Below are 57,671 nucleotides of genomic sequence, written 5' to 3'. Positions count from 1 at the left end.
CTTCACGCTGGCACTGGGCAGCTACGTGCTGCTGAGCTTCGACGCGAACATTTCTTGACGGCAGATTCGGTAGCGAACGGGTGATATCGCGGTGATTCAAGAACATCGATACGACGTGGTGATCGTCGGTGCCGGCGGCGCCGGGATGCGCGCGGCCGTCGAGGCCGCCCCGCGGGCCCGCACCGCGGTGCTGACCAAGCTCTACCCCACGCGCAGCCACACCGGCGCGGCCCAGGGCGGCATGTGCGCCGCGCTGGCCAACGTCGAGGACGACAACTGGGAGTGGCACGCCTTCGATACCGTCAAGGGCGGGGATTACCTGGCCGACCAGGACGCGGTGGAGATCATGGCCAAGGAGGCCATCGACGCCGTGCTGGACCTGGAGAACATGGGCATGCCGTTCTCCCGGACCCCGGAGGGCCGCATCGACCAGCGCCGGTTCGGCGGGCACACCCGCGATCACGGCAAAGCCCCGGTGCGCCGCGCCTGTTACGCCGCCGACCGGACCGGCCACATGATCCTGCAGACGCTGTACCAAAACTGCGTCAAGCACGGCGTGGAGTTCTTCAACGAGTTCTACGCGCTGGACCTGGTGCTCACCGAGACGCCGTCGGGCCCGGTGGCCACCGGCATCGTTGCCTACGAGCTCGCGACCGGCGACATCCACGTCTTCCACGCCAAGGCCATCGTGTTCGCCACCGGCGGCTCGGGCCGGATGTACAAGACCACCTCGAACGCGCACACCCTGACCGGTGACGGCCTGGGCATAGTGTTCCGCAAGGGTCTCCCGCTCGAAGACATGGAGTTTCACCAGTTCCACCCGACCGGTCTGGCCGGACTGGGCATCCTGATCTCCGAGGCGGTGCGCGGCGAGGGTGGCCGGTTGCTCAACGCCGACGGTGAGCGGTTCATGGAGCGCTACGCCCCGACGATCGTCGACCTGGCGCCGCGCGACATCGTGGCCCGCTCGATGGTGCTCGAGGTGCTCGAGGGCCGCGGCGCCGGACCGAACAAGGACTACGTCTACATCGACGTGCGTCACCTCGGCGAAGAGGTGCTCGAGGAGAAGCTGCCCGACATCACCGAGTTCGCCCGCACCTACCTGGGCGTGGACCCGGTCAAGGAGTTGGTGCCGGTCTACCCGACCTGCCACTACGTGATGGGCGGCATCCCGACCACCGTCACCGGCCAGGTGCTGCGCGACAACACCAACACCGTGCCGGGTCTCTTCGCCGCCGGCGAATGCGCCTGCGTCTCGGTGCACGGCGCCAACCGGTTGGGCACCAACTCGCTGCTGGACATCAACGTGTTCGGCCGCCGTGCGGGTATCGCCGCCGCCGAGTACGCCAACGCGCACGAGTTCGTCGAACTGCCGAAGAACCCCGCCGACATGGTGGTCGGCTGGGTGTCCGACATCCTCTCCGAGCACGGCAACGAGCGGGTGGCCGACATCCGTGGCGCGCTGCAGCAGTCGATGGACAACAACGCCGCGGTGTTCCGCACCGAGAAGACCCTCAAGCAGGCACTGAGCGACATCCACGCGCTCAAGGAGCGCTACGCCCGGATCACCGTGCACGACAAGGGCAAGCGCTTCAACTCCGACCTGTTGGAGGCAATCGAGCTGGGCTTCCTGCTGGAGCTGGCCGAGGTCACCGTGCTGGGTGCGTTGAACCGCCAGGAGTCTCGCGGTGGACACGCGCGCGAGGACTACCCGAACCGGGACGACGTCAACTACATGCGTCACACCATGGCCTACAAGCAGGGCTCCGAACTGATCGCCGACATCCGGCTGGACTACAAGCCGGTGGTGCAGACCCGCTACGAACCGAAGGAACGGAAGTACTGATGTCCTCCTCAGCTGACTCCGGTTGCTGCTCGTCCGAGGGCGGTTGCTGCTCCCCCGGGCCGTCGAGCGCTGCACCGGCGGCGTTGGTCGACTCTGCCCCCGCCGGTGACCCGCCGCTGCCCCCGGTTCCCGAGGGCGCGCAGATGGTCACGCTCAAGATCGCCCGCTACAACCCGGAGAACCCGGACGCCTACGCCGCCACCGGCGGCTGGCAGAGCTTCCGGGTTCCGGCACTGCCGACCGACCGGCTGCTCAACCTGCTGATCTACGTGAAGAGCTACCTGGACGGCACGCTGACCTTCCGCCGGTCCTGCGCGCACGGCGTGTGCGGCTCGGACGGGGTGCGGGTCAACGGCAACAACAAGCTGGCCTGCAAGCTGCTGATGCGCGACATTCTGCCCAAAAAGCCGGGCAAGGAACTGACGCTGACCATCGAGCCGCTGCGCGGGCTGCCGGTGGAAAAAGACCTCGTGGTCAACATGGAACCGTTCATGGATGCCTACAAGGCGGTCAAGCCCTACCTGATCACCTCGGGCAACCACCCCACCCGTGAGCACATCCAGAGCCAGACTGACCGTGCGCGCTACGACGACACCACCAAGTGCATCCTGTGCGCCATCTGCACCACGAGTTGCCCGGTGTACTGGAGCGAGGGGGCCTACTTCGGGCCGGCCGCGATCGTCAACGCCCACCGGTTCATCTTCGACAGCCGCGACGAGGCTGCCGCCGAGCGCCTGGACATCCTCAACGAGGTCGACGGGGTGTGGCGCTGCCGCACCACGTTCAACTGCACGGATGCCTGCCCTCGCGGTATCGAGATCACCAAGGCGATCCAGGAGGTCAAGCGAGCTCTGATGTTCGCTCGCTGACGTTTTCTCGCGACCGACGTGAAGCCCCCTTTTCCGATACGAATTGGGGGCTTTCACGTCTGGTCGGAGGCTTGGCCGACCACCGTGATAGGACACTGACCATGCACTGGTACACCGGCAACACCATCTACGACACCGTCCTGACCGCAGCGTTCGCTTTCGCGGCGTTCGTGATCGTCGGCGGCTTCTTCGGCCAGAGCTCCTACGGCCGGTTCTCGACGACCAAGCTCGGCTTGAACCTGAACCCCAAGTTCGGCTGGTGGCTGATGGAGATCCCGGCGACCGTGGTGTTCTTGGCCGCCTACCTGAGCGGGCCGGCCCGCTTCGAACCGGCGTCGCTGGTGCTGGCCGGCATCTGGGCGCTGCACTACGCCAACCGGGGCTGGTTCTTCCCACTGGCGATCCGCCAGATGCCCGGCAAGCGCAGCACCTTCAATATCTCGGTGGTGGTGATGGGCATGCTCGTCACATCCATGCACGGCTACCTCAACGGCGCGCTGTTCAGCCACGACTACCTTCACCAGTACGGCACCGGCTGGCTGACCGACCCGCGCTTCCTGGTGGGCCTGGCGGTCTACCTATGCGGGTTCGCCCTGCTGGTCAACTCCGAGTCGATCGTGCGCAACCTGCGCGACAAGAACACGGTCCGGCGGCGGCCCGCTGCACCCGGCTCCGCCGAGTTTGCGACCGCCGCGCCCGGCGGCGCGGAGTACCGGATTCCGTTCGGCGGCGGCTTCCGCTTCGTCACCAGCCCGGCCTACCTGGGCGAGATGATGGCGTGGGCCGGTTTCGCGATCTTGACCTGGGCGCTGCCCGGCGTCGCCATCCTGCTGATCACCGCCGGCAATCTGATCCCCCGGGCGCTGGGCACCCACAAGTGGTACCAGGAGAAGTTCGTCGACTACCCGACCGACCGCAAGGCGCTGGTCCCCTTCCTGATCTGAGGGCCGCGTCTGCTCGTCACACTTTCCCGGGCTGTGCCGTCTAAGGGGTATGACTACCAAACCTCGCATCGACCCCCTGCCGCCGAAACGCACCAACACGCTGGTGCGTGCCATGTACCGCTACGCCAAGCGACGCTTCGGTGAAGTTCCTGAGCCCTTCGCCGTCGCCGCGCATCATCCGCGACTGCTGGTGGCCAACGCGGTGCACGAGGGCCTGCTGCAGTCCGCGTCGCGCAAGCTGCCGGCCGGCCCGCGGGATCTGGCGGTGTTCTGGACCGCCCGCACCGTCGGTTGCTCGTGGTGCGTGGACTTCGGGTCCATGCTGCAACGCCTGGAAGGCATCGACACCGACCGGCTGAAGCACATCGATGACTACGCGACCTCCCCGCTCTACAGCGACGACGAGCGGGCCGCGATCGCCTACGCCGACGCGATGACCACCGATCCGCATTCGGTCACCGATGAACAGGTCGCCGATCTGCAACACCGCTTCGGCGATGCCGGCGTGATCGAGCTGACCTACCAGATCGGCGTGGAGAACATGCGATCCCGGATGTACTCGGCGCTGGGCATCACCGAGCAGGGCTTCAACTCCGGAGACGCCTGCCGGGTGCCGTGGGCCACCGAGGATCAACGAGGCTGACTCGCCGGGGTGATCTCGATGTAGGCGATCGGGAGGCCCGCTGCCGCACTGCCCTTGTCCAGACCGCGCTCGAAGATCCGCATCACCGGACTCCAGTTGGCGGCGATCGCACGTTCGGCGAGCGCATGGTCGGACTCGGGCAGAATCCGGGCGATCGCGGCCACCGGTTGTCCTTCGGGTTTGCCGCGCAGGCTGCTGGGGACCACGACGACGTTGGGGTTGTTGCGGATTCGCTTGACCTTGCCGGTGGACGCGTCGGTGCGGACGTAGAGCTTTCCGGCATCGACGCCGTGATTGATCGGGCTCGGCATCGCCTCGCCCGACCGTTTGAACGTGACCAGCAGGATCTGCCGGGACTTGTCGAAGCCGGTGAAGTCCGTTCCGGTGGGGTCGGCGATGTCAAAGGCATCGCGGTGGCGCATCTTGTCCATGGCGCGAAACATCAACGCGCCCATTTTCTTTGAGATGCTATTGGCCACGTTCTTCCTCCGATCGGTTGGCGGGGCGCAGCGGGGATCCGGTGAACTTGTCCGGGTTGGCGATATCCCAGATCGCCACCACTCGCCCGTCGCGCACCGTCATCGCGGTGACGCGCGGCATCAGCTCGGGGAACCCGTCCGCGCCGGGCGCCCCTGGGGTGTAGGCGCCGAGTTCGCCGTTGACCAGGGCCAGCTGGTTCGCGGTGATCAGGGTCGGGCCGTAGCGGCGGGCCAGGCCGAGCAGGAACCGCGCCACCTTCTTATGCCCGCGAATGACCCGCGGGGCGGTCGGCGCCCGGCGGTTCGCGTCGCCGGTGAACGTCACGTCAGGGTGCAGCAGCGCCACCACGGCCGCCAGATCGCCGGACGCCATCGCGGCCATCAGTGAGCCGACCGCCTCCTCGTGGCGCGGATCGGGCCGCGGCGGCGGATCAGCGGTGACGGCCTTGCGGGCACGCGATGCCAGCTGGCGGGCTGCGGCTTCGGTGGTGTTGAGCACCCCGGCCACCTCGCCGAACGGCACCGCGAACCCGTCGTACAGCACAAACGCCACTCGCTGGTCGGGAGTCAGCCGCTCCAGCACCACCATGGCGGCGAACCGGGCGTCTTCACCGGCCACCACCGACGACAACGGATCGGCGTCGTCGTCGATGGTGGTCACCACCGGTTCGGGCAGCCACTCGCCGACATAGGACTCACGACGCCGCGCCGCCGAACGCAGCCGGTCCAGGCCGAGGCGACTCACCACCGTGGTCAGCCACGCCCGCGGGTCGACGATGTGATCACGTTCGGCGGCGTCGAACCGCAGCCAGGCGTCCTGCACGATGTCCTCGGCATCGGCGAACATGCCGGTGAGCCGGTAGGCCACCGCCAACAGGTGAGGCCGCAGCGCCTCGAAATCCTCCACCGATGCGGTCATCGCCACCAGCCTAGGCCTGCCTCGACTAAGGGCGTTGCGACACAATGCAGGAGTGTCCAAGCCGCGCATCGACCCCGTCCGCTGGCAGCCGCCGGGATCGCGGCCGTTGCCCCCGCCGGATTCCACCCCGACACTGACCCTCATCGATATACCCGGTATCGCGCCCGAGGACGTAGTCGCCGCGGCCGACGGCAGCATCTGGACCGGGGTCGAGGACGGCCGCATCATCGCCGTCGACTCGGCAGGCGGCGCACCACGGGTGGTGACCGACACCGGCGGGCGCCCGCTGGGCCTGGCCTTCACCCGCGATCACCGACTGCTGATCTGTGACAGCCACCGCGGCCTGCTGCGTTATGACCCGCAGACCCAGCAGCTGGAGACCCTGGTCAGCGAGGTGGGTGGCCGGCCGCTGACGTTCTGCTCCAATGCCGTCGAATCAGCCGATGGCACAATCTATTTCACCGAGTCCACCAGCCGGTTCCGCTACGAGCATTACAAGGGCTCGGTGATCGAGGCACGCGGCAGCGGGTCACTAATGCAGCGGAGTCCCGACGGCACGGTGAGCGTGCTGGCGACGGGGTTGCATTTCGCCAACGGTGTGACGCTGACTGCCGACGAATCGGCCGTGGTGTTCGCCGAGAGCACCGGCCGGCGACTGTCCAAGTACTGGCTGACCGGCCCGCACCGCGGTTCGATCACGCCGCTGGTAGAGGAGCTGCCCGGTCATCCCGACAACATCTCGACCGGGCCCGACGGACGGATCTGGGTCGCGATGGTTTCCGATCGCAACGCCCTGTCGGACTGGCTGAGCCCTCGTGCGCCGGTCCTGCGTCGGCTGTTGTGGCGGCTACTGCCCTATCGCTGGCTGCCCGACCCGAAATCGGTGGTGTGGGTGGTCGGCTTCGACGCCGACGACGGGCGGGTGCTGGCCCAGTACCGCACCGAACACCCCGACTTCGGGCTGGCCACCGGAGTGGTGGAGGCCGACGGCCGGCTGTGGATGGGCCGGATCGCCGGGCCGGGCCTGGCGTATTTCCGGCTGTAGCCTCCCGCTGTAACTTCCGTCCCACCAGCCACAGCGTGGCTCCCCATATTTGCCCTGCCCTTGCCCTACCCTGCACACACGATGACTTCTCTGCGCTCGGTGTCAGCCCTGGTGGCGGCGGGTTTTCTCGCCACGGCTCCCCTGGTCGCCCCTGCCGCCGGGGCGGATCCCACCCCCGGCTTGAACGCGGGAACGGTCGGCTGCCCGTATCAGGTCAACACTCCGCCCGCGGTAGACGCCTCCGAAGTGCCCCAAGCCGGCGCGCCCCCGCTGCCACTGCCCGTGCCGGCCACCCCGGTCGGCGGCGAGGCCCTGTCCGGCTGCGGGATCGTGGCCGCACCCGACACCGCGCCAGTGCCCAGCGAGGTCTCCGCCGAATCCTGGCTGGTGGCAGACCTGGACAGCGGCGCGGTAATCGCGGCCCGCGATCCGCACGGCCGGCACCGGCCCGCCAGTGTGATCAAGGTGCTGACCGCGATGGCGGCACTGAACGAGCTGGACCCCAACATGGTGGTTCTCGGCACCCAGGAAGACGCCAACGCCGAGGGCACCCGCGTCGGCGTCGGCCCCGGCGGCCGCTTCACCGTCGACCAATTGCTGCACGGCCTGCTGATGGGATCGGGCAACGACGCCGCGCACGCCCTGGCCATGCAACTCGGCGGCTGGGATGTGGCGCTGCACAAGATCAATACCCTGGCCGCGCGGCTCGGCGGCCGCGACACCCGTGCCGCCACCCCGTCCGGGCTGGACGGGCCCGGCATGAGCACCTCGGCCTACGACATCGGACTGTTCTACCGCTACGCCTGGAACAACCCGGCGTTCACCAACATCGTCGCGACCCGCACCTTCGACTTCCCGGGCTACGGCGACACACCCGGCTACCAGCTGGAGAACGACAACCAGCTGCTCTACAACTACCCAGGCGCGCTGGGCGGCAAGACCGGCTACACCGATGACGCCGGGCAGACGTTCGTCGGGGCCGCGACCCGGGACGGGCGCCGGCTGGTGGCAGTACTGCTGCGCGGCACCCGGCAGCCGATCCCGCCCTGGCAGCAGGCCGCGCAGCTGCTCGACTACGGCTTCTCCGTCCCGGCCGGCACCCGAGTCGGGACGCTGATCGAGCCCGACCCGTCGCTGGTGGCGGCCCGAGGCCCGGCCGACGCCCCGAACCCGCAGGCCATGCTGTTGCCGCCGTCCGACGACACGGTGCCGGTACGCGTCGGGGTGGCCATCTTCGGAACGATCGTGGTTTTCGGACTCATCATGGGCGCCCGGGCGGTGAACCGCCGCCCCGGTAGGGGCTCGGCATGGTGATCAAGTCCCTGCGCGCCTTCGGCTGGCTCACCGGGCTGCTGCTGATCGCGCTGGGGATCAGCCGGATGGCGTTCTCGCTGGACTCCATGCGGCGGCCCCAGCTTCGCCTCTCCTACGTCGAGCCTCGCTGAACCGCCGGGTTCAGGCGAGCACCGATCCCCTACGGTGAGCCAGATGGGCCGATTCGCCGAACTGCGCCGCTCCTCGCCGCTGGCGCTGCTGGTGGGAGTGGCCGCCGCCAGTGTCGGCGTCATCTACGGCTACGACCTGTCCAACATCGCCGGCGCGCTGCTGTTCATCGAGCGTGACTTCGGGCTGACCGATACCCAACAGGAGATGATCGCCACCGCGACGGTGATCGGCGAGATCGCCGGCGCCATGGCCGGCGGGTGGCTGGCCAACGCGATCGGCCGGAAACGCTCGATGGTGTCGGTGGCGCTGGGCTACGCGGTATTCGCGGTGCTGGGGGCGGCGGCGACGTCGGTGTCGACGCTGACCGTGGCGCGGCTGCTGCTGGGCATCACCATCGGCGTATCGGTAGTGGTGGTTCCGGTGTTCGTGGCCGAGTCCGCGCCGGCTCACGCCCGGGGCGCACTGCTGGTCACCTACGGGGTGGCCACGGTGATCGGGATCATCGCCGGCTATCTGTTCGCCTACCTGCTGGCCGGCACCGGCAATTGGCGGGCGATGCTGGGTCTGGCCGCGGTCCCGGCGGTGCTGGTTGCTCTGCTGCTGGCACGCGTCCCCGACACCGCGCGCTGGTATCTGCTCAAGGGCCGCGTCGACGATGCGGAACGCACCCTGCGGCGGATCGAACCCGGCGCCGACGCGCAGCGCGAGCTGGCCGAGATCGGCCGCACCCTGACCGATGAGCAGGCCGGCGGAGTCGGCGTGCTGCGCGAGATGCTGCGGCCGCCTTACCTGCGGGCGACGCTGTTCGTGGTGACACTGGGCTTCTTCATCCAGATCACCGGGATCAACGCGATCGTCTACTACAGCCCCCGACTGTTCGAGAAGATGGGCTTCGAAGGCGATTTCGCGTTGCTGGTTCTGCCGGCACTGGTGCAGGTCGCCGCCCTGGCCGCAATGGTCGTCTCACTGGTGATCATCGACCGCGTCGGCCGGCGGCCGATCCTGCTGTCGGGGATCGCCGCGATGGTCGCGGCCAACCTGCTGCTGGTTGCGGTGTTCGCCGCCGGCGAGACGTTCGGTGACGCCCTGGCGGCGGTCAAGTTCGGTGGGGTGCTGCTGTTCACAGTCGGCTATACCTTCGGGTTCGGCTCTCTGGTGTGGGTGTACGCCGGCGAGAGCCTGCCGGCCAGGATGAGAGCCATGGGGTCCTCGGCGATGCTGACCTCCGACCTGGTGGCCAATGCGATCGTCGCCGCGGTGTTCCTGACCATGCTCACCTCGCTGGGCGGGGCCGGGACGTTCGCGGTGTTCGGTGTGCTGGCGGTGCTGAGCCTGGGCTTCGTATACCGCTACGCCCCCGAGACCAAGGGCCGCCAGTTGGAAGACATCCGGCACTTCTGGGAGAACGGCGGACGCTGGCCCTCCGAGGGCGGCGAAGCCCTGGTTGCTGACAGCGAGGCCTCGGCATGACCGTCATCGCCGCCGGCGCCGCCGTGATCGACGGTGCGGTGCTTCGGCCCGGCTGGGTGTCGGTGGCCGAGGGGCGCATTGCCGATTGCGGGGCTGGGCCGGCCCCGATTCGGCCAGACCATCACTTCCGTGACTGCGTACTGGTTCCCGGCTTCGTCGACATGCATTCCCACGGTGGCGCCGGCGTCTCCTACGCTGACGATCCGGACCACGCGGCGGCCCTGCACGCTGCGCACGGCACCACCGGCGGCCTGGCCAGCTTGGTGACCGCGTCGCCGGAAACCCTCCTGGCGCAGGTGCACACACTGGCTGCCGCGGCCCGGCGCGGCGTGGTGGACGGCATCCACCTAGAGGGGCCGTGGCTGAGCCGGCTGCACTGCGGTGCACACGACAGCGGTCAGCTGCGTGCGCCCTCTGATACCGAGGTCGAGGCGCTGCTGGTTGCCGGCGGTGGCACGATCCGAATGGTGACGCTGGCCCCCGAGCTGCCCGGTGCCATCGCGACCATCCGGCACTTGGTGGATGCGGGAATCGTTGTGGCCGTGGGACATACCGACGCGAGCTACGAACTGACGCAGGAGGCGATCGATGCCGGGGCGAGGGTCGGCACCCACCTGTTTAACGCGATGCGGGCATTGCATCATCGCCAGCCGGGGCCGGTCCCGGCGCTGCTGTCCGACCCCCGGGTGACCGTCGAGCTGATCGCCGACGGCGTGCACCTGCACCCGGGGGCGATCCGCCACGTGGTGGCCACCGCCGGCCCGGGCCGGGTCGCACTGGTCACCGATGCGATGGCCGCCGCCGGAGTCGGCGACGGCGCGTTCCGTCTCGGCGGGCTCGACGTCGACGTCGCCGACGGGGTGGCCCGGCTGCGCGGTACGGCGACGATCGCCGGCAGCACCGCCACCATGGACCGGTTGTTCGCGACCGCGGTACGACTGCTCGGGGCAGACGATGCGGCCCTGGCCGCCGCCGTGCGCATGACCTCGTCCACGCCGGCGCACGTCCTGGGACTGCACCGGGCCGGTGTTCTGGCAGCCGGGCGTGACGCCGACCTGGTTGTGCTGGATCGAGATTGGCGGGTCGCGCGGGTCATGCGGCGCGGCGCCTGGCTCGGATAGGCTGCAAAGATGAGCGAACCGACCGTCACCCACGACAACGGGCAGTACAAGATCACCGTCGACGGCGAACAGGCCGGGTTCGCCGACTACATCGAACGTGGCGATCAGCGGATCTTCCACCACACCGTGATCGACAAGGCGTTCGGCGGGCGCGGCCTGGCCAGCACGCTGATCGGCGCCGCCCTGACCGACACCCGTGCGGCCGGCAAACGCGTCGTACCGACCTGCTCGTTCGTCGAGGCCTACATCACCAAGCACCCGGAGTTCGCCGACCTCGTCGACCCGTCCGGCGACTGATCATGACGCGGATCGCCGTCAACAAGCAGTCCGCCTCGGTCTACCGGGCTTACCTGGACGCCGCAGCAGAGGTGCGGGCACGTGCCGAAGACGCCGGATTGCCGCCGACCGTCCTGGAACTGGTGAACCTGCGGGTTTCCCAGATCAATGGGTGCGCGTTCTGCCTGAACATGCACAGCAAGGCGCTGCTGGCCACCGGCGACACCGTGCAGCGGATCGCGGTGCTGCCGGCCTGGCGAGACACTCAGCTGTTCTCCGACACCGAACGAGCTGCCCTGGAGATCGCCGAGGCGGTCACGTGGATCTCCGAGGCGCACCTGGACGACGACGAGTACACGTTGCTGCGCGAGCACCTCACCGACGATCAGGTCTCGCTGCTGATCTGGTCGGCCATCACGATCAACTCGTTCAACCGGGTATCGATCATGAGCCGCTACCCGGTGCCGGCCGACACATAACTCTCCTAGGGTCGGGGCTCAGTCGACACGCAGGTTGTCCGCCGACGTCGCCGCCCATGCGGTGGCGAACAGAATGAGCCGAGCGGTGACATAGGCGAACACCAGCAGGCCCAGGACTGGTCCGAACACCGCCCCGGCCGGGCCGTTGATCACCGACTGCAGATACACCGAGCCGGCCTGCTTGAAAAGTTCGTAGCCGACGGCGGCGATAGCACCGGCCTCCATCGCGCTGTTGAAGCTCACCGATTCGCGGGGCAACCGGGCAATCATCCAGGTGAACAACAGCCACGACACCCCGGCGGCCATGGTCAATGACGCGACCCGCAGCAGGCCACCCAGCAGGGTGAAGTCAGGAACGCCCAGCCACCGCAGCACGCTTCGCATCAACTTCGGATCAGCCAGGGCGGTCAGCGCGACGGTGACCAGCATGGCACCGAACGCCCACGCCATCGCGAGCAGGTCCGAAAGCTTGGAAGAGACGAAACCCTGCTTGTCCGAACGGGTTTCCCACATCTCCGACAGCGCCTCGCGCAGGTTGGCCATCCAGGTCAACCCCACCCAGGCAGCGGTCGCCAGGCCGATCACACCGACGGAGGCTCGTGAGGAGATTGCGCTGTCCATCAGCGTGACGAGCTCGTTGCCGAACTCGCCGGGGATCGAATGCTTGATCCGGCGCTCGATCTCGTCGAGCACCTCGGGCCGGCGCGACAGCAGGAAGCCGCCGACGGAGAACCCGACCATGGCCAGCGGGAACAGCGCGAAGATGGTGTAGTAGCTCATCCCCGCGGCAAAGAAGTTGCCCTGGCGGTCGTCGTAGCGCTCTTGGGCGCGCACCACGTGATCGAACCAGCCGTAGCGCGACCGCAGCCGGTCGATGACGCCCGGCTTAGACCCGTTGGACTGGTCGGTCACGGCTTTGCTCATGCCTGCGCTGGAAGCAATCCCACCCGGTCGTACACCCGCGCGAGCGTGGCAGCGGCCGCCTCGCGGGCCCGGCTCGCACCGGCGGCCAGCACCGCCTCCAGCTCGGCCGGGTCGGCGAGCAGCTCGTCCACCCGGGCCTTGATCGGGGTGACGAACTCGGCGACGGCCTCGGCGGTCTCCTTCTTCAGATCGCCGTAGCCGCGCCCCGCATAGCCGTTCACCAGGGACTCGACATCCGTACCGGTGACCGCGGCCTGAATGGTCAGCAGATTCGAGATGCCCGGCTTGGTGTCCGGCTCGTAGCGGATCTCGCGCTCGGAGTCGGTGACCGCCGAGCGGATCTTCTTGGCGCTTTTCGCCGGGTCGTCGAGCAGGCTGATCAGGCCGGCGTCGGTGGCCGCCGACTTGCTCATCTTGGCGGTCGGGTCCTGCAGGTCATAGATCTTGGCGGTGGCCTTCGGGATCATCGGCTCGGGGACGACGAAGGTCTCCGGGAAGCGCGCGTTGATGCGCTGCGCGAGGTCGCGCGCCAGCTCCAGGTGCTGGCGCTGGTCTTCCCCGACCGGGACCACCGCGGTGTCGTAGAGCAGCACGTCGGCGGCCATCAGCACCGGATAGGTGAACAGACCGACGGTGGTGGAGTCGGCCCCCTGCTTCTGCGACTTGTCTTTGAACTGCGTCATCCGCGACGCCTGGCCGAAACCGGTGAAACAGCCGAGCAGCCAGGCGAGTTCGGCGTGGGCCGGCACATGGCTCTGCACGAACACCGTGCTGCGGGCCGGGTCGATCCCCAGCGCGAGGTACTGGGCGGCGGTCACCAGCGTGCGGTGGCGCAGCGTCGCCGGGTCCTGCGGCACGGTGATCGCGTGCAGGTCGACGACGCAGAAGAACGCCTCGTGATCGTCCTGCAGGCTGGTCCACTGCGCGACCGCGCCGAGGGCGTTTCCGAGGTGAAGCGAGTCGGAGGTCGGCTGGGCGCCGGAGAATACGACGGGACGGGTTGCGGGAGTGCTCATGATGGTCCGATCCTGTCACGCCAGCGTCCCGGTGACCGCACCTGGTAACAGAGCGCTTGCTCTGTTACGGTGACGGCCATGCCCCGCCCGCGCGTGTACGACCACGAGCAGGTGCTCGACGCCGTCGAGACGCTTGCCGCACGGTCCGGCCCGGCCGCGGTGACCATTCGCGCGATCGGGGAGGCCACCGGCGCCTCCAACGGAGCGGTCTACCACGGGTTCGGCTCGCGGGCCGGGCTGGTTGCCGCCGCCTGGCTGCGGGCCGCCCGGCGCTTTCTGGCGGTGCAGGGCGACCTGGTGGACGCGGTCACCGACCCAGTCGAGGCCGTGGTTGCCGCCGCCGACGCTCCGGTGGCGTTCGCGCAGCGTCATCCCGACGCCTGCAAGCTACTGTTCGCGATCCAGCGCAACCAGATGCCCGACGACGACCTGTCTCCGGAACTGGCCGAGCAGCTCCGCGGCACCGATGCCGAGCTGGTCGGCCTACTCATTCGGCTTGCGGACGGCCTGTGGCACCGCCGCGACGCCGCCGCCGTCGACACCATCACCACCTGCGTCGTCGATCTACCCACCGCGATCGTGCTCAGCCGGAATCGGTTGGGCAGCGCACGCGCCCACGCCCACCTGCGCGCGGCGGTCCGCGCCGTGCTGTCGGTCGGGCCACCCCTGGCGGTTCAGCGAGGCTCGACGGAGGAGAGCCGAAGCTGGGGCCGCCGCATGAATCAGAAAGGATCCACCCCATGAACCTGACCTATGACGACACGATCGCCGTGCTGGACCTCGGCGCGGACGAGAACCGGTTCTCCCCCGACTTTCTCGACGAGATCAACGGGGTGCTCGACGACGTGCTGGCCGCCAACGCCGAGGGCAAGGCGCAGGGCCTGGTGACCACCGCGGGCGGCAAGTTCTACACCAACGGCTTGGACCTGGACTGGCTGATGGCCAACGGCGACCGCACCGACTGGTACGTCGGCCGGGTGCATGCACTGCTCGCGCGGGTGCTGACCTTGCCGATCCCCACCGCGGCGGCCGTCGTCGGCCACGCCTTCGGGGCCGGCGCGATGCTGGCACTGGCCCACGACTTCCGGGTGATGCGCGCCGACCGCGGCTTCTTCTGCCTGCCCGAGGTCGACATCCGGATTCCGTTCACGTCGGGGATGGCGGCGCTGATCCAGGCCAAGCTCACCCCGCAGGCTCAGGTGGCGTCGATGACCACCGGCCGCCGGTTCGGCGGGGTGGACGCCGCGACCTTCGGCATCGTGGACAGCACCGCCGCCGAGGGCGCGGTGACTCCGGCCGCGACCGAGTTTCTGCGGCCGCTGGCCGGCAAGGATTCGGGAACTCTGGGCGCGATCAAGGACACCATGTTCGGCCCGGCGGTGGCGGCGCTGGGCGGTTGAGCCCACCCGTCCCACCCGTCACCGGAGTGCGGCGGCATGTCTATTGCCCGCCTTTGAGCGACAATTCAGTCCGTGCACGCCAAACCCGCAACCGACACGGCTGACTTAACGGGTGTTGTCGCGCAAAGGCGGGCAACACTTCCATGGGCTCCCCCACGTGGCGGGTGTGACCGATGAGGACGAGGGCCGACCGATGCCCAGGCGTGCTACGCCCCTGGGTGGCCGACGACGGACTGCTGGTGCGGCTACGCCTGGTCGGGGGCCGGCTGCCAGCCGCCTCACTGGCCCGGCTGCTGCAGGTCAGCGCCGAGTTCGCCGACGGTTCGGTCTACCTGACCAAGCGGGCCAATCTGCAGCTGCGCGGGTTGGCCGACCACGCCGGTGCGCTGGCCCCCGACGCGGTGGCCGCCGTGGAGTCGACCGGGCTGTTGCCGTCGCCCAGTCACGAGCTGGTCCGCAACATCCTGGTCTCGCCGCAGACCGGCCATGCCGGCGGGCGGGCGGACCTGCGCCCGGTGGCGACTGGGCTGGACGCGCTGCTGTGTGCCGATCCGCGACTCGCCCGGCTGCCCGGTCGCTTCCTGTTCGTGCTCGATGACGGCCGCGGCGACCTGATCGATCGGCAAAGCGACGCGGGCCTGGTGGCGCTCAGTGCCACCGAGGCCCAGCTGCGAGTCGGTGACGACTGGGGTGCGGTGATCGGTCTCGACGACGCCGCCGCCCGGCTCGCCGAGCTGGCGGCGGCATTCCAGGAAGCGCGCGGCGAGCAGCCGGACGCGCCGTGGCATGTCCGCGAACTCGGTCGGCCGCTGCAACCCGCCCTCGCCGCCGACCCGCGCGTCCCGGCCCCGTCGGGTCCGTTACCGTTTGGCAGCGTGCTCGGCGGCACCCACGTGCACGTCCCCGACGGCGTGCTCACGCCGGACCAGGGGCGATCGCTGGCAGAGCACATCGAGCTCGTGGTGACGCCGTGGCAGGGTGTCTTCATCCCCCAAGCCCAGGAGGCGAACCCGTGAGCAGGCCCATGCGCCCGTCTCGGCATTACGACTACATTGCCGACGGTCCGGCCATCTACGTCGAATCGTTCGCGACGATCCGCCGCGAGTCCGACCTGTCCCATATCCCGGCGGCCGCCGAGCGGCTCGCGGTGCGCATGATCCACGGCGCCGGGCAGACCGACGTCGCCAAGGACTTGCTGATCCACCCGGACGCGGTGCCGGCCGGGCGGGCCGCACTCGACGGCGGCGCGCCGATCCTCTGCGATGCCCGGATGGTGGCGGTCGGCGTGACCGCCGGGCGGCTGCCCGCCGGCAACGAGGTGCGCTGTTACCTGCGCGACGAGCGGGTCCCGGATCTGGCGAAGGAATGGGGAACCACCCGTTCGGCGGCGGCCGTCTCGTTGTGGGAACCCGAGCTGGCCGGCGCCGTCGTGGCGATCGGCAACGCGCCGACCGCACTGTTCCACCTGCTGGAGACGATCATCGACGGCGGGCCGCGCCCGGCGGTGATCGTCGGTTGCCCGGTGGGGTTCATCGGCGCCGCGGAGTCCAAGGAGGCGTTGGCCACGCTGCACCGCGACCACGGCATCGACATCCCGTTCGTGACGGTGCGCGGCCGGCGCGGCGGGTCGGCAATCACCTCGTCGGCGTTGAACGCACTCGCCTCGGATGCCGAATGACCGGCAAGTTCTACGGGGTGGGCCTAGGACCCGGTGACCCTGAGCTGATCACCCGCAAAGCGGCCCGGATCATCGCCGATGCCGACGTGGTGGCCTACCACGCCGGGGTCAACAAGTCGTCGTATGCGCGCACCATCGCCGCCGACCTGATCCGGCCCGGAGTCCGCGAAGAAGAGCTGCGCTATCCGGTCACCACCGGCGTTACCGATCACCCCGGCGGCTACGCCGGAGCGCTCGCCGACTTCTACGAGGCATCGGCATCGAGGCTGGCCGCCCACCTGGATGCCGGTCGCACGGTGGCGCTGTTGACCGAGGGCGATCCGCTGTTCTACGGCTCGTTCATGTACATGCACGACCGGCTGGCGATGCGCTTCGACACCGAGATCATCCCCGGTGTGCCGGCGTTCAGCGCCGCTACCGCCGCGCTCGGGATGCCGCTGGTGCGCCAGACCGACGTGCTGACCGTGCTGCCGGGAACGCTGCCGGAGCACGAACTGGCGATGCGACTGGCCGACACCGACGGCGCCATCATCATGAAGCTGGGCCGCACCTTCCCGGCCGTGCGCCGCGCCCTGGTAGCGGCGGGCCGCCTCGAGCACGCCTACTACGTCGAGCGGGCCAGCCATCCGCAACAGCGCTGGCTGCGGGTCGCCGATGTCGAGGAGGCGAGCGTCCCCTACCTGTCGCTGATCGTGGTGGACGGGGACTCCCGCAACGGGCAGCGCTCACGGACGTCGACGGCCCCGGCGCCGGCGGTCGTTGAGCCGGTGCGCGCCGCAGCCGAGCTGCTGGTGGTCGGGCTGGGACCGGGACCCGAGGGCTGGCTCACCCGCGAGGCCACCGAAGCGCTGGCCACCGTCGACCACGTGGTGGGCTACGGCCCCTACGTCGCGCGGGTTCCGCAGCGCGAGGGCTTGCAGCGGCACACCTCCGGCAACACCGTGGAGCTCGACCGGGCTCGGTTCGCGCTGGATCTGGCCGCCCGCGGCGAGAAGGTGGCGGTGGTCTCCGGCGGAGATGCCGGGGTTTTCGGGATGGCATCGGCGGTGTTCGAGGCGGCCTCGGAAACCGGTACGGATGTTCAGTATCAACACGTTTCGGTGCGGGTGCTGCCCGGAGTGTCGGCGGTGCAGGCGGTGGCCGCGGCGGCCGGCGCCCCGATCGGTGCCGACTTCGCGGTGCTGAGCCTGTCGGATCGGCTCAAGCCCTGGGCGGTGATCGAGTCGCGGCTGCGGGCGATCGCCGAAGCCGACCTGGTGCTGGCGATCTACAACCCGGCGTCTCGTGCCCGGCCCGACCAGATCGCGATCGCACGCAAAGTGCTACTGGAACACCGGGATGCGCACACGGTGGTGGTCATCGGTCGCGACATCGGCCGGGCGACAGAGGAGCTCAGCGTGACCACCCTGGGCGAGCTGGACACCGACACCATCGATATGAAATGTCTTGTCCTAGTAGGGGCCTCGTCGACGCGGGTGACGGCGGGGCGGGTATGGACGCCACGATGGGTGCGTTAGCGGTCCAGTTCGTCGGGGCCGGCCCGGGCGCGGCAGATCTGCTGACGGTGCGGGCGGCACGGCTGCTGGCCGACGCCGACGTGGTGCTCTACCCCGGCAGCTATCTGGACCCGCAGGTACTCGCGCACTGCTCGCAGGCGGCCGACCTTGTCGATACCGCCGATCTGGATCTGGATGCGATCACCGACCGACTGGTCACCGCGCATCGGGCGGGTCGCGCGGTGGTGCGACTGGTGTCCGGGGATCCGTCGCTGTACAGCGCGGTCTTCGAGCAGACCCGCCGTCTCGATGCCGCCAGAGTGCCGTGGGAGGTGACGCCCGGAGTGCCGGCGTACGCGGCGGCCGCAGCGGTGCTCGGCAGAGAGCTCACGGTGCCTCTGGTGACGCAGTCGGTGGTGTTGACCCGTACGCAAGTCGCCTCCACCGCCATGCCGCAGCGCGAAACGCTCTCCGCCTTCGCCGCCACGCAAGCGACGCTGGTGTTGCATCTGGCGATCACCCGCGTCCGAGCGCTGATGGCCGAACTGGCGCCCGAGTACGGCGGCCAATGCCCCGTCGCAGTGGTCTATCGCGCGACACAGCCCGAGGAACTGGTGCTGCGCGGAACGATCACCGACATCGCCGACGCGGTCGAAGAGGCCGGGTTGCGGTCAGCCGCGGTCATCCTGGTCGGCCGGGCGGTAGCCGACCTGCCCGATCCGTGCGGCGGGGAGAGCCATCTCTATGACCCGGCACGCGACCGCTCAGGGCCGGACTAGCGCCCACTGGGTGATCGCCCGGCCCGGTGTCCAGCCGGTGAAGGAGCCCAGCGGTGCGGCGTGCTCGACCTGGATGCGGGTCAGCTCGCCGCCATGTTCGCGGTAGGCCGCCGCCAGCAGCGCCTCGGCCTGCAGCGTGACCCCGTGGGCGACCACCCGGCCGCCCGGCGCCAGCGCTGCCAGACAGGCCGCCAGCACCCCGTCCCGGCTCAGCCCGCCGCCGATGAACACCGCATCCGGGCCGGGCAGGTCCGCCAGCACCTGCGGTGCCGCGCCTTGGACCACCTGCAACCCGGGCACACCGAGGTTCCGAGCATTATCCGAGATACGTTGCACCCTAACGTCGTTCACCTCGACCGCGATGGCACGACAACTCGGATGCGAACGCATCCATTCGATGCCCACTGAACCGGCACCCGCACCGATGTCCCACAACAGCTGCCCGGGGACCGGGGCCAGTCGCGCCAACGCGGCGGCCCGTAGGTCACGTTTGGTGAGCTGCCCGTCATGGCGGTAGGCATCATCGGGCAGACCGGGCGCCCAGCCGGACATCAATGGACCGACCAGTTCCAGGGCGACGATATTGAGCCGCGGGGACGAACCGGTGAAGGTGGCGGCGGTGGTCTCCAACCTGGTTTCAGCCGCTGCGCCGAGGTCGCCGAGCACCACCATCCGGCTCGCTCCGTAGCCGCGCTCGGTCAGCAAGCCGGCCAGCTGCCCCGGGGTGGTCTCATCGGATGACAGCACCAGCACCCGCCGGCCAGGCGCCAGCTCCCGCAGCACCGCGTGCACGTCACGGCCGACCACGCTGACCACCGCGGTGGACTCCGCGGGCCAGCCCAGCCGGGCCCGGGCCAGCGTGACCGACGAAACCGCCGGCAGCACCCTCACCTGATCGGCACCGAACAGTCCGATCAGCGTGGTGCCGATACCGCTGAACAGCGGATCACCCGACGCCAGCGCCACGGTCCGCAGTCCCGCCAGCTCCTCGAACAGCGCGGGCAGCCCGGCGTGCAGCGGAGACGGCCACCGGTGCCGCTGCTGACCTTCGATCTGCGGTAACAGGTCCAGTTGACGCGGTGCGCCGATCACGGCGTCGGCCGCCAGCACCATGTCTCGGGCCGAGTCACCCAACCCGGTCCAGCCGTCGGCGCCGATGCCCACTACGGCGATGCGTTCGGCAGGGCTGGGCTGAGCTGGCACAGCGGCGATGGTAGCTAGGTCAATCGCTGCGTGAGGAATTCCACCACCCGCTTGCGCGCTTCGTAAGCGGGGTGGCCGTCGACCTCGCGGACCTGGTCGGTGAGCACCGAGTGCGCCATCCGGGACAGACCGTGCGGGTTGCCGGACGAGGAATCGATCTCGATCACCTCGAAAGCGTCCCCGAGCCGTGCTTTGAGCGTCGTGAAGCGGTCACCGGGGGCCATCTTGTCTTCGCTGAACCGCAGGCCCAGAGCGCACAGTCCGTCGTTGGCTGCCCGGTCGGCGACGACGCCCAACTCGACCTCCGAGAGCCCCGGGTCACGCCGCTGCTTCAGCGTCAGTGGAATCGGCACGGACGGTTGGCTGAGCACCGGCGCCAGCACGGCGTCGTCGACGGCCGCTGCCAGCGCGAAGCCTCCGGTGAAGCACTGGCCGATCACCCCGACACCCTTGCCGGGAGTCTTCTCGTTGAGGTCACGGGCCAGCGCCCGCAAGAACTGGGTGACCGGGCGCTGCTTGTCGGTGGCGAACGCGGCGAACTCCCGGGTCACGCAGGCCCGGGCGATCGTGGTCGCGGCGTAGCCGGGCGTGATCGCCTTGCCCGGCTCGCCGAACAGCGACGGAATCGCCACGGTGAAACCGTTGTCCACCAGGTGATTTCCCAGCGCCAGGACCCCGGGGTGAATCCCCGGGATCTCCGGGATCAGCACCACGCCGGGACCCTGCCCCTTGCGGTATACGTCGTGGGTGAAACCGCCGCCGGTAAACGGCTCGGCAACCCATCCGGTCAGGTCTGCTACAGGTGCACTCACTGGTCGTGTGCCCTTTCTCTCGGTCGGCGTCTGCGGCCCCGAGTGTTAGGGTATCGGCGCGAAGCGCCAGGGAAGTCGGTGTGAGTCCGACGCAGGCCCGCTACGGTGTTCCGCGGCGCATTCTCGGTGCGCCACGGTCAGTCCGAATACCGGCTTTCGCGTCGCCAACACACAGGTGTTGGCCACACGAGCGGAGCCTCAATGCAACAGCTGTACCCGTTCCCCGCTGTCCTCGGCGGCGACCCGGACGCCCCGGGCGGCCTCGACGACATGGCGTTGGCGCTTGTCCTGAGCGCGATCTCCCCCGGCATCGGCGGCGTGCTCATCCGCGGCGAGAAGGGCACCGCCAAGTCGACGCTGGTTCGCGCGCTTGCCCAGGTGCTGCCGCCCATCGATGTGGTGGCCGGCGACCGGTTCTCTTCCGATCCCGCTGAGGCGAACCCGCTCTCCCCCGACGGTCCGTTCCCCAGCGACGCGACCGTCGAGACCCGACCGGTGCGCCTGGTGGAGCTGCCGGTCGGCGCCACCGAAGACCGGGTGGTGGGCTCCATCCACCTGGAGCGGGCGCTCACCGCCGGCACCGTCGACTTCGACCCCGGGCTGTTGGCACGCGCCAATCGCGGCATCCTCTACGTCGACGAGGTCAACCTGCTGGCCGACCACCTGGTGGACCTGCTGCTCGACGCGGCGGCAATGGGCCGGCTGACGGTGGAACGCGATTCAGTGTCGGTGACCCACGCCGCGCGGTTCGTGATCGTCGGGACAATGAATCCCGAAGAGGGCGAGTTGCGCCCGCAACTGCTTGACCGGTTCGGTCTGACCGTCGAGGTGTCTGCCCCGCGCGAACCGGCGTTGCGAGCCGAGGCGGTACGGCGGCGGCTGGCGTTCGACGCCGACCCGCAGGGTTTCGCCGCGAACTACGCCTCGGCAGAAGAGGGGCTGCGGGCCCGGATCCGTCAGGCCCAGGAACTGCTGCCCAAGGTGGCGCTGACCGATCACGCATTGGTCAAGATCGGCGAGATCTGCGCGGCGTTCGACGTCGATGGGCTGCGCGGCGACATCGTCTGTGCCCGCACCGCGGTAGCTCATGCGGCGTGGCAGGGGCGCGACGCGGTCAGTGTCGAGGACCTTCGGGTGGCCGCCCGGTTGGCCCTGCCGCATCGGCGTCGGCGCAAGCCGTTCGATGCCCCGGGCCTTGACGAGACCGAGCTCGACGAACTGCTGCCGCCGGAGGATTCCGGTCCCCAGCCCGACCCGGATGGTCCGGGACCCGACGGGCCCGATCCTGACGGTCCACCGGATGGTGGTTCACCGCCGCCGGAACAACAGTGCGGGCCTACACCGGCCGCGCACTCTGAGCCGGGCTTCACCTCGACGGTGGGCGCCGACTCCCCTTACCGGGCAAGGCTTTTCTCCGTCGACGGCGTGGGCGAGGGACGCGCCGGCCGGCGCAGCAGGGCCCGCACCAGCTCCGGACGCCGGGTGGGCGCCACCACATCCGGCGACACCGGCGGGCTGCACCTGTTCGAGACGCTGCGTGCCGCTGCACCGCATCAGAGTGCCCGCGGCAGAATCGGCGGCCGGATGATCCTGAAGGTGAGAGATCTTCGCCGCGCCGTCCGGGAGGGCCAGGAAGCCAACCTGGTGCTGTTCGTGGTGGACACCTCCGGATCGATGGCCGCCATCGAACGGATGCGCCAAGTCAAGACCGCGATCTTGTCGTTGCTGCTGGACGCCTACCGTCGCCGGGACCGGGTGGCGGTGGTGACGTTCCGGGACACCACGGCGGAATTGGCGTTGCCCGCGACCGGCTCGGTGGAGATCGCCGCCGTCCGGCTCGACGAATTGCCCGCCGGTGGCCGCACCCCGTTGGCCGAGGGCCTGCTGCAGGCCGCCGAGGTGATCCGCCGGGAACGACTGCGTGAGCCGGCCTGCCGCCCGCTGCTGGTGGTCTTGACCGATGGCCGGGCCACCGCCGGCACGAGCCCGGTCGAGCGCTCCCTGATGGCCGCCGACCAGATTGCCGGGCAGGGATATTCGGCGGTCGTGGTGGATTGCGAGAACGGCCGGATGCGGCTCGGATTGGCCCGGACGCTGGCCGAGCACTTGCGGGCCGAGTACGTTCCGCTGCCGCAGGTGAGTGCCGAAGCACTGGCCGGAGTCGTCCGCGATGCCACCGGAAGGGGAGCCGCCTGATGCCGCAGGGACAACCGTTGACAGTGCCCGACGACAATCTGACCACCCGCCAGCGTCGCAACCGGCCGCTGCTGATGGTGCACACCGGCGACGGCAAGGGGAAGTCCACTGCCGCATTCGGATTGGCGTTGCGCGGCTGGAATCAGGGCTTCGACATCGGGGTCTTCCAGTTCGTGAAATCCGCGAAGTGGCGGGTCGGCGAACAGAGCGTGCTCGAGCGCCTGGGCGCACTGCACGCCGAGACGGGTGAGGGCGGCCCGGTGCAGTGGCACAAGATGGGCTCGGGATGGTCGTGGAGCCGCAAGGCCGGTGGCGTCGAGGATCACGCCGGCGACGCCGCCGAGGGCTGGGCCCAGATCAAGGAACGCCTGGCGGCACAGACCCACGACCTGTACATCCTCGACGAGTTCACCTACCCGATGGGTTGGGGCTGGGTGGATGTCGACGACGTGGTGGAGACCTTGGCCAACCGCCCGGGCCACCAGCACGTGGTCATCACCGGCCGGCGCGCCGATCCGCGGCTGATCGAAGTCGCCGACCTGGTCACCGAAATGACCAACATCAAGCACCCGATGGATGCCGGCCAGAAGGGCCAGCGCGGCATTGAGTGGTGAGGCATGGTGAGCGTGGTGACCGTCTCCCTGCCCCGGCTGGCCATCGCCGCACCCGCATCCGGGCACGGCAAGACCACGGTGGCGGTCGGCGTGATGGCCGCGCTTTCCGCCCGCGGCCTGGGAGTCAGCGGGCACAAGGTTGGCCCGGACTACATCGATCCCGGCTATCACGCGCTGGCCACCGGCCGGCCGGCCCGCAACCTGGATCCGTATCTGGTCGGCGCCGACCGGATCGTGCCGTTGCTGCTGCACGGCGCCGCAGGCGCGGATGTCGCGGTGATCGAAGGCGTGATGGGGCTTTTCGACGGGCGCCTGGGCACCGACGGTGAGTCCTCCACCGCCCACATCGCGGCGTTGACGGCAACGCCGGTCGTATTGGTCGTCGACGTCTCACATGCCTCCCGCACGCATGCGGCGGTGCTGGCGGGCCTGGCCGGCTTCGATCCGGCGGTGCGCATCGCCGGGGTGGTGCTCAACAAGGCTGGCAGCGCACGGCACGCCGAGGAAGTCGTTGCCGCGTTGCGCCCCAGCGGCATTCCGGTGCTCGGAGTGTTGCCCCGCGACGCGGGTGTGCAGACACCGTCGCGGCATCTCGGACTGGTGCCGGCGGCCGAGCGCACCGAGTCCGCTGCCATGGCCGATCGACTTGCGGCGCTGATGGAGCAGTACGTGGATGTGGAAGCGCTGTTGGCGGTGGCGCGCCAGGCACCGGAGTTGACCGGCAGCGCTTGGGACCCGGCTGCCGAAGTCAGCGCGGCGTCGGGGCGCCGGCCGGTGGTGGCTGTCGCCACGGGGCGCGCATTCACGTTCGGCTATACCGAGACGTTCGAGCTGCTGCGCGCCGCCGGTTGCGAGGTGGCGAGCTTCGACCCGCTCACCGACACGTGCCTGCCGGCCGGTACCGCAGGGATCTACCTGGGCGGCGGGTTTCCGGAGGTCTACGCCGGGCAGCTGGGGGCCAACACTGCGCTGCTGGGTGCGCTGCGCTCAGCGATCACCGCAGGAGTGCCGACGGTCGCCGAGTGCGGCGGGCTGGCGTACCTGTGCCGTCGGGTGGGTGAGGACGCGGGCGTAGGCGCGCTGCCGGGCGCTGCGGCGATGACTCCGCGCCTGACGCTGGGCTACCGGGAAGCCACGGCGGCGGCCGACAATCTGTTGGCACGGGCGGGAGATCGGGTGACCGGGCACGAATTCCACCGCACCCAGGCTGTTTTCGACTACGCCGTCAGCGCGGCCTGGCAGCTTCCCAACGGCCCGGACGGCTTTGCCGCCAGCAGCCTGCATGCGTCCTACCTGCACACCCATTGGGCCGGTTATCCCGGGCTGGCGCAGCGGTTCGCCGACGCGGTGCACCGTTTCGGCGGCCCGGATCTGCACCATCACGGCGATGTCGAGGCCGCGCCCGGCCTGCTCGATTTCGCGGTCAATGTCTATGCCGGGCCACGTCCGGACTGGCTCGAGCGCACCCTGCATGCCTCCCTCGACGACGCCATGGCTTACCCCGAGACCTCAGCGGCCCGCGCCGCGTTGGCAGCCCGGCACGGTCGCACCCCCGCGGAGGTGCTGCCCACTGCGGGCGCGTCGGAGGCCTTCGACCTGGTGGCGCGCATGCGACCGTGGCGCTTTCCGGTGGTGGTGCATCCGCAGTACACCGGACCGCATGCCGCGCTGACCGCCGCCGGTCGCACCGTCGGCACGGTGCTGTGCCGGGCCGACGACGGGTTCGCACTGCACCCGGATGCGGTGCCCCCCGACGCCGACCTCGTCGTCGTCGGCAACCCGACCAATCCCACCGGGGTGTTGCACCCGGCGCAGACGCTGCGTCAGTTGTTGCGTCCGGGACGGGTGGTGCTGGTCGATGAGGCGTTCCTCGATGCGATCCCCGGTGAGCCGGAAACCCTTTGCGGGGAGCGGTGTTCGGGGCTTCTGGTGAGCCGCAGCCTGACCAAGCACTGGTCGATACCCGGGATTCGCGCCGGGTATCTGCTCGGCGATCCCGCGCTGCTCGCCGACGCGGCACGCCTGCAGATTCCCTGGTCGGTTTCCGCTTCAGCGCTGGCCGCCATGTCGGCCTGCTCGGATGAGCGGGCGGTGTGCGAAAGTGAACGCCGGGCGCAGCAATTGGTCTCCTGGCGGGCGCACTTGGGTGAGGGACTCGCCGAGCGTGAGGTGCGATTCGTCGCAGGGTTGGCGCCCTTTGTACTGGCCCAGGTCGGTCGCGGCGTGCATAAGACGTTGCGTGAGAACGGTGTTGCCGTGCGACGTGCCGACACCTTTCCGGGCCTGGATGACAGCTGGGTGCGGATCGCGGTCCGTCCTCCCGACCTGACCGATCGGCTGCTGGCCGTACTAGACCGGACGCGGCGGTGATCGCGGCCCGGGCACTCGGGCTGGCGCTCGGCTACGCCGCTGACCGCACCTGGGGTGATCCGCGGCGGCTGCATCCGGTCGCCGGATTCGGGACGTGTGCGCTGGCGTTGGAGCGTCGGATCTACCGCGACGATCGGGCAAGCGGAGTCGCCCATGTTCTGGCACTGGTCGGAAGCGCGACCGGGTTGGCGTTTCTCGCCGAGCGATGGGCTCGGAATCCGATGGCGCGCATGGCACTGACCGCCCTCGCCACCTGGGCGGTGCTCGGCGGCCGATCCCTGGAACGCGAAGCCGAAGCCGTGCACGCCTTCCTGGCCGCCGGCGACCTGGAGTCAGCCCGGACCCGGGTGCGCAACCTGGTCGGTCGCGACACGACCGCGTTGGGTCCAGACGAGGTCGCGCGGGCCGTAGTCGAGTCGGTGGCGGAGAACACCTCCGACGCCGTGGTGGCGTCGTTCGTGTGGGGTGCGGTGGCAGGCGTTCCGGGACTGGTCGCGCACCGCACCGCCAACACGATGGATGCGATGATCGGGCACCGCAGCGCCCGCTACGAACGGTTCGGCTGGGCGGCAGCCCGTTTGGATGACGTGCTGGGATTGCCGGCCTCCCGATTGAGCGGTGTGCTGGCGAGTGCCCTGGGCCCTGATAGCGCCGGCGCGCTGCGGGCGTGGCACCGCGACGCCCGCCACCACCCCAGCCCCAACGCCGGGGTGGTCGAGGCCACCTTCGCTGGGGCGCTGGGACTGCAGCTCGGCGGGGTCAATACCTACTACGGAAATCGGCGTGAAGATCGCGCGCGGATGGGCTACGGTCGGGCGCCTGTGCCGTCCGACATTTTCCGGACGACGCGGCTGGCCCGGCGAGTGGGCGTGGGCGCGCTGATCACCGCGGTGACGTGGTGTCTGACCCGAGGCGGATGAGGAGGTAGCGGTGGCGGCCCTCGACGGTGTCGAGTTCTCGACCGATCCTGCGCGGGTGGATCGGGATTGGCTCTGGAATGAGCTGGTCGAGCACACCTACTGGGCGAAGTACCGCACCCGCGCCATGTTCGACCGTCAGCTCGACAGCGCATGGCGCATGGTGGGCGCCTACCGGGCCGACGACGGCGCGATGATCGGTTTCTGCCGAGCGGTCTCCGACGGTGCGGCCTTCGCGTACCTGGCGGACGTCTATGTCGCGCGCGATCAACGGGGCGGCGAGATCGGCAAGGGGTTGTTGCGGACGATGATCGACGAGGGCCCCGGTCGGGATTTCCGCTGGACGTTGCACACCGCTGACGCGCATGGCCTCTATGAGCAATTCGGCTTCGCTGCCCCGGACGCGACGTATATGGAGCGCCCCAGCCGGCTGGCGCATATCCGGGACTGATCACGACTTTTCGTCGGCGCCCAACGCTTCATCCACAGTTGGGATTTCACCGGTGCGGCTTATGGGGCTTTCGGTGGAGGCGGGCCAGCGGGAGAATGCCTAGCGTCAGCGCCATGCCTCCGCAATCCTGGGTGGCGTTGATCGTGGGCGGCCTGGCCACCGTCGGGGTCATCGTGACCTGGCAGCAGAGGAACCGCGCCGACCGGCGCAGCGAGTGGTAGCGGCGCACTGCCTGGGCTTTCGACAGGACATTCAGCGAGAACAACAGCCAGGCCGGTCTCGGCTGATCACTCCTGGCCGCCTTGATGCGGTCTGAACTTGTGACCGTCGATGCCGCGTACTCCGCGAGTTCGCCGAGTCCTGATCGCTGCCCTGCACGTCACGGCTCGCCTTTGATCAACTCGACCACCGGGATGACCCGCTGGGTGCGTTCGCGATAGGTGGCGAAACCCGGGTAGCGCTCGGCTTGGATCCCATAGAGCCGGTCGTGTTCGGCGCCGGTGATCTCGGTGGCCGTGACCGCGAAAGTGTCGGTGCCGAGTTCGACGGTCGCCGAAGGGTTCGCCCGCAGGTTGTGGTACCAGCTCGGATGGTTGTCCTTGCCCTCGTTGGACGCGAACACGATGATCCGGTCGCCCTCCGGGAGATACATCATCGGGCTGGTGCGCTGCTGCCCGGATTTGGCCCCGGTGGTGGTCAGCAGCAGGACCGGGGCCCCTTCGAACGGTCCGCCCAGTTTTCCGCCGCTGCTGCGAAACTCCGCGATGTTACGGGCGTTGAATTCCAGGGTGCGCGCTGTGTCCACGGACGACCATCTCCTTAGTCGATATCCACGAAGTGCTCGATCACCGGCGGTGACTCGTAGAAACCGTGCAACAACGCACGCCACTGTTCGAATTCCGGCGACTTCCGGAACCCCTCGGTGTGCGCCTCAATGTTCTCCCACTGCACCAGCAACAGGTAGAGGTTCGGCGACTCGACCGACCGGGACATCGAAATCCCGAGGAATCCGGGCTGGGCGGCGATCAACGGCCGCGCCTTGGCGAAGGCCGCTTCGAAATCGGCTTCGCTGCCTGGCCGGATGGGCAGTACTCCATGTTCCACAATCACGCCTGTCAGTCTGCCCGACGGCGGGTGGCGAGGATTACCGCCTAAAGACTCTTGTCTGTTACCGAATGACACAGATACGTTATCTGCGACTGACAGACACAGATACCTGGAGGTGACGGGATGAGCGCTCTCGCGGCGGCAGTCGTCTTTGCCTGGTTGGGCATGGTGCTGGCGATCTCATTTCTGGAAGCGCCCCTGAAGTTCCGCGCGCCGGGGATCACCATCCCACTGGGGTTGGGTATCGGCCGACTGGTGTTCCGGGCCCTCAACGCGGTGGAGGTCGTGCTGGCGATGGTGGTGGTGTTGGTGGTGGCCACCGACGCGCCGGGACCGATTTCGGTGGCCGGGGTGGGGGCTGCGGTGGTGGTGCTGACCGTACAGATCTTGGTGGTCCGGCCCCGGCTGCGCCGCCGCTCGGATGCGGTGCTGGCCGCGCAGAGCGCCCCGCCCGGTGGGATGATCGAGCGCTCCCGCGCCCACTACGCCTACGCCGGGCTGGAAGTGGTCAAGGTCGCCGCACTGCTGACCGCGGGTGCCGCACTGCAACTCGCCTTAGTCGCCGGTTAGCACCCAGGCCAACGCGCCCTCGACGTCGGTCACCGTGGCCACACCCTCCGGTTGCGCCGGTCGGCGCACGACGACCACCGGCAGGCCGAGTTCCTCGGCTGCCCGCATCTTCGGCCAGGTGTATTCGCCCCCAGAGTCTTTCGTGACGACGACGTCGGCGCGGTGATCGCGCAGCAGCGCGAGTTCTCCGGGCAGACCGTAGGGTCCCCGGTCCTTGACCACCGACCAGCTGGGTGGCATGCCGATGGACGGTGCCTCGACCACCCGCGCCAGCACCGCCGCGTCGGCCAGCGCCGGCAGGTACGACGCCAACTGCTGACGTCCGATGGTCAGCACCGGCCGCCGTCCCAGCCGGGCTGCGATCTGGGCGGCCCGCTCGTGCGAATCGGCCCAATGCCAGGACTGCCCGGCGCGCTGCGACCAGCCGGGCCGCTCCAGCCGCAGCAGTGGTCGGCCGGCCGCGGCACACGCGGCGGCCGCGTTGGCCGACATGGTCGTCGCGAAGGGATGGGTGGCGTCCACAACGACGTCGTAGTCGGCCAATGCCGCTCGCAGACCGTCGATCCCGCCGAAACCGCCGATCCGCACCGCCCCGACCGGCAGCCGCGGGTCGGTGACGCGGCCGGCCAGTGACGTCGTGACGTCGACGCCCGCAGCGACCAGCCGATCGGCGAGTGCCCGGGCTTCGGCGGTGCCGCCGAGCAGCAGCACGCGCGTCACGGTGCCCCCGGCGGTAGGAATGGCAGCCCGGACGGTGGTCCGCCGCCTGCCAGATCCAGCAGGGCGTCGATGTCCAGGTGCTCTTCGATCAGATCCCCGAGCAGGTCGAGCCGGCGTTCCCGGGCGGCGGGAAACGACACCTGCGTCGGCGGCAGCCCGAGAGTTTCGGCCAGGAATGCCGCACGCAGCGCGTCGACCTCCAAACAGCCGTGGCGCATGGTGCCGAAAACCTGGCCGGTGCGGACGCCGCCGGCAAAAGCAGCCGCGACGTCTCCGCGGCTGATCCGGCCGTGGTGGATCTCGTAGCCGCCGTCGGACAGCCGCAGCACCTTGTCCGCGGCAAAGCATGTTTCGACATCCAGCAGGCCCAGACCGCTTACTTCGCCGGGTGCTCCCTCGATTCCCTCGGGATCGCGGATCATTCTCCCCAGCATCTGGAAGCCCCCGCAGATACCCAGTACCGGCTTGCCTGCGGCGGCGTGCGCGGCGATCGCGGTATCGATTCCGCGCGACCGCAGCCAGGCCAGGTCGCTGATGGTTGCGCGGGTTCCGGGCAGCACCACCAGATCCGCGCCGGACACCCCGCGCGGGTCGGCAGCGAACACCACGTCCAGATCGGGCTCGAGTCCGAGGGCGTCCAGGTCGGTGAAGTTGCTGATCCGCGGAAAGCGGATCACCGCCACGCGTCGCGCGCCGGTGCGTGCCGAGCGCCGGCCGTCGAGGTCGAGCGCGTCCTCGGAGTCCAGCCACAGCTCCGGGTGCCACGGCAGGGTGCCGAACACCCGGCGGCCGGTGAGGCGCTCCAGATCGGCCAGCCCGGGTTCTAGCAAGCGCAGCTGTCCGCGGAACTTGTTCACGATGAACCCCGCCACCAGCGCCTGGTCCGCTTCCGACAGCAGCGCGACGGTGCCGAAGAACGCCGCGAACACCCCGCCACGGTCGACGTCACCGACGACCACTACCGGCATCCCGGCGTGGCGAGCCAGGCCCATGTTGACGTAATCGCCGGCGCGCAAGTTGATCTCGGTTGGGCTGCCGGCCCCCTCGGCGACGATCACGTCATAGCGCCCGGCGAGATCGTCGTAGGCACCGTGGGCTGCCTGGGCCAACGCTGCGCGGCCGTGCATCCAGTTCGACGATGACAGGGTCCCCCACGGCCGGCCCATGAGCACTACGTGGCTTTGCTGGTCACTGCCGGGTTTGAGCAGAACCGGGTTCATCGCCGGCTCCGGGTCAACGCGCGCTGCGCAGGCCTGAATCCATTGCGCCCGGCCGATTTCAGTCGCAACCCCGTCGTCGCCGACGCACACCATGGAGTTGTTCGACATGTTCTGCGCCTTGTAGGGCGCTACCCGCACGCCGCGGCGAGCCAGCGCCCGGCACACTCCGGTCGCCACCACGGTCTTACCGGCGTCGCTGGTGGTTCCGGCGATCAGGATGCCCGCCATCAGGTACGCCGCACCAGCAACAGATCCATCACCCAGCCCGCCTCGGCCCGGGCCGCATCGCGGGCGGCCGCGATCGCCTCGGCCACCTCAGAGACCCGGCCGGTGACCAACCGCTCCCCCGCCGCGCCGAGGTTGGCGCCCCACCAGATCGTCCAGTCGGCCACCGCGGACAGGTCGAGCCGGTCCGGGTTGAGCATGGCGACGATGTTGTCCTGACCAGCGGCAACCGCGTCGGTCAACCGCCGACCGGTGGTGATGTGTACCGGACGGCCCACTTCGTGCAGCACGATCCGGTGCCGGGCGGCCAGCAGTTGCGGGGCGCTGATCCCAGGAAGAACCTCGTAATCCAGTTCAACACCAAGGGCTTTCACCTGCTCGACGATGCGGATCGTCGAGTCGTACAGCGCCGGGTCACCCCAGACCAGGAAGGCGGCCGTGCCGCCGCGGGTCCGCAGCACGTCGGCGTAGCGCTGCGCCCGCGCCGCATGCCAGTCGGCCACGGCGCGGGTGTAGCCGGGCTCGGTGAGCCCCGGGGAGCGGTCGCGGGCCGGATCGGCGACCGCGACGATAGGAGTCGAGGCGGCGTAAGTGTCGACGATGGTGCGCCGTAATACCAAAAGACTGTCGTCGGAGGACTTCTCGGATGCCACTATGTAGTCGGCCGACCGCAGTGCGCTGGCGACCTCGGCGGTGACGTGCGCAGGTCCCATGCCGATTCCGAGAATCCAGACTTTCACCGATCCTCCAGGTCGCCTTCTACGTCCAGGTAAGCCTGCCGCAACGCCGCCATGGTCTCGGGGTCGGGGTGCTCCCACAGGCCGCGGTCGGCGGCCTCGGTCAACCGTTCCACAATGCCCTGCAGCGCCCAGGGGTTGGACTTGTCGAGGAACTCCCGAGTCTGCGGGTCCAAGACATATTCGGCCGCGAGCTTTTCATACATCCAGTCGTGCACCACGCCGGCGGTGGCGTCGAAGCCGAACAGGTAGTCGACGGTGGCGGCCAGTTCGAACGCACCCTTGTAGCCGTGGCGACGCATCGCGGAGATCCAGCGTGGGTTGACCACCCGCGCGCGGAACACCCGGGCGGTCTCTTCGGCCAGCGTCCGGGTGCGGATGGCATCCGGCGAGGTCGAGTCGCCCACATAGGCTTTCGGGTCGGACCCGGTCAGCGCACGCACGGTCGCGATCATGCCGCCGTGATAGACGAAGTAGTCATCGGAGTCGGCGATGTCATGCTCGCGGGTGTCGATGTTCTTGGCGGCCACCTTGATCCGGCGGTAGTTGGTGCGCATGTCGTCGGCAGCCGGCGCGCCACTCAGTCCCCGACCGTAGGCGAACCCACCCCAGGTGGTGTAGACCTCGGCCAGGTCCTTGTCGTCACGCCACGTCCCGGATTCGATGACCTGCAGGATTCCCGCCCCGTACGACCCGGGCGCCGAACCGAAGATCCGGGTGGTGGCGCGGCGCAGATCCCCATGTTCGGCTAGGTCGGCGCGAGCGTGCGCCGCCACGAAATTCGCGTCGTCGGGCTCGTCGAGGGTGGCGACCATTTGCACCGCGTCATCGAGCATCGACACCACGTGCGGGAAAGCGTCCCGGAAGAAGCCCGAGATGCGCACCGTCACATCGATTCTGGGGCGGCCGAGCTCCTCGGGTGAGATCACCGCCAGCCCAGACACCCGCCGCGACGCCTCATCCCACTCGGGTCGCACGCCGAGCAGGGCCAGCACCTCGGCGATGTCGTCGCCGGAGGTGCGCATCGCCGAGGTGCCCCACACCGACAGCCCGACCGACTCCGGATAGTCACCGGTGTCATCGAGGTAGCGCCGCACCAACGAGTCGGCCATCGCCTGCCCGGTCTGCCACGCCAGCCGGGACGGCACCGCGCGGGGGTCGACGGTGTAGAAGTTGCGTCCGGTGGGCAACACGTTGACCAGACCACGCAACGGCGACCCCGACGGCCCCGGCCGTACGAACCCGCCGGACAGCGCGTGCAGCACCGCGTCCAGCTCGGCCGACGTGCCGGCCAGCCGTGGGACCACCTCGGTGGCAGCGAATCTCAGCACCCGACATACCTCGGGGTCGGGATGCAGCGTGTCAGCCAGGCCGGTCTCCCAACCGCCAGCCTCCATGGCTTCGACCAATGCGCGAGCGCGGTCCTCGATCTCGTCGACGACCGCCGCAGCGGCGTCTTCCTTGAGCCCCAGCGCGGCCCGCAGGCCCGGTACCGCATGGTCTACCCCGCCCCACACCTGCGGGGCACGCAGGATCGCCAGCACCAGGTTCACCCGCTCCGGTCCAGTCGGAGCGCCGCCGAGCACGTGCAGGCCGTCACGGATCTGGGCGTCCTTGATCTCACAGAGCCAGCCGTCGACATGAAGCAGGAAGTCGTCGAACTCCTCATCCTCGGGCCGCTCATCCAAGCCCAGGTCGCGGTGCATCTCCGCGGCCCGCATCAGATTCCAGATTTCACCGCGGATCGCCGGCAGCTTGGCCGGGTCCATGGACGCGATGTTGCCGTACTCGTCGAGCAGTTGCTCGAGGCGCGCGATGTCGCCGTAGGACTCCGCGCGTGCCATCGGCGGGATCAGGTGGTCGACGATCGTGGCGTGCGCCCGACGCTTGGCCTGGGCGCCCTCGCCGGGGTCGTTGACCAGAAACGGGTAGATCAGCGGCAGGTCGGCGATCATCGCGTCGGTGGCGCAGGCGGAGGACAACGCCGCGGTCTTGCCGGGCAGCCATTCCATCGAGCCGTGCTTGCCCAGGTGGATCACCGCGTGCGCGCCGAAACCCTTTGCCAGCCAACGGTATGCGGCCAGGTAGTGGTGGCTGGGCGGCAATTCCGGGTCGTGGTAGATCGCCACCGGGTTCTCCCCGAAGCCACGGGGCGGCTGGATCATCAGCACGATATTGCCGGATTGCAGTGCGGCCAAAACGATCTCGTCGGCGCCGTTGACGAACAGCTTGCCTGGCGCCGGACCCCACGCCGTCGTCATGGCATTGCGCAGGTCGTCGGGCAACTCGGCGGTCCACTGCGCATACTGCGCCGCGGTGACCCGCACCTGGGCGCCGGCCAGCTGCGCGGCGGACAGCCAGTCCTCGTCCTGACCGCCGGCCTCGATCAGGGTGTGGATGAGGCGATCCCCTGCCTGCGTCTCGTCAGCGACGTCGAGCACCCCGAAGCCGTCTCCGACGTCGTAGCCCTCCGCCGCCAGCCGCTGCAGCAACCGCACCGCCGACACCGGGGTGTCCAGACCGACGGCGTTGCCCACCCGGGAGTGCTTGGTGGGATAGGCCGACAGCACCAGCGCCAGCTTCTTCTGCCCATTCGGAATACGGCGCAGCATCGCGTGATTCACCGCGACCCCGGCCACCCGGGAGCAGCGCTCGGGATCGGCGGCGTAGTGCGGCAGCCCGTCGTCGTCGATCTCCTTGAAGGAAAACGGGACGGTGATGATCCGTCCGTCGAATTCCGGGATGGCGATCTGGGTGGCCGAATCCAACGGGGTCACGCCGTCGTCGTTGGACTCCCAGTCCGCGCGGGAGGACGCCAGACACAGTCCCTGGAACACCGGGATGTCCAGCGCCGCGATCTGTTCGATGTCCCACGCGCCGTCGTCGTCACCGGCACTGACCCCGGCGGTGGCGTTCATCGCCCCGCCGGCCGCCAGCATGCAGACCACCAGCGCATCGAGCTGACCCAACGCGGCGAAGAGCTCGTCGGGGGCGTTGCGCAGCGACGCGGCGAAGATCGGCACCCCGACCGCCCTGGTGCCGAGCTCCGCCCCATCAATGGCGTCGGCCAGGGCGTGCGCGAATCCGGCGTTGCCGCTGACCTCATGGGCCCGGTAGTACAGCACCCCTACCCGCACGGCCTCCTCGGAGACGTCAACCGGCTCCCGTTGCCCGTAGCCCCACTCCGGGATCACCGCCGGCTCCTCGAAGCCTTCCCCGGTGAGCAGCACCGTGTCGCACAGAAATGCATGCAGCTGCGCGAGGTTGGCCGGCCCGCCCTCGGCGAGGTAGGCGTGTGCCTGCGCGGCCAGGCCGATCGGGACCGTGGAGCACTCCATCAGCTCGGCGTTGGGTGAGCGCTCCCCGCCGAGCACCACCAAAGGCAGGCCGGTCGCGCGTAGCAGCTTCAGTTCGTCGGCGATCTCGGCCGATGACCCCAGGATGCGCAGCACCACGACATCGGCGCCGTTGACCAGCGGTTCGATGTCGTGGCGTGCGGGGTTCCCGAGCCGGTATGCCGCGCCGCTGGCCCGCGCGGACAGCAGGTCGGTGTCAGAGGTGGAGAGCAGGGCGATACGCCGCATAATCGGTTCCTCCCGGGGGTTCGCGCCCCGCATAGTCGGATGCCCCGCGGCCAGTATCTGGCTAACACAGTGGCGGAACCGCGCCGGAATTTGAGTACCGGACTTCCTGACGCCACGAGACGGCGGCCAGCCTAACGCAGCGCGGCATGCAACAATGTCGCCGGTAAGGCGATGACGAATGAGGAAGCCGGTGCGAATCCGGCGCGGTCCCGCCACTGTCATCGGGGAGCGACCCTCATCAGCCACGGCCCGCCACTTGTGGGGTTGGAAGGCGAGGCGAGCAGTGATCCGAGAGCCAGGAGACTCACGTCAACGCGTCCTGCGAACCGGGGCGGTGTACCCCGAGGAAGCTGACTCACGCTCATGTCCCGTGCGTTGCGGGTAGTTGCTGCGCTCCTGGTAGCGCTGGCCACCGCGCTGTCGTTGGCCGGCTGCTCCGGCGAACCCGCTTCCCGCACACTGCAAGCGCGTTCCGGCTGCATCACCGGCTTCGATCCGGCCGCCGACTACTTCCCAGACAAGTCGACGCTGACCGAAGCCACCAACTTCGCCATCACCTACCACGGCAGCTACCAGGTTCTGACGGTCAAGCGGCCCTACCTCGGCGGCAAGCCGATGTCGTGGGTGTTGGTGCGCTGCGGTGCGCCCCCGCCGACGCTGACCGGGGAGCTGGCGAACGCCCAACGGATCACCGTCCCGGTGCAGAGCCTCTACTCGGGCTCGACGACGCATCTGGCGATGATCACCGAACTCGGCCAAGCCGGCGTGGTCACCGGAGTGGCGAGCCCGGCAGCCGTCGCCGACCCGCAGATCCGTGCGCGCATCGACACCGGTGAGATCGTCGGCTACGCCCCCGGCGGGCAGATCAATATCGAGCGCGTGATCGGCGCGGGCCCCGACCTGCTGGTCACCGAGGGCATCGACGACCCCGGCTATCCCAAGCTGCGCGAAGCCGGCACCCCGGTGCTGGCCGACGCCGAATGGCTGGAACCGACCCCGCTGGGCCGCGCCGAGTGGATCAAGGTGTTCGCCGCGCTGACCGGGACCGAACGCCAAGCCGCGCAGGCCTACCAGGCCATCCGCGACCGTTACCGTGCCTTGGCGGCTCAAGCCGCCGCAACCAAGCCCGTCGAGGTCTTGGTCGGCACCATGTACTCGGGCAGCTGGTCGATGCCCACTGGCGAGAGCTACTCGGGGCGCCTGGTTGCCGACGCCGGCGGCACCTACCCCTGGCTGTCGGACACCGGCGCCGAGAACCGGCAACTGAACTTCGAGTCGGTGTACGCCCGTGCCGGCACCGCGCCGGTTTGGCTGATCACCGACGACTGGCACACCCTGGGCGATGCGGTGGCCCGTGACAGCCGCTACGGCGAGCTGACCGCGCTGCGGACCGGCCACGTCTGGTCGGCGACCAAGGCAATGACATCCCTTGGCGGCAACCTCTATTGGGAACGCGGCACGACGCGACCGGATCTGCTGCTCGGCGACTTGGTCGCGATCCTGCATCCCGAGCTCGCCGCCGGCCACGCGTTCGAGTTCTACCGGCGGGTGCCGCGTTGAAGCCGCGTATCGCCCTGGTGCTGACCGCGCTGAGCGCCGCGGTGGTCCTGCTGGCAGTGCTCGGGCTGGTGCTCGGGCCGGTGCGGGTGCCGGTGCTCGACACCGTGCAGGTGCTGTTCGGCGCCGAACCCTCCGACCCGCGCTGGCAGGTGATCGTGTGGAACATGCGGCTGCCGCGGGTGCTGACCGCGCTGGCCGCCGGGTCCGCGCTGGGCGTCGCCGGCCTGCAGCTGCAAACCCTATTCCGCAACACCCTCGCCGATCCCTACATTCTGGGCGTGAGCTCCGGGGCGAGCCTGGGTGTTGCGGTGGTCGTGCTACTCGGTGGGGCGGCCGCCGGCGGTTTCACCACCGCGGTGGCCGGTGCCAGCCGCGCCGCGGAAGTGATCGCAGCGGCCTTGGGGGCGGCGGCCATGCTCACGCTGGTTCTGGTGCTGTCGCGATGGACCCGCTCGGCGGCGACGCTGCTGCTGATCGGTGTGATGATCGGCGCGGCCAGCACCGCGCTGGTGAGCTTGGCGCTGGTGTACTCCGATCCGCAGCGGGTGCAGCAGTACCTGTTGTGGGGCCTGGGCAGCTTCGCCGGGACCGGTTGGGCCGATTTGGAGTTGCTGCTGCCGCTGGTGGCCGTCGGGCTGTTGACCGCGGCGATGACGATCCGGCCGCTCAACGCCCTGCTGCTCGGCGAGAGTTACGCGGCGACTATGGGCATCAACGTGCACCGGGCCCGGATCGTCACGGTCGTCTCCGCGTCACTGCTGGCCGGTGTGACGACCGCGTTCTGCGGCCCGATCGCGTTCCTCGGCCTGGTGGTGCCGCACGTGGCCCGCATCGTGATGGGCACCTCCGATCACCGGGTGGTGGTCCCAGCAGTGGTCTTGCTGGGCGCAATCGCCGCGCTGGCCTGCGGCATCGTCAGCCAGGTGCCCGGCAGCGACCTGGTCATCCCGATCAACGCGGTCACCGCGCTGGTCGGGGCGCCGGTGGTGATCGCCGTGCTGCTGCGGGCCCGCCGAGGATCGGGGTTGCCGTCATGACGCCACCGGCCGTCGAGCTTGCCGGCCTGGCGATCGGCTACCGCAGCCGGCGCCGGTCGACGACAGTGGCGACCGGGCTGGCAGCCCAGGCTCGCCGCGGCGAACTGACCGTGCTGATCGGGCCGAACGGCGCCGGCAAGTCCACCCTGATTCGCACCCTGGCGGGGTTGCAGCCCGCGCTCGGCGGACGAGTTCTGTTGGACGGCGCCGACCTGACCGCATTGCCCCGCGATGAACTGGCCCGCCGGGTCGCGGTGGTGCTGACCGAACGCGTCGACCCCGGGTTGTTGTCGGCGCGAGAACTGGTTGGGCTGGGCCGCATCCCACACCTGGGTCTGGGTGCTCGACTTCGCCCGGTCGATGAGGGGATCATCGACTGGGCGTTGGCGGCGACCGGTGCTCAGCATCTGGCATCGCGGCCGGCGGCCGAACTGTCCGACGGTGAATGCCAGCGGGTCCTGACCGCGCGGGCGCTGGCCCAGCAGCCGGGTCTGCTGATCCTTGACGAGCCGACCGCGTTTCTGGATGTGTCTTCACGGGCCGCACTGTTCGGTCTGTTGCGTGAGCTCGCCCGCGACCAGCAGTTGGCGGTAGTGCTGAGCACCCACGATCTGGAATTGGCACTGCGGGTGGCTGATCGGGTGTGGCTGATGGATCCGGCGGGCACCCTGGTGGACACCGTAGGCGAAGAGCTGATGTTGTCCGGGCGCATTGGGGACATGTTCGGCAACGACACCCTGCGTTTCGACCCGGCTAGCGGCATGTTCGAGCTCACTACCCGCGCCGACAGCGATGGCGCGGCACGCATCGCCCGCGTCGACGCTGCAGAGCCGTTGCGCTCCGCCCTGACGCGGGTGCTGTCGCGGGAAGGCTGGGACCTCGGCGAGCCCGCCGAAATCGTTTTCACAGCAACCGATCCCGCTGCCATCACGCTGCGTACCGCCGGCGGCAACCAGGCCATTGCACTGCGCGACCTAACGCAGCGGCTGCGCACTCTGCCCGCAACCTCGCATCGCTGCATCCCCCAGGATCGGACGCTGACGGCACTGGCCGAGTTGTCCACCGTCAGCTCCTATTTCGCGGTCTCGACCGGGGCCGCTGACGACGCCGACTGGCGTCCGGTGACGCAGCTCTACACCGACCCCGACCTGCTGGCCAGCGTGGTTGCCGGCGTGCAGGACCGCATCGGCGCATCGGATGTTCGCGTGGCGGTGTCCACCTTCTACCTCGGATATGCGGCGCGGCTGTGGTCGATCGGGCTGGGCGGGCTCGCCGAGCACGGGCTGCTGGTCGATCTGGATCCCGATCAACTCTGGTACTCCGACTGCGGCGGCAGCATCCGGCTTCACCTGCCGAACCCGATGGCCTGGCAGGGCTCGTCGGGCAATGAGGATCTGGAGCCGATGCTGGCCGAGATGATCCTGGCTGGGCACCTGACACCATTGGCCGCCGCGGTGCGCCGGCTCGGTCCGATCTCGCAACGACTGCTGGACGGCAATGCCGCCTCCGCAGCCCTGGGTGCCGCCCGCGCCCTGTGCTGGCATCACGGTGGAAATCTGGCGGACGAACCGAGCTGGGAACTCGCACGCAACATGTGCGAGACCGAATACCTTAACGGCACAGTATGTTTCGACGACTCCAGCACGGATTATCGGCGGACCAGCTGTTGCCTGTTCTATCGCACGCCCGGCGGCGGACTGTGCGGTGATTGCGCATTGACCCACAAGCCCCAGGTTCGCCTGAACCCATGAAGGAAGGGATTCCCATGACCGAGAGCACCGGCACCGTCGTCGCCGATCCCCCGATCGTCGACACCGAAGACCGCGGTCGCGAACAACGCTGGCCGCTGCCGACCGATCAGCAGAGCCTGCTGGATCTGCTGCACCTGTGCTTCGACGAGTACTGGAACGAGATCTGGTTCGGCATCATCATGGAAGGCGCGGCCTGGGAAGTGGCCGCACCCAACGCGCCGCGCAAGATCGGCATGCTCGACGGCTACGCCACCATCGACTTCGGCCGCTGGCACTTTCACCTGTGCATCGGCAAGCACCGGGCCAGCGGAAACGAGCTGGGCCGCATTCGGAGATGCACCCGCGCCGAGCTGTACCGGCGCATCGGCAAGGACGGCAACCCCCAGTCGTGGGGCGTGCGCCTGTTCAACGGGCGCGACGAGCAGATGATGACCGTGATGCTGCCGAACCCGTTCCTCACCAACGACCAGCAGATGCGCGACGAGCCCGAGTGGGGTCAGCTGGAGTTGTGGGACAAGCTGCGCGAGAAGTACCTGGGCCTGGGGCCGGACCCGCTGGACCGCGGCGGGAACCGGATCCGCTGCGGCGGTTAGCGAGACTCGACGAAGGAGAGCCGAAGCTGGACCGCCGCAACAAACCCGGCGGTTAGCGAGACCAGGCACCTAGGAGCAGTTGATTTTGCAGCCAGGGCTGTGCGCGGAGGGCGGGCACAGCCCTGGCTGCAATTGCAACGCCGCCGGTCCGGCTAGTCCGGCTCTGCCGGCCAGGTGTTGGGCATCATCGGGCTGATCGCCCCACCGCCGAACCCGTTGTCGGCCAGGGCGGTCAGCCCGCTCGGGCGCGCACTGGCCACCCGATGGGTCCCACCGGCGAAGCCGTGCGAACCGACGCCTCTACTCGAAGCGACCGCCCCCGCAAGTTCCCTCGGCTCCGGCTCCAAGTCCATATACTCATAGCCGCGGCCGAGCATGCCGACCTTGGCCTTACGCCGACGGCGCTGCGGGGCCTTCTGCTCCGCCGATTCCTCCACGGGCGCCGCCGCACTGTCCGGCTTCGGCGCCGCCTTCTTACGCGAGCTGGTGCCTGAGCCTCGATGAGCGCCCATGTCCAAGCCGCCGACCATGTACATGTAGGCGGGCATGGTGACCGACGGCGGTCCCGCCGGAGTCGGCGGCGGCGCTCCGGGCGGCGGTGGGGCAGCTGCTGCCGGTGCCGGCGCAGGGGCGGGCGCGGGAGCCGGAGCAGGAGCCGGAGCGGGAGCCGGTGCCGGCGGCGAAGCCATCGCCAGTCCCGGCGGGGGCGCAGGAGGCGGCGGCACCGCAGCGGCCAACGCATGATGTGCCATCGCCCCGATACCCAGACCGCCGATCACTCCCGCAGATCCGAGCACGGTCGTGCCGGCCATCGTGGCGGCCAGCGCCGGCAGCAACGCCGTCTGGGTGATCAGATAGTTCAGCGCCTGAATGGTGTTGCCGATGGTGGACGTGACGATCTCGACCATCGCCAACGGCACCACCACACCCAGCGCCTGGGGATTGAACAGCGCCGTGTACATCATCGCGATCACGTCGTCGATGATCACGATGCTGGTGAACGCGAAGTAGGAGCCGGGGTCCAGCGGCACCGAGAAGACATAGGCCAAACTGGCGGGGTTGAAGAAGCTGAACGGGTTGCCGGTCCAACCCAGCCAGGAACCGGGAACCGGCCACGGCGGCAACAGCGGCGAGCCGGCCTGCAGGCTGGCAAAGAAGTCTGCGAACGGATCGCCGAGACCGGTGTAGCCGATCTTGGCAAAGAACTCCTGCAACTCGACGTACAGCGGGTACTGGCTGCTGTCGGGATAGGGCGGGCTGGGCACCAGGCTTTCGAGCCATTTGGCGAAGTCCAGGAACCACTGCGGTGGATCCGGCGCGGTGTCCGCCGCGCTGCCGGGCGTCTTGAGCACCATCGGCGCCGGCTCGGTCTGGGCCGCCGCGGCGGTCGCGACCGCCGCGCCGGCTACCGCCTGATAGACGGTCATCACGGCTGCGGCCTGCGCCCACATCCGCGCGTAGTCGGCCTCGTTCAGCGCGATCGGAATCGTGTTGACACCAAAGAAATTCGTGCCCACCAACACCGCGTGGGTCACATGGTTGGCGACCAGCTCAGCCATGGTCGGCATCGCCGCGAGCGCGGCGGTGTAGCCCGCGGCCGCCGTCTCCTGCTGCGCCGCGGTGGCGGCACTGTTGGTGACGGCACGCAGCAGCCAGGCCAGATAGGGGGCGTTGGCGGCCACGAACGCCTCGGCGGACGGCCCCTGCCACGCGCCGGCCTGCACCGCACCCAGCACCGCCGTCAACTCATCGGCGATCGCGGCGTATTCAGTGCTCAACGCGCTCCACGCCGCAGCCGATGACAATAGTGGTCCGGCCCCGGGGCCGGCCGACAGTGACGTTGAATGTACTTCTGGCGGAGAGGCCATCCAGATCGGTGCAGTCATCGCGCACCGCCGGATGCCACCCGAAAAGGGCGCAACATGGGGGTTTGTCAGCTCTCTCGGGGTACACCGCCCCGGGTCGCAGGATGCGACGATGTGAGTGTCCTGACTCTCGGATCAACGCTCGCCTCGCCTTCCAGCTCCATCAGAGCCGTGGCAGTTGAGGGTCGCTCCCCGATCACAGTGGCGGGACCGTGCCGGATTCACACCGGCTTCCTGCACCATCGTTGCCGTACCGGGGCATTATCGCACGCTACGGCGCGCAACGCCCGGAAAGCGCGACTACACGCTGGCCCGGCCTGGGCCGCGCACTGCAGCGGCGACCGCGTCGGCCAGCGCGTCGACGTCGGCGGGGGCCAGCTCGGCGATGGTCACCCGCAGGCCCGCAGTGGCCCGAATCCGGAACCGCGCCCCCGGGGCCGCGGCCCAGCCTGCGGCGAACAACGCCGTCATCGCCACCGCCTCGTCGGGCACCGGGATCCATACGTTGAGCCCGGACCGGCCGTGCGCGATCACGCCCCGGTCGGCCAGCGCCGCGCACAGCCCGAGGCGGGCCGCGCGGTAGGCGGCTTCGGCCTCGGCCACCCGCCGCGTCGCTGCGTCGTCGCGCCACAGCTCGACAGCCAGGTTCTGCAGCAGGTGGCTGACCCAGCCCGGTCCCAGCCGCTGGCGACCCTGCACCCGTTCGACGGTGCGCTGGTCACCGGCCAGCACCGCCAGCCGCAGATCCGGGCCATACGCCTTGGCCGCCGACCGAATGAACGCCCAGTGCCGGCTCACGCCCGCCAGCGGATGCAACGGCACCCCGGCGATCGCCGCCCCGTGGTCGTCTTCGACCAGTAGCACCTCCGAATCTGCCAGCAATGCCCCTAGGGCATCTGCTCGCTCCGCCGAAACGGCTGCGCCGGTCGGATTTTGGGCGCGACTTGTCACCACCACAGCACGCACCCCCCGTTGCAGCGCCCGGGCCAGGTCGGCAGGCAGCGGGCCGTCGTCATCGACTCCGACCGGCTCCGGTGTCAGCCCCAGCGCGCCGAGCAGATCGAGCAGGTTGGGCCACCCCGGATCTTCGACGGCCACCCGGTCACCGGGACGCAGGTGGGCGCTGAGCACCCGCTCGATTCCGTCCAGGGCCCCGGAGGTGACCGCGAGGTGGTCGGCCGGTACACCGTCGGCGGCCAGCTCGGCCGCGGCATGCTCAGCCAGTGCCGACGCGATCGGCGGATGCCCGTAGAGCACCACCGGTCCGGGGCGCGCCGGCACAGCGGCGATAGCGGGCAACAGCGCCGGGTTGGGGTTTCCGGTCGACAGATCCCGCACGCCCGGCGGCACGGCCAGCCCGCGCAGCGAGCGCGGTGTGGTCGCCGGCCGATCACGCACCCGGGTGCCACGGCGACCGGAGCTTTCGACCGCGCCGCGGTCGCGCAACAGCCGGTAGGCGGCGGCGACGGTGTTCGGGTTCACCCCGAGCTGCTGGGCCAGCCCGCGGATCGGCGGCAGTGCGGCCCCGGGCGCCAACGCGCCGCGCGCGATGCCCTCCTCGACGCTCGCCGCGATGGCCTCGGCCCCCCCACCGGCAATGCTATATTGTACTGGCACATCTCCTATATTGCACTAGTACAGCGATGGAGGCAACCCCGTGTCCTACGCACCGACACCCCAGACCACCCCCACCCGGTATCGGGAACGGGCCCGCTACGACCGCGACACCGTGCGCCGCATCCTGGACGAGGCGCTGATCTGTCACCTGGGATACGCCCGCGACGGCCATCCGGTGGTGCTGCCGACCACGCACGCGCGGGTCGACGAGACGCTGTATCTGCACGGCTCCACCGGCAGCGGCCCGGTGCTGGCGGCCGGCCCGGGCGGTCTGCCGGTCTGCGTCACCGCCACCCTGGTCGACGGGCTGGTGCTGGCCCGCTCGGCGCTGCACCATTCGATGGCCTACCGCTCGGTGGTCGTCATCGGCGCCGCCCGCCTGGTCGATGACGAGGCCGAGAAGCGGCTCGGGCTCGACGCACTGCTCGATCACGTCGCACCCGGCCGGGCCGCCGACGCCCGGCCGCCCAACCGCCGGGAACTGGCGGCCACTGCGGTGCTGGCGCTCGACCTGGTGAAGGTGTCCGCCTCGGTGCGCGACGGCGGCCCCAACGACGAACCCGAGGACGTCACTCTGCCGTACTGGGCGGGAGTGGTCCCGCTGCGAATGGTCGCCGGACGCCCGGAACCGGCCGCCGACCTCGACCCGGCGATCGCGCTGCCGTCTTACCTGGAGTCTTACCGCAGACCGCGCTGATACTCCGGCATCCAGGTGCCCGGCGTCATCGGAGTGGTGGCACCGCCGCCGAAGGCGTCGGCCGCCAGGGCAGTGAGTCCACTCGGCAGCACGGCATCCGAGGCGTCGTCCAAGTCCATGTATTCGTACCCGCGGCCGAGCATGTCGGCCTTTGCGCGCCGCCGCCGGCGGGCCTTGACCTTCTCCTCGGCGACCACGGCGTCCACCGGCGCCGCGGCGGCCTCGGGCTCCGCGGCCTTGCGTCGGCGAGCACTGGTGCCCGCGGCCCGACGGGCCTGCTGGCTCGCGCCGGCGACCAGATACATCGCGGCCAGACTGTCCCCCGGGGTCAGCGGTGGTGCGGGCGGCGGAGGGAGCGCCGGCGGCGCTGCGGGCGGCGGCGGTGCAAGAGCGGGCGCCGGAGCGGGGGCCGGGGCCGGAGCGGGAACCGGCGGCGTCGGAGCGACCGTCAGGCCGGCGAACGGCGGGGGCATGACCGGAACCACCGGAACCGGAACCGCATGCAGCGCAGCCAGGCCGGACAACCCCGCCAATCCGGCCAAAGGCGCCGCGGCCAGTGGCGCCAATGCGGCGGTCAGCATCGGCAGCACAACCGGAATCAGCACCAGAGCCTGCTCCAGCAGCGTCTTGAGCAGCGCAACCACGTCGGTGATGATCGTGCCGACCGCTTCCACTGCGGTGAACATCAGCGTGAACGCGATGGTGCTGGGGTTACCGGAGGCGAACGCCGCCGCGATGTCGGCGCCGATGAAGGCGAAGGTCTGCGACAGGTAGGCGGCGAATGAGCCGAAGTCCATCGGATAGCCGATCGCGAACGCGAGGTTGTAGGGACTCAGAAAGCTCAGCGGGTTGCCCAGTATCGGCAGCCAGGGATCGAACCCGCCGAATAGCGACTGGAAGAACGGGTTGGCCGCCAGCTCGTCGATCATCGGCTGCAGCACATTGTTGTAGAAGTCGGTGTAGCCGCTGTTCTGCAGCCATTCCATGATCTCGTTCTGTCGATCGGGCGGGAGCTGCGGCTGGCTGGCGTCCGCGGACTGCGCCTTGACGATCTGTGGCGCTGCCGACGTCTGCGGGCTCGACGCCACCGCGGTGCCCGAGGCGGCCTGATAGGTGGTCATCACGGTGGTGGCCTGCAGCCACATCCGGCCGTAGTCGGCCTCATTGAGCGTGATCGGGATGGTGTTGACACCGAAGAAGTTGGTGGCCACCAGCACCGCGTGGGTGGCGTGGTTGGCCGCGAGCTCACCCAGCGTCGGCATCGCGGCCAGTGCGGTGCTGTAGGCGGCGGCCGCGGCCTGCTGGGCGGTGGCGGTCAGGGCGCTGACGACCCCGGCCTGGATCAGCCACGCCAGATACGGCAGATTCGCCGCGACATACGCTTCGGCGCTGGGACCCTGCCACGCCCCGGCCTGCACTGCCCCCAGCAGTGCCGTCAACTCGTCGGCGACCGCACTGTATTCGGCGCTCAGCGTGCTCCATGCGGCAGCCGACGCCAACAGCGGACCAGCCCCGGGGCCCGCCGACAGCAATGTCGAGTGGACTTCGGGTGGAGACGCGATCCAGATCGGCGCGGTCACGGTCGTCAGCTCTCTCGGGTTACCCGCCCCGAATCGGAGGTTGCGACGACGTGAGTGTCTGGCTCTCGGGTGAGGTCACTCCCCCGATGACAGTGGCGGGACCGCTCCGGAATTGAAGCGGCGGTCCCAGCTTCGGCTGAACCGCCGGATTCACACCGGATTCCTACATCGTCATCGCCTTACCAGCGAATTGTCGCACGCCGGACTCCCTGACCACCGCCGACTGCGAAATCCAGCCCCCCAGGCACCGGGTAATCTGCCGACCGTGTCCGATCCGGTGAACACCCCCACGATCTGCCTGAACATGATCGTGCGCGACGAGGCCCACATCATTGCGGAGGTGCTGAGCGCCACCGCGCCCTACATCAGTGCGTGGGTGATCGTCGACACCGGCTCCCAGGACGGAACCCAGCAGGTGATCCGCGACCACATGGCGGCCCTGGGCATTCCGGGCGAGCTCTACGAACGGCCCTGGCGCAACTTCGGGCACAACCGCACCGAGGCACTGACCCTGGCGCAGGGCCGCTGCGACTACATCCTGGTGATCGACGCCGACGACACGATCGTGGGCACACCCGATTTCACCGGCCTGGACGCCGATATCTACGAGCTGCGGATCCGGCAGGAAGCCGTCAGAGGCTGGCGCCCGCAGCTGTTCCGCGACGGGCTGCCGGTGCGCTACGTGGGTGTGGTCCACGAGTACGTCGAATGCGATGAAGACCACGTCATTTCCCGCCTCGACCGCGACTTCGCCATCGAATCGCGGCGGCTGGGCGCCCGCAACCTGGACCCGCAGAAGTACGCCCGCGACCGGGATCTCCTACTGGCCGAGGTCGAACGCAATCCCGAGGACTCGCGGTCGGTCTTTTATCTGGCGCAGAGTTGCTTCGATCTGGAGGATTACGCCGCCGCAGTCCCCTGGTACGAACGGCGGACTCAAATGGGGGGCTACGACGAAGAGGTCTACTTCTCGCTGTACCGCAAAGCCGGCGCCATGGAGGTGCTCGGCGAACCGTGGCCGGAAGTGCAGGCCGCCTACCTACGGGCCTGGGAGTTTCGGCCGACCCGTGCCGAACCGCTGTATTGCCTCGCGTTCGCCTACCGCTCCGCGGGGCGCTACCAGCTCGGTCACCTCTTCGCCAGGCAAGCCGAGCAGATCCCGATGCCCGACGACAACCTTTGGGTCGATGCGGGGGTCTACAACTTCCGCGCGACCGACGAGCGCGCGGTGTGCGCGTCGTGGCTGGGCAACCACGACGAAGCGTTCACGCTGTGCCGGCGCCTGGTGGCGCGCACCGACGTTCCCGACGACGAACGGCAGCGCATCGAATCCAACCGAGACTTTTCGGTTCCGGCCATGCTTGAGGCAGCCTCGAGCTACCCCGAAGCGGTGGTGCACACCCTGGCGGCCGGGCCGCCCGAGGCTGAGGTGACGGTCAGCCTGCGCACCGGGTCCGATCGAGCCCGCACCGAGCAGACCCTGAACTCGTTCCTGAACTGCTGCCTGGACGTGGCGCGCGTCGGACGCTTCCTGGCCATCGACACCGGCCTGACAGCCGAAGATCGGGTGCTGCTGGCGCAGCGGTATCCCTTTCTGGAGTTCACCGATCCGGGTACGGAGATCAGTGCCGGGATCGGTGGCCGCTACTGGTTGCGGCTGGACTCCGGCTGGCGGTTCTTTGCCCCGGAGAACCTCATCACCCGACTGACCGGCGGACTGCACGCCGAACCGCAGGTGTTCCAGATCGGCATCAACTTCACCGACGCGGTAAAGCTGACCGGCACCTGCGCCGCCGAGGACACTGTGCGTCGCTCCCCCGATACCGGCCGCTACCTGCTGACCGACCGTGCTGCCACCGGCCCGGCGATGTTCGACACCACACGACTGGGCCACGTGGACGGCACCGCCACCCTCGACGAGGTCCTCTGCATCCTGGAGTGAGCCCGCCGGCAGTTCGGCTGCCGAGTCAGTCCTTGGCGTCGATCGCTGCGTTGAGCGTCCGGCTGGGCCGCATGACCGCCGACGTCAGGTCGTGGTCCGGCGCGTAGTAGCCGCCGATGTCCACCGCCTTGCCCTGCACCACGTTCAGCTCATTGAGGATGGCGTCCTCATTCTTGTCCAGGGTGTCCGACAGGGCGGCGAAATGCTTGGCCAGTTCGGGGTCCTCGGTCTGGGCAGCAAGCTCTTCGGCCCAGTACTTGGCGAGGTAGAACTGGCTGCCGCGGTTGTCGAGCTCGCCGGTCTTGCGCGACGGACTCTTGTTGGCGTCCAGCAGCTTGCCGATAGCGGAGTCGAGAGTCTTTCCCAAGATTTTGGCGTGGACGTTGCCGGTCTTGGCACCCAGGTCGTCGAAGCTGGCGCCCAGCGCCAGGAACTCACCGAGCGAGTCCCAGCGCAGGTGGTTCTCCTCCACCAGCTGCTTGACGTGCTTGGGGGCGGAACCGCCCGCGCCGGTCTCGTACATCCCGCCGCCGGCCATCAACGGCACGATCGACAGCATCTTGGCGCTGGTGCCCAGCTCCAGGATCGGGAACAGATCGGTGAGGTAGTCGCGCAGGATGTTGCCGGTGGCGGCGATGGTGTCCTGACCGCGGATCAGCCGCTCCAGGGTGTACCGCATGGCCCACACCTGCGGCATGATCTGGATCTCCAGGCCCTCGGTGTCGTAGTCCGCCAGGTAGGCCTTGACCTTCTTGCGCAGCTCCGCCTCGTGCGGCCGCTCGGTGTCCAGCCAGAACACCACGGTCATGCCCGACGCCCGTGCCCGCTGGACGGCCAGCTTCACCCAGTCCTGGATGGCCGCGTCGGTGACCGTGCACAGCCGCCAGATGTCGCCGGCCTCCACCTTCTGGGTCAGCAGCACCTCACCGGTGGCCAGGTCCACGATGTCGGCGACGCCGGATTCGGGGACCTCGAACGTCTTGTCGTGGCTGCCGTACTCCTCGGCCTTCTGCGCCATCAACCCGACATTGGGGACGGTGCCCATGGTGGCCGGGTCGAACTGGCCGTGGGTCTTGCAGAAGTTGATCAGCTCCTGGTAGATCCGCGCGAACGTCGACTCGGGGTTGACGGCCTTGGTGTCCTTCTGCCGTCCGTCGGCGCCGTACATCTTGCCGCCGGCCCGGATCATCGCCGGCATCGAGGCGTCGACGATCACATCCGAGGGCGAGTGGAAGTTGGTGATGCCGTTGGCCGAGTCCACCATCGCCAGTTCGGGGCGGTGCTCGTGGCAGGCGTGCATATCCTCGATGACCTCCTCACGCTGGGAGGCCGGCAGGGTCTCGATCTTGTTGTAGAGGTCGACCAGACCGTTGTTGACATTGACGCCCAAGTCGTCGAAGAGCTTCTGGTGCTTGGCGAATGCGTCCTTGTAGAACACCTTGATGGCATGGCCGAACACGATCGGGTGGCTGACCTTCATCATGGTCGCCTTGACGTGCAGGGAGAACATCACACCGGTCTTGCGGGCGTCCTCCATCTGCTCCTCGTAGAACTCGCGCAGCGCGCGCACGCTCATGAACATCGAGTCGATGACCGTGCCGCTGAGCAGCGACACCTTCTCCTTGAGCACCATCGTCTTGCCGCTCTTGGTCGTCAGCTGCATCTTGACGTCGCGGTCGCGGTCCAGCGTCATCGACTTCTCACCGTGATAGAAGTCGCCGTGGCGCATCGTCGCCACATGAGTGCGCGAGGCCTGTGACCACTCGCCCATGCTGTGCGGGTGCTTGCGCGCGTACTCCTTGACCGCCTTGGGCGCGCGACGGTCTGAGTTGCCTTCCCGCAGTACCGGGTTCACCGCACTGCCCAGGCACTTCGCGTAGCGGTCGTGAATGTCGCGCTCAGCGTCGGTCTTGGGGTCCTCGGGGTAGTCGGGCAATTTGTAGCCCTTGCCCTGCAGCTCCTTGATGGCGGAGACCAGCTGCGGCACCGAGGCGCTGATGTTGGGCAGCTTGATGATCGTGGTGTCGGGCAGCTGGGTCAGCCGGCCGAGTTCGGCAAGGTTGTCCGGCACTCGCTGGTCTTCGGTCAGACAGTCCGGGAATGCGGCCAGGATGCGGGCCGCAAGCGAGATGTCACTGGCTTGGACGTCGATACCCGCGGGCCCGGTGAAGGCCTGCACGATCGGCAGAAACGAGTACGTCGCCAACAGCGGCGCCTCGTCGGTCAGCGTGTAGATGATGGTCGGCTGGTCGGCGCACATGGCTGTTCTCCCGGCGTCAGGTCTGAGGTGTTCGATTGTCCCGCGTTGTACACGGCGGCATCAGTATCGCGCACCGCTCCGCGGCGCTCGCCGCCGGTGAGCAGGTGGCGACACCTCCATGGGATGCGATAGGCTGCGTCACGGTCATGAGTGCCAGCGCGAAGCCCCGGCTTGCTGGCCGGCAACCCTCCAACCGCGGTGGGGTGCCCCGGGTGATGACCGGGTTGAGTAGCCACTATCGGCTACGCGGCAAGCGCGGGTCCGCCACAACGGGCCCCCCGAGTAGACAGGGGAACCTGATGCGTGCCTCCTTGCGCCCGCTCACCCGTTGCTGTTGTCGCTGAACCCACGCCTGATCCGCACGTCACCCAGCGACAACACACCGAGGAAACCATTCAGCAATGACCGCCGACAACAACATCGACCCCAGTTCGCACTGGTCGTTCGAGACCAAGCAGGTCCACGCGGGGCAGGTACCCGACGCGGCCACCAACGCCCGAGCGTTGCCGATCTACCAGACCACCTCCTACACGTTCAACAACACCGAGCACGCGGCCAAGCTGTTCGGCCTGGAGGAGCCGGGCAACATCTACACCCGGCTGATGAACCCGACGACCGACGTCGTCGAACAGCGGATCGCCGCACTCGAAGGCGGGGTCGCCGCCCTGCTGGTGTCCTCCGGACAAGCCGCGGCCACCTTCGCGATCCTCAATCTCGCCGGCGCAGGCGACCACATCGTGTCCAGCCCGCGCCTGTACGGCGGCACCTACAACCTGCTGCACTACTCGCTGGCCAAGCTGGGCATCGAGACCACCTTCGTCGAAGACCCCGACGACCTGGAGTCCTGGCGGGCGGCGGCGCGGCCCAACACCAAGGCCTTCTTCGCCGAGACCATCTCCAACCCGAAGATCGACGTGCTGGACATCCCGGGTGTGTCGGGCGTGGCCCACGACAACGGTGTGCCGCTGATCGTCGACAACACCGTGGCCACCCCCTACCTGATCCAGCCACTGGCCCACGGTGCCGACATCGTGGTGCACTCGGCCACCAAGTACCTGGGCGGCCACGGCTCGGCGATCGCGGGCGTGATCGTCGACGGTGGGAACTTCGACTGGACGCAGGGCCGCCACCCGGGGTTCACCACCCCCGACCCGAGCTACCACGGGGTGGTCTTCGCCGACCTGGGCGCGCCGGCGTTCGCGCTGAAGGCCCGCGTGCAGCTGCTGCGCGATCTGGGCTCGGCGGTCTCGCCGTTCAACGCCTTCCTGATCGCCCAGGGTCTGGAGACATTGAGTCTGCGGGTCGAGCGTCACGTCGCCAACGCCCAGCGGGTCGCGGAGTTCCTGGAATCCCGCGATGACGTGCTGAGTGTCAACTACGCGGGCCTGTCGAGCTCGCCGTGGCACGCAAGGGCCCAGCAACTGGCGCCCAAGGGCGTCGGCGGCGTGCTGTCGTTCGAGCTCGCCGGCGGTATCGAGGCGGGCAAGGCATTCGTCAACGCACTGAAGCTGCACAGCCACGTCGCCAACATCGGTGACGTGCGCTCGCTGGTGATTCACCCGGCGTCGACGACGCACGCCCAGCTCAGCGCCGAAGAGCAGCTGGCCAGCGGTGTCACTCCGGGCCTGGTGCGGCTGGCGGTCGGCATCGAGGGCATCGCGGACATCCTGGCCGACCTCGAACTCGGCTTCGCCGCGGCCTCGGCACAGCTCGGCGACTCGTCGGCGCTGGCGGCCCGTTGAGGCGGTCCCCGGTGACGATCTCCGACGTGTCCAGGCAGCTGCTGCCCGCCGAGGGAGAGACCGGCGTGGTCGCCATCGGGTCGCTGACGCTGCAGAGCGGCGCGGTGCTCGATGACGTCCACATCGCCGTTCAGCGCTGGGGCGAGCTGTCGCCCCAGCGCGACAACGTCGTCATGGTGCTGCATGCGCTGACCGGGGATTCGCACGTCACCGGGCCCGCCGGGCCGGGCCATCCCACCCCGGGCTGGTGGGACGGGGTGATCGGCCCCGGCGCTCCGATCGACACCGACCGCTGGTGTGCGGTGGCCACCAATGTGTTGGGCGGCTGCCGCGGGTCGACCGGCCCGGGATCCCTGGCCCGCGACGGGAAACCTTGGGGCTCAAAGTTTCCCGCCATCACAATTCGCGACCAGGTCGAGGCTGACATCGCCGCGCTGTCCGCGCTGGGTATCACCGAGGTGGCCGCCGTGCTGGGCGGTTCGATGGGTGGCGCCCGCGGCCTGGAGTGGATGGTGGGCCACCCGGATCAGGTCGGCGCTGGCTTGCTGCTGGCTGTCGGCGCCCGGGCCACCGCCGACCAGATCGGCACCCAGAGCACCCAGATCGCGGCCATCAAGGCCGACCCGGACTGGCAGGGCGGCGACTACCACGGCACCGGCCGCAGTCCCGACGCCGGCCTGGCCATCGCCCGGCGCATCGCGCACCTGACCTACCGCGGTGAGGCAGAGCTGGACCTGCGATTCGCCAATGCTGCCCAGGACGGGGAGGATCCGGCCGACGGTGGACGCTACGCGGTGCAGAGCTACCTGGAACATCAGGGCGACAAGCTGGTGTCGCGGTTCGACGCGGGCAGCTACGTGGTCCTGAGCGACTCGCTGTCCAGCTACGACGTGGGCGCCGGGCGCGGTGGGGTGGCCGCAGCGTTGCGTGGTTGCCCGGTTCCCGCGGTGGTCGCCGGGATCACCTCGGACCGGCTGTACCCGCTGCGGTTGCAGGCCGAGTTGGCCGAGCTGCTGCCCGGCTGCGACGGACTGCAGGTGCTCGACTCCGACTGCGGACACGACGGCTTCCTGCTGGACACCGCCCGAGTCGGCGAGCTGATCCGCCAGACCTTGGACTTGGCGAGCTCGGCGCGGGAACGCCGACGGTGAGCCCGTCCGAGCAGGGCCGCCGCGACCGCTCATTGTCGTTCGGGTCGCAGGCCGCCGCCTACGAGCGGGGCCGTCCGTCCTACCCGCCGGAGGCGATCGACTGGCTGCTGCCGCCGGGCGCCCGCGACGTCCTGGACCTGGGCGCCGGCACCGGCAAGCTCACCGCCCGGCTGGTGGAGCGCGGCCTGGACGTGGTGGCGGTAGACCCGATCGCCGAAATGCTCGAGGTGCTGGCCAGCGCCTTGCCGGACACCCCGGCGCTGCTCGGGTCCGCTGAGCAGATCCCACTGCCGGACAACAGCGTCGACGCGGTGCTGGTGGCCCAGGCCTGGCATTGGTTCGACCCCGCTCGGGCCATCCCCGAGTTGGTCAGGGTGCTGCGGCCCGGCGGCCGTCTGGGACTGGTCTGGAACACCCGCGACGAACGGCTGGGCTGGGTAAAGGAACTCGGCGCGATCATCGGCCGAGAGGACGCCCGCGACGTGGTCGACGCCGGGGTGAGTCTGCCCGCGCCGTTCGGCGATATCGAAAGCCACCAGGTGGAGTGGACCAACTACCTGACGCCGCAGGCCGTGATCGATCTGGTCGCTTCCCGCAGCTACTGCATCACCTCACCGGACGCGGTCCGCACCAAGACACTGGACCAGGTTCGCAACCTGCTGGCCACCCATCCGTCGTTGGTCGGGTCCACCGGACTGGCACTGCCCTACATCACGGTGTGCGCCCGGGCCACGCGCTCGGATTCCTAGCGCCAGCAAGTGTTTATGCCGGCCGGCAGTGGGTATGCCGCTTCGGTCGGCCGGAACCAGGGGGCCCTACGGTTGGCACCTGACATGGCCCCGGCCGTCCGAAGGGCCAACCGATATGACTCGCCGCCTGACTCCACATTTCGCTGACGTCCAAGCCCATTACGACCTGTCGGATGACTTCTTCCGGCTCTTCCTGGACCCGACCCAGACCTACAGCTGTGCCTACTTCCGGCGCTACGACTTGACGCTGGAGGAAGCCCAACTCGCCAAGATCGATCTTTCACTCGGCAAGCTCGGCCTGCGCCCGGGCATGACCCTGCTCGACGTGGGCTGCGGTTGGGGCGCCACCATGGCGCGGGCGATCGAACGGTACGACGTCAACGTGGTCGGTCTGACACTGAGCAAGCACCAGGCCGTCCACGTGCAATCGATGTTCGCCGCGATGGACTCCCCACGCAGCCGACGAGTGCTGCTGGCCGGTTGGGAGGAGTTCGACGAGCCGGTCGATCGGATCGTGTCGATCGGGGCGTTCGAGCACTTCGGCTACGACCGCTACAACGACTTCTTTGCGATGGCCCACCGGGTGATGCCGAGCGACGGGGTGATGATGCTGCACACCATCTGCGGCTTGTCCCCGCAACAAATGGTCGAGTACGGAATGCCGCTGACGGACGACCTGGCGGCATTTCAGATCTTCCTGATGACCGAGATCTTCCCCGGCGGCGAGCTGCCGTCGGTGGCGCTGGTCAAAGAGCACGCCGTCAAGGCCGGGTTCACGGTGAACCGGATCCAGTCACTGCAGCAGCACTACGCCATGACCCTGGACCACTGGGCGCAGGCGCTGGAAGCGCACGAGTGCGAGGCCATCGCGCTTCAGTCCGCAGAGGTCTACGAGCGCTACATGCGTTACCTGACCGGCTGCGCCAGGGAGTTCCGGGAAGGCCGCTTCGACGTCAACCAGTTCACCTTGGCCAAGTAGCCGCAGACAAAGCCCTTCGGGCGAAGGCGATTACCGCTAGGCGCTGAACAAGTCGGCAAAGTCGTCGGCGATCGACGGGAACGCGCTCATCACGCTCATCAGTTCGAACCCGATGGCTGTGGGGATCAGTCCGGCGTCGGCTGCGATCGGCATTCCGATGGCGTTCGTCAGGGTGGTCAGCAGGTCGTCGCCGTTGCCGAATGCGTTGAAGAACATGCTGATGTCGTAGGCGGGCATGGTGGTCAGCAAGGCGTTGACGATGTCCGCGGTCGGCAGCAGCACCGAATACAGCGTGGAGGCCGCACTGGAGAACGCGTTGACGACGTCGAGCAGACTGGGCAGCGCGAAATCTAACGGCGATCCGAGTGCGTCGGCCGGATTCCCCAGCGACAGGTGCCCGAGGTCGTAGATGAAGTCGTTGAAGCCATGCTGCGCGCCCTGCCACAGCGAGTTCAGCAGCGTCATGATGTCGATGTCCGGGAACACGCCGTAGGTGGTGAGCACATTCGCCGGGCCCTGGTCCCAGCCGCCATGGGTCAAGACGCCGTCGACGTAGGTGTCGACGTTGCCGTAGCCCAGGTCCACCAGGATCCGGGTGACGGGCTCCAGCAGGTCATACAGCGGCTCGCCCAGTACCGGGATTCCCAGCAGCGGCTGCAGCAGCGGAAGGATCTCCGTCGGAATCATGTAGTAGTCGGTGTTGAGGGCGGCCGAGGCGCCGTCGGGCAGGGTCAGCGGCCCGTCGTAGTTGGTGGATCCCAGCAACAGCTGTGCGCTGTCCATGGAATCCGGCCGGCTGTAGCCGGGGCCATGCACCAGCGCGATCCCCAGCACGGCATTGAGCGTCGACAGAAAGTTCAACGGATAGCGCGGGAAATCGGCGAACCCGTCGTATTCGGCGATATAGATGTCGGTCGCGTAGGGGGTGTCGGGGGTGGCCCCGTAGAAGTCGATCCCCATCGACGGGATGTACAGCGGGACTTCGGGAATGGCGAAGCGCGACAGCAGGCCACCGTTGGGGAACATCTCATTGGCGATCAAGACGAACGACAACTGGTCAGGGTCGGGGGCATTGCCGGAGCTGAGCAGCTGGTTCATCTCCAAAGACGAGATGACGGCGCTCTGCGAGACGCCGTAGACCACCACCTGGTCGCCGGCCGCGATGCGGTCGCGAATCGTCGCGTCGAGCATCCGCACACCCTGATCGATCGAGGTGTCGAGTGGCAGGCTCTTGACCCCGGTGCCCGGGTACAGGCCTTCGGGGGTGAACACGCCCTGCATGGTGTAGCCGTCGTACCCGAGGTGGGAGAGGAATTGATCCGCCCAGTGAAAGTCCCACGTCCCCGGGATGGGGGTTCCGGTGCCACCCATGACCAGGGCGACGTTGTCGAGCAGCGCCACCTCGGCGGTCACCGTGCGCGCCTCGGAGATCGCGGACGCCATGGCCGGCGTCATGACCGGTGCAGCGATCACCGCGGCGGCGCTGGTCGCGGCCACTGCCGCAACTCCCAGAGTGTGAAACGTGGGGCTTACCTTCATGGCGACCTCCGACCGGCGCAGGACGGCTTATTGCCTTGCAGCACCGTAACGCTTACATGATGAAATCCTGAAGTAACTCTGAATAACTCAAACTTTCTACTGTAGAAACTTCCATCGACCAGGGCTTTTCTCCGAGCCGACGACCATAATCCAACTTATGTTGCTAGCCGTCCGGATTTGGAGAGGAAACACCAAGGTTGGACCGGCAGGTCCCGGCCCTGAGCCTCGACTCGGCTCAACGTCCCGAAATGGCGTCATCGGCCGGGACGAGATAGCGCCGTAGGCAAACCGTGACCCGGCCGACTCGCCGGTGTTACCGCTTTGATGCAGGATTTCAACAAGAACGTTCGGACAAATCCCGGGCTCCGCTCGGCGCCGGACCATAACGAGGGGGATGCATGCGAGGCTTCATGAGCAAGACGGGGGCGGGCCTAGTAGGTCTGATCGCCACCGCGGGATTGGCGGCACCGGCGCAGGCAAGCCCGGTAGACACCTCGTTCCTGTCCGATCTGGCCGGGGCCGGCGTCCCGGTCGGTGACCCCGCCGCAACGGCTGCTCTGGGCCAATCCGTGTGCCCGATGCTGACCGAACCCGCCGGCACCGCCGCGTCGGTGGCAGCCCCAGTCGCGGGCCTGGGCGGCGGACCCAGCATGTCGCCCCAGATGGCGCAGATGTTCACCGAGATCGCCGTGCAGATCTACTGCCCCCAGATGCTCTCTCAGCTGGCCAGCGGACAGGTGCCGGATCTGCCGCAGATCCCGGGGATGTCGGTCGGCATTCCCGGCCTGTCCGGTGGAGTCCCGGCCATTCCCGCTATCCCCGGGTTCTAGCCGCGTGACACGGCGCCAGGCTCGAGGCAGCTGACCGGGAGACCTCAAAACGGCTCCCGTTTTAGAACTTTCCGAATGCAAGCGCCACATTGTGGCCGCCGAATCCGAAGGAGTTGCTGATCGCGTACCGGTAGTCGCCGGCCCGTGCATCACCGGCGACTACCGGTACGCGATCAGCAACTCCTTCGGATTCGGCGGCCACAATGTGGCGCTTGCATTCGGA

Annotated in this window: 51 protein-coding genes, 3 pseudogenes and 5 riboswitches (1 of these 59 running past the window's edge); of the genes and pseudogenes, 36 read left to right on the top strand and 18 right to left on the bottom strand. The window is 68.8% G+C overall.

The features are described 5' to 3' along the window. The 5 genes and pseudogenes from LI94_RS02915 to LI94_RS02895 form a co-directional block, all read left to right on the top strand. Positions 1-58 carry the 3' portion of a succinate dehydrogenase hydrophobic membrane anchor subunit gene (locus tag LI94_RS02915; protein ID WP_024441931.1) on the top strand. The gene continues 410 nt to the left of window position 1, outside the view, so the window shows 58 of its 468 coding nt (coding positions 411-468); the start codon falls outside the window, past its left edge; it ends in the stop codon at positions 56-58. 33 nt (positions 59-91) lie between these two features. Continuing rightward, positions 92-1,846 carry a succinate dehydrogenase flavoprotein subunit gene (gene sdhA / locus LI94_RS02910; protein ID WP_024441932.1) on the top strand — a complete coding sequence of 585 codons (1,755 nt, stop codon included), beginning with the start codon at positions 92-94 and terminating at the stop codon, positions 1,844-1,846. After that, positions 1,846-2,715 carry a succinate dehydrogenase iron-sulfur subunit gene (locus tag LI94_RS02905; RefSeq protein ID WP_231384114.1) on the top strand — a complete coding sequence of 290 codons (870 nt, stop codon included), beginning with the start codon at positions 1,846-1,848 and terminating at the stop codon, positions 2,713-2,715. Before sdhA ends, LI94_RS02905 begins: the two co-directional genes overlap by 1 nt. Positions 2,716-2,816: 101 nt before the next feature. Further along, on the top strand, positions 2,817-3,659 hold the full coding sequence (locus LI94_RS02900; protein WP_046300241.1) for a 3-oxo-5-alpha-steroid 4-dehydrogenase: 843 nt from the start codon (positions 2,817-2,819) through the stop codon (positions 3,657-3,659). A 37-nt stretch (positions 3,660-3,696) separates the two neighbouring features. Continuing rightward, a pseudogene (locus LI94_RS02895) lies at positions 3,697-4,302 on the top strand (carboxymuconolactone decarboxylase family protein); the annotation flags it as partial. Here LI94_RS02895 and LI94_RS02890 read toward each other — a convergent pair. Together LI94_RS02890 and LI94_RS02885 are read right to left on the bottom strand one after the other, a co-directional pair. After that, positions 4,290-4,781, bottom strand: a complete 492-nt coding sequence (locus LI94_RS02890) for a PPOX class F420-dependent oxidoreductase (RefSeq protein WP_165604535.1) — start codon at positions 4,779-4,781, stop codon at positions 4,290-4,292. The pseudogene LI94_RS02895 and the gene LI94_RS02890 overlap by 13 nt on opposite strands. After that, the gene (locus LI94_RS02885) at positions 4,771-5,700 is read right to left on the bottom strand and encodes a sigma-70 family RNA polymerase sigma factor (protein ID WP_046300248.1); all 930 of its coding nucleotides are present in this window, start codon (positions 5,698-5,700) and stop codon (positions 4,771-4,773) included. Before LI94_RS02885 ends, LI94_RS02890 begins: the two co-directional genes overlap by 11 nt. Before the next feature lie 52 nt (positions 5,701-5,752). Here LI94_RS02885 and LI94_RS02880 point away from each other — a divergent pair, with 52 nt between their 5' ends. The 7 genes from LI94_RS02880 (at position 5,753) to LI94_RS02855 (ending at position 11,537) form a co-directional block, all read left to right on the top strand. Next, positions 5,753-6,745, top strand: a complete 993-nt coding sequence (locus LI94_RS02880; RefSeq protein WP_046300239.1) for an SMP-30/gluconolactonase/LRE family protein — start codon at positions 5,753-5,755, stop codon at positions 6,743-6,745. A gap of 81 nt (positions 6,746-6,826) precedes the next feature. Then, positions 6,827-8,059 (top strand): D-alanyl-D-alanine carboxypeptidase family protein, encoded by a 1,233-nt coding sequence (locus LI94_RS02875; RefSeq protein ID WP_046300238.1) that lies wholly within the window; start codon positions 6,827-6,829, stop codon positions 8,057-8,059. Next, positions 8,053-8,190, top strand: coding sequence for a hypothetical protein (locus LI94_RS23640; protein ID WP_192830894.1), 138 nt, complete (start codon positions 8,053-8,055; stop codon positions 8,188-8,190). Before LI94_RS02875 ends, LI94_RS23640 begins: the two co-directional genes overlap by 7 nt. 43 nt (positions 8,191-8,233) lie before the next feature. Further along, positions 8,234-9,661: a sugar porter family MFS transporter gene (locus LI94_RS02870; RefSeq protein WP_046300237.1), complete on the top strand. Its 1,428-nt coding sequence runs from the start codon at positions 8,234-8,236 to the stop codon at positions 9,659-9,661. Next, positions 9,658-10,782: an N-acetylglucosamine-6-phosphate deacetylase gene (gene nagA / locus LI94_RS02865; protein ID WP_046300236.1), complete on the top strand. Its 1,125-nt coding sequence runs from the start codon at positions 9,658-9,660 to the stop codon at positions 10,780-10,782. Before LI94_RS02870 ends, nagA begins: the two co-directional genes overlap by 4 nt. Before the next feature lie 9 nt (positions 10,783-10,791). Beyond that, positions 10,792-11,079 (top strand): GNAT family N-acetyltransferase, encoded by a 288-nt coding sequence (locus LI94_RS02860; RefSeq protein ID WP_024441946.1) that lies wholly within the window; start codon positions 10,792-10,794, stop codon positions 11,077-11,079. Continuing rightward, entirely contained in the window at positions 11,076-11,537 is a 462-nt protein-coding gene (locus LI94_RS02855) for a carboxymuconolactone decarboxylase family protein (RefSeq protein ID WP_125078027.1), read from the top strand. Before LI94_RS02860 ends, LI94_RS02855 begins: the two co-directional genes overlap by 4 nt. Positions 11,538-11,555: 18 nt before the next feature. On the opposite strand, the gene yhjD is transcribed toward LI94_RS02855, so the two are convergent. Continuing rightward, positions 11,556-12,461 carry an inner membrane protein YhjD gene (yhjD, locus tag LI94_RS02850; protein ID WP_046300235.1) on the bottom strand — a complete coding sequence of 302 codons (906 nt, stop codon included), beginning with the start codon at positions 12,459-12,461 and terminating at the stop codon, positions 11,556-11,558. After that, positions 12,458-13,477: a tryptophan--tRNA ligase gene (gene trpS, locus LI94_RS02845; protein ID WP_046300234.1), complete on the bottom strand. Its 1,020-nt coding sequence runs from the start codon at positions 13,475-13,477 to the stop codon at positions 12,458-12,460. The genes yhjD and trpS overlap by 4 nt, the downstream gene beginning before the upstream one ends. A 78-nt stretch (positions 13,478-13,555) precedes the next feature. On the opposite strand from trpS, the gene LI94_RS02840 reads away from it, so the two are divergent. From LI94_RS02840 to cobM, 6 genes are all read left to right on the top strand, one after another. After that, positions 13,556-14,221, top strand: a complete 666-nt coding sequence (locus LI94_RS02840) for a TetR/AcrR family transcriptional regulator (RefSeq protein WP_046300233.1) — start codon at positions 13,556-13,558, stop codon at positions 14,219-14,221. Continuing rightward, positions 14,218-14,877, top strand: a complete 660-nt coding sequence (locus LI94_RS02835; RefSeq protein WP_046300232.1) for an enoyl-CoA hydratase-related protein — start codon at positions 14,218-14,220, stop codon at positions 14,875-14,877. Before LI94_RS02840 ends, LI94_RS02835 begins: the two co-directional genes overlap by 4 nt. Positions 14,878-15,050: 173 nt before the next feature. After that, positions 15,051-15,893: a nitrite reductase gene (locus tag LI94_RS02830; protein WP_036457617.1), complete on the top strand. Its 843-nt coding sequence runs from the start codon at positions 15,051-15,053 to the stop codon at positions 15,891-15,893. A gap of 8 nt (positions 15,894-15,901) precedes the next feature. Continuing rightward, a complete protein-coding gene (locus LI94_RS02825) occupies positions 15,902-16,555 on the top strand; it encodes a precorrin-8X methylmutase (protein WP_196805122.1) in 654 nt (217 codons plus the stop codon). Next, a complete protein-coding gene (gene cobJ, locus LI94_RS02820) occupies positions 16,552-18,072 on the top strand; it encodes a precorrin-3B C(17)-methyltransferase (protein ID WP_046300231.1) in 1,521 nt (506 codons plus the stop codon). Before LI94_RS02825 ends, cobJ begins: the two co-directional genes overlap by 4 nt. Next, positions 18,048-18,830 carry a precorrin-4 C(11)-methyltransferase gene (gene cobM, locus LI94_RS02815; RefSeq protein ID WP_239651142.1) on the top strand — a complete coding sequence of 261 codons (783 nt, stop codon included), beginning with the start codon at positions 18,048-18,050 and terminating at the stop codon, positions 18,828-18,830. Before cobJ ends, cobM begins: the two co-directional genes overlap by 25 nt. On the opposite strand, the gene cbiE is transcribed toward cobM, so the two are convergent. Beyond that, on the bottom strand, positions 18,816-20,033 hold the full coding sequence (cbiE, locus tag LI94_RS02810; RefSeq protein ID WP_082105636.1) for a precorrin-6y C5,15-methyltransferase (decarboxylating) subunit CbiE: 1,218 nt from the start codon (positions 20,031-20,033) through the stop codon (positions 18,816-18,818). The two genes, cobM and cbiE, sit on opposite strands and share 15 nt — an antisense overlap. 14 nt (positions 20,034-20,047) lie before the next feature. Continuing rightward, positions 20,048-20,845 (bottom strand): dienelactone hydrolase family protein, encoded by a 798-nt coding sequence (locus tag LI94_RS02805; RefSeq protein ID WP_024441957.1) that lies wholly within the window; start codon positions 20,843-20,845, stop codon positions 20,048-20,050. A 31-nt stretch (positions 20,846-20,876) separates the two neighbouring features. After that, positions 20,877-21,018, top strand: a riboswitch (cobalamin riboswitch). Between the two features lie 28 nt (positions 21,019-21,046). Between LI94_RS02805 and LI94_RS02800 the strand changes: the two genes are divergently transcribed. The 5 genes from LI94_RS02800 to LI94_RS02780 are packed head-to-tail and all read left to right on the top strand — an operon-like array spanning position 21,047 to position 27,393. After that, a complete protein-coding gene (locus tag LI94_RS02800; protein ID WP_046300229.1) occupies positions 21,047-23,041 on the top strand; it encodes a magnesium chelatase subunit D family protein in 1,995 nt (664 codons plus the stop codon). Beyond that, positions 23,041-23,655: a cob(I)yrinic acid a,c-diamide adenosyltransferase gene (gene cobO, locus LI94_RS02795; RefSeq protein ID WP_024441959.1), complete on the top strand. Its 615-nt coding sequence runs from the start codon at positions 23,041-23,043 to the stop codon at positions 23,653-23,655. The genes LI94_RS02800 and cobO overlap by 1 nt, the downstream gene beginning before the upstream one ends. A gap of 15 nt (positions 23,656-23,670) precedes the next feature. Beyond that, positions 23,671-26,025, top strand: a complete 2,355-nt coding sequence (locus LI94_RS02790; protein ID WP_239651141.1) for a cobyrinate a,c-diamide synthase — start codon at positions 23,671-23,673, stop codon at positions 26,023-26,025. Then, on the top strand, positions 26,022-26,945 hold the full coding sequence (gene cbiB, locus LI94_RS02785) for an adenosylcobinamide-phosphate synthase CbiB (RefSeq protein ID WP_046300227.1): 924 nt from the start codon (positions 26,022-26,024) through the stop codon (positions 26,943-26,945). Before LI94_RS02790 ends, cbiB begins: the two co-directional genes overlap by 4 nt. Positions 26,946-26,955: 10 nt before the next feature. Next, the gene (locus LI94_RS02780) at positions 26,956-27,393 is read left to right on the top strand and encodes a GNAT family N-acetyltransferase (protein WP_024441962.1); all 438 of its coding nucleotides are present in this window, start codon (positions 26,956-26,958) and stop codon (positions 27,391-27,393) included. 379 nt (positions 27,394-27,772) lie between these two features. Here the strand turns inward: LI94_RS02780 and LI94_RS02770 are convergent, their stop codons facing one another. Both LI94_RS02770 and LI94_RS02765 read right to left on the bottom strand, forming a co-directional pair. Beyond that, on the bottom strand, positions 27,773-28,198 hold the full coding sequence (locus LI94_RS02770; protein ID WP_024441963.1) for a nitroreductase family deazaflavin-dependent oxidoreductase: 426 nt from the start codon (positions 28,196-28,198) through the stop codon (positions 27,773-27,775). Between the two features lie 14 nt (positions 28,199-28,212). Beyond that, positions 28,213-28,503: an antibiotic biosynthesis monooxygenase gene (locus LI94_RS02765; RefSeq protein ID WP_024441964.1), complete on the bottom strand. Its 291-nt coding sequence runs from the start codon at positions 28,501-28,503 to the stop codon at positions 28,213-28,215. A 120-nt stretch (positions 28,504-28,623) separates the two neighbouring features. On the opposite strand from LI94_RS02765, the gene LI94_RS02760 reads away from it, so the two are divergent. Next, a complete protein-coding gene (locus LI94_RS02760) occupies positions 28,624-29,070 on the top strand; it encodes a hypothetical protein (RefSeq protein ID WP_024441965.1) in 447 nt (148 codons plus the stop codon). Here LI94_RS02760 and LI94_RS02755 read toward each other — a convergent pair. From LI94_RS02755 to cobN, 4 genes are read right to left on the bottom strand one after another with little or no spacing between them, the layout of a single operon-like run. Continuing rightward, positions 29,056-29,790, bottom strand: a complete 735-nt coding sequence (locus LI94_RS02755; protein WP_024441966.1) for a cobalt-precorrin-6A reductase — start codon at positions 29,788-29,790, stop codon at positions 29,056-29,058. The genes LI94_RS02760 and LI94_RS02755 overlap by 15 nt on opposite strands. Then, positions 29,787-31,238: a cobyric acid synthase gene (locus LI94_RS02750; RefSeq protein ID WP_046300226.1), complete on the bottom strand. Its 1,452-nt coding sequence runs from the start codon at positions 31,236-31,238 to the stop codon at positions 29,787-29,789. Before LI94_RS02750 ends, LI94_RS02755 begins: the two co-directional genes overlap by 4 nt. Continuing rightward, positions 31,238-31,975: a precorrin-6A synthase (deacetylating) gene (gene cobF / locus LI94_RS02745; protein ID WP_046300225.1), complete on the bottom strand. Its 738-nt coding sequence runs from the start codon at positions 31,973-31,975 to the stop codon at positions 31,238-31,240. Before cobF ends, LI94_RS02750 begins: the two co-directional genes overlap by 1 nt. Continuing rightward, entirely contained in the window at positions 31,972-35,556 is a 3,585-nt protein-coding gene (gene cobN / locus LI94_RS02740) for a cobaltochelatase subunit CobN (RefSeq protein WP_046300224.1), read from the bottom strand. Before cobN ends, cobF begins: the two co-directional genes overlap by 4 nt. A gap of 155 nt (positions 35,557-35,711) precedes the next feature. After that, positions 35,712-35,863, top strand: a riboswitch (cobalamin riboswitch). Positions 35,864-35,919: 56 nt separating this feature from the next. Between cobN and LI94_RS02735 the strand changes: the two genes are divergently transcribed. From LI94_RS02735 to LI94_RS02720, 4 genes are read left to right on the top strand one after another with little or no spacing between them, the layout of a single operon-like run. After that, positions 35,920-37,116, top strand: a complete 1,197-nt coding sequence (locus tag LI94_RS02735) for an ABC transporter substrate-binding protein (RefSeq protein WP_046300223.1) — start codon at positions 35,920-35,922, stop codon at positions 37,114-37,116. Next, positions 37,113-38,153, top strand: coding sequence for an iron ABC transporter permease (locus LI94_RS02730; RefSeq protein WP_046300222.1), 1,041 nt, complete (start codon positions 37,113-37,115; stop codon positions 38,151-38,153). Before LI94_RS02735 ends, LI94_RS02730 begins: the two co-directional genes overlap by 4 nt. After that, positions 38,150-39,904: an ATP-binding cassette domain-containing protein gene (locus LI94_RS02725; RefSeq protein WP_046300221.1), complete on the top strand. Its 1,755-nt coding sequence runs from the start codon at positions 38,150-38,152 to the stop codon at positions 39,902-39,904. The genes LI94_RS02730 and LI94_RS02725 overlap by 4 nt, the downstream gene beginning before the upstream one ends. Before the next feature lie 14 nt (positions 39,905-39,918). After that, positions 39,919-40,497, top strand: coding sequence for a hypothetical protein (locus LI94_RS02720; protein WP_024441973.1), 579 nt, complete (start codon positions 39,919-39,921; stop codon positions 40,495-40,497). 152 nt (positions 40,498-40,649) lie between these two features. On the opposite strand, the gene LI94_RS02715 is transcribed toward LI94_RS02720, so the two are convergent. Then, the gene (locus tag LI94_RS02715; protein WP_046300220.1) at positions 40,650-42,383 is read right to left on the bottom strand and encodes a PPE family protein; all 1,734 of its coding nucleotides are present in this window, start codon (positions 42,381-42,383) and stop codon (positions 40,650-40,652) included. Positions 42,384-42,480: 97 nt separating this feature from the next. Beyond that, positions 42,481-42,597: riboswitch (cobalamin riboswitch) on the bottom strand. A 65-nt stretch (positions 42,598-42,662) separates the two neighbouring features. Next, entirely contained in the window at positions 42,663-43,979 is a 1,317-nt protein-coding gene (locus LI94_RS02710) for an aminotransferase class I/II-fold pyridoxal phosphate-dependent enzyme (RefSeq protein ID WP_024441975.1), read from the bottom strand. A gap of 40 nt (positions 43,980-44,019) precedes the next feature. On the opposite strand from LI94_RS02710, the gene LI94_RS02705 reads away from it, so the two are divergent. Next, positions 44,020-44,676 (top strand): pyridoxamine 5'-phosphate oxidase family protein, encoded by a 657-nt coding sequence (locus LI94_RS02705; RefSeq protein ID WP_046300219.1) that lies wholly within the window; start codon positions 44,020-44,022, stop codon positions 44,674-44,676. Here LI94_RS02705 and LI94_RS02700 read toward each other — a convergent pair. After that, positions 44,658-46,256 carry a PPE family protein gene (locus tag LI94_RS02700; protein ID WP_024441977.1) on the bottom strand — a complete coding sequence of 533 codons (1,599 nt, stop codon included), beginning with the start codon at positions 46,254-46,256 and terminating at the stop codon, positions 44,658-44,660. The genes LI94_RS02705 and LI94_RS02700 overlap by 19 nt on opposite strands. A 31-nt stretch (positions 46,257-46,287) precedes the next feature. Then, positions 46,288-46,474: riboswitch (cobalamin riboswitch) on the bottom strand. A 47-nt stretch (positions 46,475-46,521) separates the two neighbouring features. On the opposite strand from LI94_RS02700, the gene LI94_RS02695 reads away from it, so the two are divergent. Continuing rightward, on the top strand, positions 46,522-48,198 hold the full coding sequence (locus LI94_RS02695; RefSeq protein WP_052739857.1) for a glycosyltransferase: 1,677 nt from the start codon (positions 46,522-46,524) through the stop codon (positions 48,196-48,198). A 25-nt stretch (positions 48,199-48,223) separates the two neighbouring features. Here LI94_RS02695 and LI94_RS02690 read toward each other — a convergent pair whose 3' ends face one another. Next, positions 48,224-50,458, bottom strand: a complete 2,235-nt coding sequence (locus tag LI94_RS02690) for an NADP-dependent isocitrate dehydrogenase (RefSeq protein WP_046300218.1) — start codon at positions 50,456-50,458, stop codon at positions 48,224-48,226. A gap of 142 nt (positions 50,459-50,600) precedes the next feature. Next, positions 50,601-50,720: riboswitch (SAM riboswitch) on the top strand. A 139-nt stretch (positions 50,721-50,859) separates the two neighbouring features. Between LI94_RS02690 and LI94_RS02685 the strand changes: the two genes are divergently transcribed. The 4 genes from LI94_RS02685 (at position 50,860) to LI94_RS02670 (ending at position 55,079) form a co-directional block, all read left to right on the top strand. Further along, on the top strand, positions 50,860-52,200 hold the full coding sequence (locus LI94_RS02685) for a bifunctional o-acetylhomoserine/o-acetylserine sulfhydrylase (RefSeq protein WP_024441980.1): 1,341 nt from the start codon (positions 50,860-50,862) through the stop codon (positions 52,198-52,200). Between the two features lie 11 nt (positions 52,201-52,211). Next, positions 52,212-53,351, top strand: a complete 1,140-nt coding sequence (locus LI94_RS02680; RefSeq protein WP_024441981.1) for a homoserine O-acetyltransferase — start codon at positions 52,212-52,214, stop codon at positions 53,349-53,351. Next, positions 53,348-54,100, top strand: coding sequence for a class I SAM-dependent methyltransferase (locus LI94_RS02675; RefSeq protein ID WP_024441982.1), 753 nt, complete (start codon positions 53,348-53,350; stop codon positions 54,098-54,100). Before LI94_RS02680 ends, LI94_RS02675 begins: the two co-directional genes overlap by 4 nt. Positions 54,101-54,215: 115 nt before the next feature. Beyond that, a complete protein-coding gene (locus LI94_RS02670) occupies positions 54,216-55,079 on the top strand; it encodes a cyclopropane mycolic acid synthase family methyltransferase (RefSeq protein WP_024441983.1) in 864 nt (287 codons plus the stop codon). Between the two features lie 36 nt (positions 55,080-55,115). Here LI94_RS02670 and LI94_RS02665 read toward each other — a convergent pair whose 3' ends face one another. Then, positions 55,116-56,618 (bottom strand): PE-PPE domain-containing protein, encoded by a 1,503-nt coding sequence (locus LI94_RS02665; RefSeq protein WP_036457621.1) that lies wholly within the window; start codon positions 56,616-56,618, stop codon positions 55,116-55,118. Between the two features lie 410 nt (positions 56,619-57,028). Here LI94_RS02665 and LI94_RS02660 point away from each other — a divergent pair, with 410 nt between their 5' ends. Continuing rightward, the gene (locus LI94_RS02660; RefSeq protein WP_051190228.1) at positions 57,029-57,448 is read left to right on the top strand and encodes a DUF732 domain-containing protein; all 420 of its coding nucleotides are present in this window, start codon (positions 57,029-57,031) and stop codon (positions 57,446-57,448) included. A 61-nt stretch (positions 57,449-57,509) separates the two neighbouring features. On the opposite strand, the pseudogene LI94_RS24360 reads toward LI94_RS02660, so the two are convergent. Next, positions 57,510-57,617 (bottom strand): annotated as a pseudogene (locus LI94_RS24360) (hypothetical protein); the annotation flags it as partial. On the opposite strand from LI94_RS24360, the pseudogene LI94_RS24355 reads away from it, so the two are divergent. Continuing rightward, positions 57,573-57,671, top strand: a pseudogene (locus tag LI94_RS24355) (hypothetical protein); the annotation flags it as partial. The pseudogenes LI94_RS24360 and LI94_RS24355 overlap by 45 nt on opposite strands.

This window comes from Mycobacterium sp. UM_Kg27 (genome assembly GCF_000972905.1).
In the GTDB taxonomy this organism is placed as follows: Bacteria; Actinomycetota; Actinomycetes; order Mycobacteriales; family Mycobacteriaceae; genus Mycobacterium.
Note: the sequence above shows the minus strand (reverse complement) of the source record. Positions and strands in the feature narration are given on the sequence as shown.

Coding starts and splice junctions, on each gene's coding strand:
- LI94_RS02905 (WP_231384114.1), top strand. CDS start 1,846: ATGTCCTCCTCAGCTGACTCCGGTTGCTGCTCGTCCGAGGGCGGTTGC.
- LI94_RS02900 (WP_046300241.1), top strand. CDS start 2,817: ATGCACTGGTACACCGGCAACACCATCTACGACACCGTCCTGACCGCA.
- LI94_RS02885 (WP_046300248.1), bottom strand. CDS start 5,700: ATGACCGCATCGGTGGAGGATTTCGAGGCGCTGCGGCCTCACCTGTTG.
- LI94_RS02875 (WP_046300238.1), top strand. CDS start 6,827: ATGACTTCTCTGCGCTCGGTGTCAGCCCTGGTGGCGGCGGGTTTTCTC.
- LI94_RS23640 (WP_192830894.1), top strand. CDS start 8,053: ATGGTGATCAAGTCCCTGCGCGCCTTCGGCTGGCTCACCGGGCTGCTG.
- LI94_RS02870 (WP_046300237.1), top strand. CDS start 8,234: ATGGGCCGATTCGCCGAACTGCGCCGCTCCTCGCCGCTGGCGCTGCTG.
- nagA (WP_046300236.1), top strand. CDS start 9,658: ATGACCGTCATCGCCGCCGGCGCCGCCGTGATCGACGGTGCGGTGCTT.
- LI94_RS02860 (WP_024441946.1), top strand. CDS start 10,792: ATGAGCGAACCGACCGTCACCCACGACAACGGGCAGTACAAGATCACC.
- yhjD (WP_046300235.1), bottom strand. CDS start 12,461: ATGAGCAAAGCCGTGACCGACCAGTCCAACGGGTCTAAGCCGGGCGTC.
- trpS (WP_046300234.1), bottom strand. CDS start 13,477: ATGAGCACTCCCGCAACCCGTCCCGTCGTATTCTCCGGCGCCCAGCCG.
- LI94_RS02840 (WP_046300233.1), top strand. CDS start 13,556: ATGCCCCGCCCGCGCGTGTACGACCACGAGCAGGTGCTCGACGCCGTC.
- LI94_RS02835 (WP_046300232.1), top strand. CDS start 14,218: ATGAACCTGACCTATGACGACACGATCGCCGTGCTGGACCTCGGCGCG.
- LI94_RS02830 (WP_036457617.1), top strand. CDS start 15,051: ATGAGGACGAGGGCCGACCGATGCCCAGGCGTGCTACGCCCCTGGGTG.
- LI94_RS02825 (WP_196805122.1), top strand. CDS start 15,902: ATGCGCCCGTCTCGGCATTACGACTACATTGCCGACGGTCCGGCCATC.
- cobJ (WP_046300231.1), top strand. CDS start 16,552: ATGACCGGCAAGTTCTACGGGGTGGGCCTAGGACCCGGTGACCCTGAG.
- cobM (WP_239651142.1), top strand. CDS start 18,048: ATGGACGCCACGATGGGTGCGTTAGCGGTCCAGTTCGTCGGGGCCGGC.
- LI94_RS02800 (WP_046300229.1), top strand. CDS start 21,047: ATGCAACAGCTGTACCCGTTCCCCGCTGTCCTCGGCGGCGACCCGGAC.
- cobO (WP_024441959.1), top strand. CDS start 23,041: ATGCCGCAGGGACAACCGTTGACAGTGCCCGACGACAATCTGACCACC.
- LI94_RS02760 (WP_024441965.1), top strand. CDS start 28,624: ATGAGCGCTCTCGCGGCGGCAGTCGTCTTTGCCTGGTTGGGCATGGTG.
- LI94_RS02750 (WP_046300226.1), bottom strand. CDS start 31,238: ATGGCGGGCATCCTGATCGCCGGAACCACCAGCGACGCCGGTAAGACC.
- cobN (WP_046300224.1), bottom strand. CDS start 35,556: ATGCGGCGTATCGCCCTGCTCTCCACCTCTGACACCGACCTGCTGTCC.
- LI94_RS02735 (WP_046300223.1), top strand. CDS start 35,920: ATGTCCCGTGCGTTGCGGGTAGTTGCTGCGCTCCTGGTAGCGCTGGCC.
- LI94_RS02725 (WP_046300221.1), top strand. CDS start 38,150: ATGACGCCACCGGCCGTCGAGCTTGCCGGCCTGGCGATCGGCTACCGC.
- LI94_RS02720 (WP_024441973.1), top strand. CDS start 39,919: ATGACCGAGAGCACCGGCACCGTCGTCGCCGATCCCCCGATCGTCGAC.
- LI94_RS02715 (WP_046300220.1), bottom strand. CDS start 42,383: ATGACTGCACCGATCTGGATGGCCTCTCCGCCAGAAGTACATTCAACG.
- LI94_RS02690 (WP_046300218.1), bottom strand. CDS start 50,458: ATGTGCGCCGACCAGCCGACCATCATCTACACGCTGACCGACGAGGCG.
- LI94_RS02685 (WP_024441980.1), top strand. CDS start 50,860: ATGACCGCCGACAACAACATCGACCCCAGTTCGCACTGGTCGTTCGAG.
- LI94_RS02670 (WP_024441983.1), top strand. CDS start 54,216: ATGACTCGCCGCCTGACTCCACATTTCGCTGACGTCCAAGCCCATTAC.
- LI94_RS02665 (WP_036457621.1), bottom strand. CDS start 56,618: ATGAAGGTAAGCCCCACGTTTCACACTCTGGGAGTTGCGGCAGTGGCC.
- LI94_RS02660 (WP_051190228.1), top strand. CDS start 57,029: ATGAGCAAGACGGGGGCGGGCCTAGTAGGTCTGATCGCCACCGCGGGA.